Genomic DNA, 57,671 nt, shown 5'->3' with positions numbered 1-57,671 from the left:
CGCCGTGGGCGAAGGCACCCATGCGGTGTTGGCCCCGGCGCGCGGATGGCCGATCTTCTGTTCCAGCATGTCGCGCATCCGGTCGGGCGCGGCCCACATGCCCTTGCCGATCTGCGCCTTGCCCGACAGGCCGCTGGCAAGGCCGATGCCGACATTGCGCGCCTCATAGGCCGAGATCCACGCTGACGCCTTGATGGCATTCTTGCGAATGACCGGCCCGGCCTGCATCGAGGTGTGGATTTCATCGCCGGTGCGATCGAGGAAGCCGGTGTTGATGAAAACGATCCGCTCCTTCACCGCCTCGATACAGGCGGCAAGGTTCGCGCTCGTCCGGCGCTCCTCGTCCATCACGCCCACCTTGATCGTGTGGCGCGTCAGGCCCAGCAGATCCTCAACCGCGTTGAACAGGTCGTTGGTGAAGGCGACTTCCTCAGGCCCGTGCATCTTGGGCTTGACGATATAGATGCTGCCGGTCCGGCTGTTGCGATGGCGGCCAAGGCCGTTCAGGTCCTGCATCGCAATCGCGCTGGTGATGACGGCATCCATCACGCCTTCGGGGATCTCGCGCCCATCGGCCAGCAGGATCGCCGGGTTGGTCATCAAATGGCCGACATTGCGGATGAACAGCAGGCTGCGCCCCGGCAGGGTCAACGCGCCCCCGTCCAGCGCCGTCCATTCGCGATCCGCCGCGAGTTCGCGGTGCAGGATCTTGCCGCCCTTTTCAAAGCTCTCGGTCAGATCGCCGCGCATCAGGCCCAGCCAGTTGGTATAGGCGGCGATCTTGTCCTCGGCATCGACGGCAGCGATGGAGTCCTCAAGGTCGCAGATCGTGGTCAGCGCCGATTCGAGAATGATGTCGCTGATCCCCGCCTTGTCGGTCGCGCCGATGACATGGGTGTGGTCGATCACGATCTCGATATGCAGGCCATTGTTGACCAGCAGCAGCGCGCCCTTGTGGCCATCGCCGCGCCGGGCAACCAATTGCTCAGGGCGAGCCAGAGCGGGCAGCGGGCGCTCGGGGCTGATGCCATCCCAATCGGCCCATGCCCCTTCGGCAAGCGGAACCGCCGAATCGAGAAAAGCCCGCCCCGCCGCGATCACCGCCGCGCCGCGTTCGACATCATAGCCGCCTTTTTTCGCAGGCGGCGCATCCAAAGCATCGGTGCCGTAATAGGCATCATACAGGCTGCCCCAGCGCGCATTGGCGGCGTTGAGCAGGAAGCGCGCATTGAGGACCGGCACGACCAGTTGCGGCCCGGCCATCGTGGCGATTTCGGCGTCCACATGGCGCGTAGCGATGGCAAAGGCCGCCGGTTCGGGCACGATATAGCCGATGGCGCGCAGGAAGCCCTCATATTCGGGAACATCCACCGCGACCTTGCCGCGCGCGCGGTGCCAGCCATCAATGGCAGCCTGCAACTCATCGCGGCGGGCCAGCAGCGCGCGATTGCGCGGCGCGAATTGCCCCAGCAGCGCGGCAAATCCCGACCAGAAGCGCGATGCATCCAGCCCCAGCGGCGGCAAAACCCGATTTTCGACGAAAAGGGCCAGTTCGCCATCAACCTGAAGGCCAGCCCGGTCCTGATACTTGCTCATCATCACTCACCCTCATCCAAGGCGCCGCGCAGGGTGGTCCCTGTGCGACTTAAAGGCATGCGCGTTAAACGCATGGCATACATGGACTCCGGGGAGGAGAGACAGATGGACTTATGACTGATGCCAGCTCTTTTGGCAACCGGCTTGTCATGCGCGGCCCTTATTTCGGACGTCAGGCGAGTTTTATCCTAAGGCTGAGCCCCAAATGTCCCAAAGGCGGACATTTCATGGTTAATGCCATATTTACCTCTATTGCGCCGAATAGGGGTTATGCCAGAGTGAAGCCACAGGCCGACACGGACATTTAGCAGGATCGTGAACGGCACAGCAGAGGTTTGGCTTATGTGGCAGAAAATCGCCCGTCTTTTCGTCATCAAAACCCGCCCCGAGGCGTTTCTCGTGATTTTCGCGCTGGCCAATGGCGCGGTTCAGCGCGGACAGGTCTATCTGGGCCAATATCCCGGCTTTGGCGGCAAGCTGCTGTTTCTGGCCTGCACCGGATCAGTTTTCATGGCGGGCGCCAAGATCCTAGACTGCATCAAGCATGAGGCCGTCAAGGCTGAGCCGGAAACCGCAAAAGCCTAAACCTCTCTGAACTCTCCCTGCCCTAATCCATCCAGCGACCATTCCCCCACGCGCCAGCGCACCAGCCGCAAGGTTGGGTACCCCACAGCGGCGGTCATGCGGCGAACCTGACGGTTGCGCCCTTCGTGAATGGTCAGCGCGATCCAGCAATCAGGCACCGTTTTGCGAAAACGCACCGGCGGATCGCGCGGCCACAGATCGGGCGGATCGATCCGCTCGGCCTTGGCGGGCAAGGTCATGCCGTCTTTCAGCCGCACACCCCGCCGCAAAGCCTCCAGCGCCGCCTCGTCCGGCTCGCCTTCCACCTGAACCAGATAGGTCTTGGGCGCCTTATAGCGCGGATCTGTGATGCGCGCCTGAAGCCGCCCATCATCGGTCAACAGCAGCAGGCCCTCGCTGTCATGGTCCAGCCTGCCCGCAGGATATACGCCGGGGCGCTTGATGAAATCAGCCAAGGTCGAGCGCGGCGGGCCATTGGGTTCGGGGGTGAACTGGCACAATACACCATAGGGTTTGTTGAAGAGAATCAGGGTCATAAATCCTCTTCCTCAAAACCAAGACTACCTTGATTGATGAGAGCCGTGAGCAGGACCAAGGCATCTTCGCCGGGCGTCGCCCCGCTCCATTCGCCGCCCGCACACAGGTCGCGCGCCAGTTCGGCGGTCTCGCCCCGGCATTCGCGACAGACGCCATCGACGAAGAGCAGCACGCCCTCCCCCGCCGCGATAAAGGCAAAGCGATGCGCCGGATTGCGATGTAGCGCATGGCCCTCGGCCAGCATCACGGAGACCTCTTCGGTCTCCATCTGCTCTTCCGGGCGCCAATCGGTTTCGGAATATTTGGACAGACTGTTATAATGGCCGAACCAGCGGGCAAAGGCATCGCGGTCCGCGAGCGAGGCCAGCACCATGCCATGGAGTCGGTCCAACGCTTCGGCGGTAATCTCGCCCGGATGGGGCTGGCGGCTCAGGTCCGGGTCAGCATAGCGGTCATCCTCGGCCATGGCATCGACCTGATGCGCAGTCCATGCCTCGGCCAACTCGGCCCGCGAGGGCGCGCGAAAGCCTACCGAATAGGTCATGCAGTCATCGCCCAGCGCCACGCCATCATGGGCGAAACCAGGTGGGACATAGAGAATGTCGCCCGGCTCCAGCACAAAATCGTCGGTCGCCTCGAAATCTTCGATCAGGCGCAGATCATCATGCGGGACCAGCGGCGTCTGCGCATCGCACACCGGGCCAACGCGCCAGCGGCGGCAGCCAAGGCCCTGAATCAAAAACACATCATATTGATCGAAATGTGGCCCCACGCCCCCGCCATCATTGGCATAGGACACCATCACATCGTCGATCCGCCAATCGGGCACAAAACGAAACGGCTCGATCAGCGCGGCCACATCGGGCACATAATGATCGACCGCCTGCACCAGCAGCGTCCAGGGCTCCTTGCTCAGCGTGTCAAAGCGTTCCTCGGCAAAGGGGCCGCGTTCCAGCGCCAGTGTGCCGCCATTATGCGTGATCAGCCGCGATTCGACGCCCTCCTCGCAGGCCAGGCCCGCCAGTTCGTCGGGCTCAAGCGGATTGGCCCACTCCTTCCACGGATTGCGGATCAGCAGCGGGCGCTTTTGCCAATTGGCGTTGAGAAAGGCGGCGACATCGAATTGGGCGAATTGCATCGCGCGCTCATGCGCTTTCCGGCGCATTCTGTCAAAATGTCGAGGATAAGGTGAGGAAATTCTGTTGCTAGGCTCCGCGCCCTTGCTGCGGGCGGGCCCAGCGAGAGGGCGGCCTGTAATCGGTGGGGCGGTTCTGTTGCTAGGCCCGCCCCGGGCCCCCGAATTCCCTTCTGTTACCCGGTGGGTTCAACCGTGTTCTAGGTTTGTAACTTCAGCCCGTTAAGGCCTAGAATTACGCAGCCAGAGCAAGTGCTTCGTTGTCGTTGGCACTTATGAGTTTTGAGCCTTTTACAGGTTACTCAGCCCGGGCAAAAACAGCGCTTTTCAACACACGTCGATCCTAGTTCGGCCCCATCAACACCCTCGCGACAACGAGGCCCCGAAACAAATTCGGGTAGTGATGGTGGAGCCGCCGGGTACCGCCCCCGGGTCCGCTGCATCTATTGCACGCCGCAATTTATCACCATAGCCGGTCGAAACCGACGAGGGGTGATATAGGCGCAATTTTGCAAAAGAAAAGGGGGCCGCCCGGATTTCCCCGGCAGCCCCCTTGTTCATGATCGCGGACCTTAGCGCGCCTGTTTCAACGAGCCTGTTTCAACGAGCCTTCAGGGCATCGCGGATTTCGGCCAGCAGTTCGACCTCGGTAGGGCCTGCGGGCGCGGCCGGGGCCTCGGGGGCGGCGGGCTTGGCGGTGGCCTTGTTCGCGCCTTTGACGATCAGGAAGATCACGAAGGCCATGATAAGGAAATTGATGATCGCGGTGACAAAGCTGCCATAGCCCAGCATCGCCACGCCCGCCTTCTTCAGCGCGGCATAGTCGGTGGGCGATCCGGTATAGCTGGCCGGAATATCGCCCAGCAGGACGAATTTGGACGAAAAATCGATGCCGCCCGTGACCTTGCCGATCACCGGCATCAACACATCATCGGTCAAGGAAGAAACGATCTTGCCGAAAGCGCCGCCGATGATCACACCGACCGCCAGATCCAGCACATTGCCGCGCGCGATAAAGGTCTTGAATTCCTGAAGCATGATGCCCCTTCCCTCTTTTGCCTGACCCAGAATTGCCACAGGGCGATGTTAACCACAACCGCCTATCAGGCCCTTATGCTTGCGCGTTCAACCTGATGCCTTGCACTTTGCCCCAAGCGGTGGTTAGCCGACAAGACGTTGCAACGGAGCCTTTGATGACCAAGGAAAAGATTGTCCAGACCTGGCGCGAGAGCGAGGAGCAGGTGGTCTGGCAGGGGCGGTTCATCGCAACCAAGCAGCGCGGCAACTGGGAATATGTCAGCCGCGCCCGCAACATCCGCGCCGCCGTCATTCTGGCCATCGACGAAGAGGATCATGTCCTGCTGGTCGAACAATTTCGCGTGCCGTTGAAGCGGACCTGCCTCGAATTGCCCGCCGGTTTGGTTGGCGATTCTGACGACAACGCCGATGAAGTGGCCACCGATGCCGCCCGGCGCGAGCTGATCGAGGAAACCGGCTATGATGCCGCGCGCATGGAGGTGGTGGGCGAATTCTACTCCTCGCCCGGCATGGTCACCGAGAGCTTTACCCTGCTGCGCGCCCATGGATTGACCAAGGTCGGCCCCGGCGGCGGGGTGGATGACGAAGAGATCATTACACACCGCGTGCCCCTTTCCGATATTGGCGCTTTTGTCGCCGCCCGCCGCGCCGAAGGCATGGCGATTGACGTGAAACTGTTGATGCTGCTCGCGCCTCAGATTATTGCGCGGGGGTGAAATCGACCGTGTGGCCCAATGGCCTCTGGACAAGTGATAGCAAAGAGGGCCAAGACCGCCGCCATGGGGGAAGATGATCGCCACAAAACCGCTAAGCTTCATTCGACCGACGAGGCCGAAGCGCTGATCGACGCCTCCAAGGCCAAGAAGCGCTACCGCGTCACGTCTTTCGATGTGGCTGCCGAGGCAGGCGTCAGCCAGTCCACGGTCAGCCGCGCGCTGGCCGGAGACCCGGTAGTCAGCGAGGCGACCCGCGCGCGCGTGGCCGCCGCCGCCGCCAAGCTGAACTATCATGTGGACGAGAATGCCGCCCGCCTGCGCACGGGCCGGACGGGCACTCTGGCTGTGGTGGTGATCTGCCGCCCGGATGAAGATATCAAGAACTTCAATCCCTTCCACTTTGCGCTTTTGGGCAGCGTTTGTGCGGCAGCCTCGCGGCGGCGACATGAAACGATCGTCTCGTTTCAGGGCGCGTCGGACCACCTGTGGGGCCTGTATCAGGAACAGCGCAAGGCCGACGGGCTGATCGTCATCGGCACCAGCGAGAACTGGGATGCGTGGGATTACTTCCACTCCATCGCCGCCGAGGGCGCGCATCTGGTCTGCTGGGGCAGCCCGCATGAGGACCTCGACTGGGTGCGGTCGGACAATATCGGCGGCGCGCGGATGGCAACCCAGCATCTGATCGATTCGGGCTATCGCAACATCGTTTGCATCGCCTCAAAAACCTCGGCTCAGCGCCAGTTCAAGGAGCGCTATGAGGGCTATGCCGAATTGCTGCGTGAACAGGGTATGGAGCCGCACCTGATCACCTTTGAGGAAGGCATGAGCCGCGATGAACAGGGGCGCCGCGCGGCGGTCGAACTGATCCGTTCGGGCGTGCCCTTCGATGCGATCTTTGCCTGCTGCGATGAAATGGCGCTGGGCGCGCTGCGGGTGCTGCGCGAACAGGGGATTTCGGTGCCAGAACAAGTCGGCCTGATCGGTTTTGACGGCATCCGCGCGGGCGCGCATTCCGCCCCGCCCCTCTCCTCGGTCGAGCCGGATTTCCAGACGGCGGGCGAAGTTCTGGTGGACCGGTTACTGTCGGTCATCGCCGGAACGCCAGGCGAAAAGAAGCGCGTGCCGGTGCGCTTGCTGCCGAGGGGCAGCAGTCGGAGATAAGGGAGCATATGCTGTTTGCGCTTTTGCTGGCCGTTCAGGCTGCACCCCCGGTTGAAACAGCAACGCAAGACTCATCCGCCGCTGCTGCACCGCAAACCGGGCAAGCCCCCAAGCTGAAAGCAATCAACGGCGCCTTCGATTACCCAAGAGCCGCGCTTGTCAAAGGCGTGGAAGGCGCCGTCTATTATCAGATGGCAATTCGCGTAGATGGCAAGCCTGCCAACTGCACCGTCACCAAGTCCAGCGGATCAGATGAACTGGACAAGGCGACATGCACCTACGCCCGCGAGTTCATGATCTTTGATCCGGCACGAAATGCTCAAGGCCTCCCGGTCCAAGGAGCCTATAATGGCAGGTTCGTTTGGTCCGTTCCGCAAAAGCGGTAAAGGCAAAGGGCCCCGCGCCGAAGCACGCAGCCCTTTGATCAACCCTTAAAGAGCGGAAACACCCAGGAATTCGGGAATCGGCCCATTCCATTCGCCCGGCTTTGACGGCGGATCATTGTCGCGCCAGCGGCCACGGCTGCGCTCTTCCTGACGATGCTCCCGGCGAGGGGCGCGTTCCTCGCGAACGGCGCGTTCCTCGCGAGGAGCTCGTTCTTCACGCTGGGGACGTTCCTCACGGCGCGGACGTTCTTCGCGAGCGGCCCGCTCTTCGCGCGCCGCGCGTTCCGGCGCCTTGCGATCGCGGGGCTTATGCGCGGCTTTCTCGGCCTTATCCTCGGCCTTCTCAACCTTCGGATCGATCTCCAGCTTGATTTCCGGGATCGCCCCCCCGGTCAGCTTCTCGACATTCTGGATCGCTTCCAGATCAGCGTCGCAATAGATCGTGAAGGCGCGGCCCGTGGCCCCGCCGCGACCGGTACGGCCGATGCGGTGGACATAATCATCGGGATGCCACGGCGTGTCAAAGTTGAAGACATGCGAAACGCCCTTCACATCCAGCCCGCGCGCGGCCACGTCCGAAGCGCAAAGGATGTTGATCGATCCGTCCTTGAACCGGTCCAGTTCGGCAATACGGCTCGACTGGTCCATGTCTCCATGGATTTCGCCTGCGGCAAAACCGTGGCGCTTCAGGCTCTTGGCCAATTCGCGCACAGTCGTCTTCTTGTTGGCAAAGATGATGGCCGTGGTCACGTTGTCGTGACGCAGCAGGTGGCGCAACACTTCACGCTTCTGCTTCGGGCCGCATTTCACCTTGTGCTGGGCAATGCTGGTGTTGTTGCTGGCCGGACGGGCAACCTCGATATATTTCGGGTTGCTCAGAAACCTGTCGGCCAGTTTCTTGATCGGCGGCGGCATCGTCGCGGAAAACAGCAAAGTCTGGCGCTGGGCCGGCAGCTTGGAGCAGATCGTCTCGATATCGGGGATGAACCCCATGTCGAGCATACGGTCCGCTTCGTCGATCACCAGCAGGTTGCAGCCCGTAAGCAGGATCTTGCCCCGCTCGAACAGGTCCATCAACCGGCCCGGCGTGGCGATCAGCACATCGACGCCCTCGGACAGGGCCTTGACCTGATCGCCCATCTGTACGCCGCCGATCAGCAGCGCCATCTTGAGATCATGGTTTTTGCCATATTTCTCGAAATTCTCGGCCACCTGCGCTGCCAACTCGCGCGTCGGCTCAAGAATGAGCGAGCGCGGCATCAGCGCACGACGGCGGCCATGGGCCAGAATGTCGATCATCGGCAGCACGAAACTGGCGGTTTTACCCGTGCCTGTTTGCGCAATACCGATAAGATCGCGCATCATCAGCACGGAAGGGATCGCCTGCGCCTGAATCGGCGTGGGCGTGTCATAGCCAGCAGCGGTAACGCTTTGCAGCAATTCGTCGGAAAGGCCGAGATCGGCGAAACTCATGGGTTTGGGGTGTTTCCGCAAGTGGGGGCATCCGTCCTACCCGTGGCCGGATGCGCAAAACCGCCGCCTTGGCGGGCAAGGCGGCGCGGGTGTCGGGGCATTAGCGCCAAATCATAGAGAAAGTCAAGAAAATCGCCCGAAACAGCCTTAACGGCGCGCCGGAACTTCGACCAGAGCGTGTAAATCGTGAATCAGGCAATTGGCGCCAGAGCGCGCGTGGATCTTGTCACGCTCAATGCAGATCTGGCCATCGGCGTTGCGCTCAACATAGAAACCGGAATAAAAATCATGGGCATGGCATGATTTATCCAGCCCCGCCGTGACCACGCGCGAATCGCGCAGAAAGAACAGCAGACGGTTGCGCGGTGCGCTCTGCACACTGACGATGGAGGAGGCAGGCAGGCATTTGCCCATGTTGCGCTCTTCCAGCCGGGTCGACCGGTCTTCCTGATCGTTTTCGATCACAAAGACCGGCGGGGGCACCGGGGGGCCCGGCGAAATGCGGATCGAAAACTGCTGCTGAATGCGCACCTGCTTGTAATCATCATCCAGATCAAGCCCGTGCCCTTGCATGGCATGCCATACTTTCTCGCCCGTATCGACCAGAGGCGCGGCCCCGGCGGGAGACTCACCATGAAGTAAAGCGACAAGACCCAGCGCGGCCACAGCTCCCCCAAACACCCAACGCCCCCGGCGCAAGCCGGAGCTGACGCCAGTCATGCGCCGCCAAAGGATCGGAAAGGGAAGCCTGACCATATATTTGCATGGTTCAACCCGCCCATAGGGCAGGCCAAACGTGTAACCCTCATGTCTGTTTGTCGGTCTTGTGACATAATCACATTTGTTTGAACAGCCGCTTAACCTCGTCCTTCTGGCCGCGACGCGGGGTCTGTGGCATAGGGCGGGCCATGACGCAGAATGACACCTTTCTCGCCGCCGCCGCCGCCCTTCTTGGCCCGCGCGGATTGACTTGTGATCCTGACCTTCTGGCGCCCTGGCTGACGGACTGGCGCGGGCGATACACCGGTGCGGCGATGGGGCTGGCCTCGCCCGCCGACAGCGGAGAACTGGCGCAATTGCTGGCGCTGGCCGGCGAACATAATGTGACGCTGGTTCCGCAAGGCGGCAATTCGGGGATGAGCGGCGGGGCAACGCCGGACGCCAGCGGAGCCTCGCTGCTGGTCTCGCTGCGGCGGATGAATGCCATCGGGCCCATCGATCTGGAAAATCGCCGCGTGACCTGCGGAGCGGGTGTGGTGCTGCAAAATCTGCATGAAGCGGCCGAGGCCGTGGGCCTGCGCTTTCCCCTCACGCTGGGGGGCAAGGGTTCGGCCACAGTGGGTGGGTTGATCTCGACCAATGCGGGCGGCACGCAGGTGCTGCGCCACGGCAATATGCGTTCACAGGTGCTCGGGCTGGAGGCCGTGCTGGCCGATGGCTCGGTCTATTCCGCGCTGACGCCGCTGAAGAAAGACAATCGCGGCTTCGACCTGAAACAGCTTTTCATCGGGTCAGAAGGCACGCTGGGCATCGTTACGGCGGCCACGCTGAAGCTGGAACCGGCGCTGGCCGACCGGCGCGTGATCTGGGCCGGGGTGGAAAGTATTCAAGCCGCACGCACGCTGCTGCTCCATGCCGAAAAGGCGGTGGGCGAGGCGCTGGAAGGGTTCGAGGTGATCCCCCACCCCAGCCTTGAGGCCGTGTTCGAGTACGCGCCCGACATGCGCTCCCCGCTGGAGGGCGCGCATGAATGGTATGCCCTGATCGAGGTGGTGGCCAACGCCGCGGACGCGCCGACGCTGGGCGAGCGGGTTGAGACGATGCTGGCCGAGGCGTTTGAGGCCGGGCTGTTGCAGGACGCAGCCATAGCCAACAGCGAATCGCAGGCCGAGGCTTTCTGGGGCCTGCGCGAAACTGTGCCCATGGCAGAGCGCAGCAAGGGCCCCGCGATGCAGCACGACATTTCCGTGCCGGTGGAAAAGATGCCCGACTTCATCACCGATGCGATTGCTCGCGTCGAAGCAGCCTATCCGGGCGTCCACGCGGTGGCTTTTGGGCACTTGGGCGATGGCAATGTGCATTTCCACGTAATCTCTCCGCCGGGCAGCGAACGCGCCGCATGGGAGGCATCCGATGGCAAGGCGATCAGCCGTTTTGTTCATGATCTGGTCACCCAATGGGGCGGTTCGCTCAGCGCCGAACATGGCATCGGTCAGATGAAAGTGGCCGAATTACAACGTCTTGGCGATCCTGCCTCGCTGGGCCTGATGCGCGCGATCAAATCCGCGCTGGACCCCAAAGGATTGCTCAACCCCGGAAAGCTGTTGCCCTTGGTCTGAAACCGTGCAGGGTGGCCTTGCCTTGGGCAAAACCGCGCCCTATGGCCTGCAATCTGAATATTGACCTTGTGGGGCCATTATCGCCCCAGTTTTCGGAGAGACCTCATGGCCAGCGCGCCGCAGAACGCCAACCTGCCGCTGTTCTACAACGACCTCGTTCCGCTCAACAGCCGGGACCATGCCAATTTCAAGAGCCAGAGCACCGACAAGGCGACCTGGTTGATTGGCCAGCATGCCGTGCCGCTGACGGTTGAGGAATTCCCGCAGGCCGCGCGCCATTTCCCCATCGTGTTTTCCAGCGGCGATCAGCCGGTTCCGCTGGCGCTGATGGGCCTGAACGAAGGCGTGAACGTTTTCGTCGATGCCGAAGGCAAGCTGACCTCGGAAGTCTATGTGCCGGCCTATGTCCGTCGCTATCCCTTCATGCTGGCCCGCCTGACGCCCGACGCGCAGGAGCTCTCGCTCTGCTTTGACCCCACCACCAATCTGCTGGGCGAAGAAGTGGACGGCGCGCCGCTGTTCGATGGCGAAACCGCCAGCGAAGCCACCAAGAATATGCTGCAATTCTGCGAAAACTTCGAAGAAGCCGGTATGCGCACCGCCGCTTTCGTTGAAGAGCTGAAGAAGCACAACCTGCTGATGGAAGGCGAAGTCGCCATCCAGCAGGAAGGCAATGAGCAGCCCTTCGTGTATCGCGGCTTCCAGATGGTTGATCAGGCCAAGCTGCGCGAAGTACGCGGCGACGTGCTGCGCGGCTGGAACCAGTCGGGCCTGCTGCCGCTGCTGTTTGCCCACCTGTTCAGCCTCGACCTGCTGCGCGAAATCTTCGCCCGTCAGGTTCAGCTGGGCCTCGGCCCGGTTGTCGTGCCGCAGGTGGCCCCGGTCGCCTGAACGCGTGACGCCATGGCCCATCGCGGGCCATGATGAAAACAGACCCCGCCCGGCTATGCGCCCGGCGGGGTTTTGTTTTGAATGAACCAAAAAGGATAAATTTCAATTCGTCGCATTTTCTTTTTTGAGTGATGCATTTTATCACTAAATGCTTGCGGCGGCGAAAATGTCAGGGTAATACACAGTCATCCGGTTGGCGCTTCCCTCATGGCCCGACTGGATTGGTGCAACTTCGGTTGCACTTCCTCCCTGAACCTTGGCCACCTCGCGCATCGCGCGAGGTGGTTTTTTATGTGCAGCATGGATCGTGCACCACCCCGATGATGCGCGCGCCTTTATTCCGCCGCTTCGGGCCAGGCCTCGGCGGAATGCTGGCCACCCATGGCCGCTACCTGGGCGCCCAAAGCAAGGACCAGCGAGGACAAGAGCCGCGCCATGGCATCGAAGCCCTCGCCGGTTTCGATCATTTGCGAATCGAGGTAGGCTGCGCGGTCCACCTCTAACTGCATGGCATGGACACCCCGACGCGGCGCGGCGTGGTGATCGAGCGCGAATCCCCCCGCATAGGGCCGATTATGCGCCGCCAGCACACCGGCACCCGCAAAATGCGAAAAAGCCCGCGCTACCAGCGCGCCATGACAACTGGCCCCGAAACGGTCACCCACAACAATGGTCGCCGATTCCTGCCCAATGATTCGCGGCAGGGGCGGCATCGAATGCAGGTCGATCAACAGCGCCGCGCCCCAGCGCTCACGCTCCTGCGCTACCAGATCGGCCAAAGCGGTATGGTAGGGCCTGTGAATCCCTTCGATTCGCGCCTCAACCTCGGCCCATGACAGACGCCCGCGCCAGATCTCGCCCATACCCGGCAGGCGCCGCGGCACCAGCCCCAGTCCGCTGCGCGCGCGGCCATTGGCGGGCGCAGGCCCCGGCGCGACAAGGCCAAGCATATCCCAATCGACATCATCATCCGCCCGGTTCAGATCGAGCATCGCGCGCGGCGCATGGGCCAGCATCAGCGCCGCGCCGGTTTCGCGCGCCACTGCCTCGGCCAGACGGTCAACAAGGCGATCTTCAAGCCGCAGGGCCGAGATATTGGGATGCCGCATCCGGGCCAGCAGATCAGACGGATAGCACCGCCCGCCATGGGGCGCGGCAATCACCACCGGCAGACGGGACACTGCCGGTGCAGAAATGGTAAACGCAGGGCTGTCATGCCCCGGGATCGCGCCACCATCGCAGCGGATCACACCCTCCGAATCGCCCATATCAGCCCGAATTTCGTCCATCCCCCACAGTGCGGCTTTCCCGGCCCGCTGTCAAAAGTAGCACATCGACCGAGGAGTGTTTCAAAACAGGGCATGGCAGAAATGGCAGAAGAACTCTGCTCCGGGCTGCGCTATATAAAGAGACAACGATAAAGAGAGTTAACGCCATGATCCGAATCCTGCTTGCCGAAGACGAAGCCGCCATGCGCACCTATCTGGCCCGCGCGCTGGAAAACGCTGGTTATGACGTGGTGGCAGTGGATCGCGGCACGGCGGCGCTGCCCTATCTGGAGCGAGAGCATTTCGACCTTTTGCTCTCCGACATCGTGATGCCCGAAATGGACGGCATCGAACTGGCCCAGCGCTGCGCCGAGGTCAGCCCCGACACCAAGGTGATCTTCATCACCGGCTTTGCCGCCGTAACCCTTAAGGCAAGCCGCGAAGCGCCCCAGGCCAAGGTGCTTTCCAAGCCCTTCCACCTGCGCGATCTGGTGGCCGAAGTGCAGCGCGTGTTTGGCCAGCCCAGCCAAATCAGCGTCTAAACAGGCCCTTACGCAAAAAAATTGCAATATTTCGCATAAGCCTCTTGCGCTAATCGCAGACCCCCGTTAGAGGCCGCGTCACACCCGGCGGACGCCAACAACGCCAACCGGGATGAACTTGAAAGTGTGGGCGTATAGCTCAGTGGTAGAGCACTGTGTTGACATCGCAGGGGTCGGAAGTTCAATCCTTCCTACGCCCACCATTCAAAAACCCGCTGCCGCAAGGCCAGCGGGTTTTTTGTTGTGTGCGCCTTTTGCGTGAAGCGCCGGTGCCTTCGGAGTAAATCTTTACCTCTGATGGCTAGAGCATGGGGACTATGATCTCTCCCCTATCCTGCATTCCGGTCGGTAGCTAAGCCCCATGTCGATTCGTGCTTCCATCGCATGGTCCATGGCCTCGCAATATCTGGCCTTTATCATCCAGTTTGGCGTCAGCGTCGTCATCTCGCGGCTCTACCTCAGCCCGTCGGAGTTTGGCGTCTATTCGGTGGCGCTGGCCGCCTCGATGCTGGTGTCGATGTTTCAAGATGCCGGGATCACCCGGTTTGTCTCAGGGCAAAGGGCGATGGACCCGGCCCATGTGCGCGAATACGCCGGGGTGGCGGTTTCCATCGCATGCACCGTGGCGGTTGTGCTGGGCGCGCTGGCGCCGGTTATCAGCCATGTCTATCACGACCCCACGCTGATCCAGCTGACGCTTATTATTGCGGCGGCCAGCTTTGTTAATCCCTTTGCGCTGATCCCGGTGGGCCTGCTGACACGTGAGATGAATTTCCGCGCGCTTTTTTTCGCCAATATTCTCAGCTCTTTGTCGGGCGGCTTGCTCAGCATCTATCTGGCCGCGCATGGGTTTGGTCCGGCCTCTATGGCGTGGGGTCTGCTGCTGGCGGCGTTTTTGCGCACCGGCATCGTCATGCGGTTTCGCACGGTTGTGCCGCGCTTTCCGCGCGATTGGGCCACGACGCGCCCCCTGCTTTCCTTCAGCGCCAATTCGTTCTTCATCAGCGCCAGCGGCGCCATCGGTATGCGCACCCAGGACCTGATCGTCGCCCGTCTGCTGGGCGTGCTGGCCACCGGCCTGTTCAGCCGCGCCACCGCGCTGTCGGCCCAGCTATCTACGCTGGTGACCAGCGGGCTGACTTCGGTGTTCTATCCCGCCTTTGCGCGCAAGCGTGATGCGGGCGATCCGCTGGCGCCCTCCTATCTGCACCTGACCGCCTGCAATACGGCGGTGAACTGGGCCGCGATGGTCGGGCTGGGGCTGGCCGCAGGGCCGCTGGTGCATTTGCTTTATGGGCCGAAATGGGCGGGCGTGGCGGTTTTGCTCAAATGGACGGCGCTGTCTGAAACGCTGTTTGTGGCGGTGCCGTTGCAGATGGATGTGCCGATCCTGCTGGGCCGTATTCGCACACTGATCTGGGTGAACTGGATCGACACGGCGATCATCATCGGCTGCCTGACCGTAGCTTGCTTTATCGGGGTGGAGGCTGCGGCGGCCAGTCGCATCGTCTATGGGCTGTTTTGGGTGGCAATCTATGGGGTGTTTCTGGCGCGGCTTATGCATTTTCGCTTTGCCGATCTGCTCAATATCTATTGGCGCAGCGCGGTGGCAGCCTATGGCGCGGGCATCCCGTTGATTGTGGCGCAGGACTGGCTGGGCATGGGTGCGAGCGATATTGGCTGGGGTCTGTTGATTGCACTGTCGGCGACCGGAATTCCCTGCTGGCTGGCCTGCCTGTTTCTGGTGCGCCATCCCGCCACCATCGAGATCAGCGCCGTCGCGACGCGGGTTTACGCAGTGGCGATGGTGCGTTTAGGCCGCCGCTCGGCGGCCTAAACAGGTGGCGGCATAGCTGGCCGCCACGCGCAGTTCCAATTCATCACGGAACCGCTCAGCCGAAGTCCCCGCACCCATCAGTCGTCGCGCCGCGCAGCCCGCAATCTTACGCCAATACCAGCGCTGGGCCAGCATGTTGGGCCGCGAGAGCAGCGTGTCGCAAGTGGCCAGATCGCGCCCTTCGCGCCGCGCCCATTGGCGGAAATAATCGCGGTTCACGCGCGCCGGCTGCAACAGATGAGTCACGCCGAAATCAGGGCAATAAAAGCCCCGCTTGCCCTGATCGGTCAGCCATTGGTTAAGCCAGCGGTCCTCGGCCGTGTTAAAGCAATCGGGATAAGGGCCGAATTCTTCGAAGATTTTTGCCCGCAGCGCGCAATTTCCCTGTGTCAGCATCCCGTGAAAGCCCGGCGCAAACTGGCGACGCTGGGTCCCATGATCGATGAAGCCCAGCGCGCCGTTGAAACCGTCGGGCAGCCATTCCGGCAAGGAACTGCCCTGAGGAAACAGCACGGGTCCGGCGATATAATCAGTGGCCGGATCGGCAAATTCGCGCGCGATGGCCTGAAGCCAGCCCGGTACGATGCGTTCGTCATCGTCAAAACAGGCGACGATCTGGCCGCACACCACCCCAAGCGCCGCATTCAGGGCATGCTGCGGGCCGGGGCGCACCTCATAGAGCGGCACCAGAGCATCGCCATAGCGCGCACGCAGATCCGTCAGCACAGCCTGTGTATTGTCGCTCGACGCATTGTCCACCACCAGCAGGCGCGCATTGATCCCACGCGTATCCGCGGCAAAGAAGGAGGCCACCGCCTCGGGCAGCATGTCGGCGCGATTATGGGTGCGCAAAATAACATCGACATCAAGGGCAGACATGCAAAGCTCCTCATCGGAGGCAGACAAGCACTCCGGCCAGATTAACCTAGAGCGGCCGCGTTAAAATAGCCTTGCCCATGGGTGCGAGAGCGGTGGAGAGGCGTTTATTTGCTATGACTTCGCAATATCAAAAACTATCTCACCCCACGCCGCCCAATGCGAAAACCCGCCCTTGCGCGGCGGAAATCCTATGCTAGGGGGAATGCAAGCCACTCCACCCCAGGGAACAAAAGCACATGGCAAAAATCAAGGTAGCCAACCCCGTTGTCGAGATCGACGGCGATGAAATGACCAAGATCATTTGGCAGTGGATCCGTGAACGACTGATCCTGCCCTATCTCGACATCGACCTGAAGTATTACGACCTGTCGGTGGAAAACCGTGACGCGACCAACGATCAGGTGACGGTCGATTCGGCCAACGCGATCCGCGAATATGGCGTTGGCGTGAAGTGCGCCACCATCACCCCCGACGAAGCCCGCGTTGAAGAATTCAACCTCAAGGAAATGTGGAAGAGCCCCAACGGCACGATCCGCAACATCCTTGGCGGCGTTGTGTTCCGCGAGCCCATCGTGATCTCGAACGTGCCCCGTCTGGTGCCGGGCTGGACCGACCCCATCGTGGTTGGCCGTCACGCCTTTGGTGACCAGTACAAGGCCACCGACTTCCTCGTTCCCGGCAAGGGCAAGCTGCGCCTCGTCTGGGAAGGCGAAAACGGCGAAGTGATCGACCGCGAAGTGTTCAACTTCCCCTCGTCGGGCGTCGCCATGGCGATGTACAACCTTGACGATTCGATCCGCGATTTCGCCCGCGCCTCGTTCAACTATGGCCTCGCGCTGGGTTGGCCGGTGTATCTGTCCACCAAGAACACCATCATCAAGAAGTATGATGGCCGCTTCAAGGACCTGTTCGCCGAAGTCTTCGCCACCGAAGGTTTCGCTGAAAAGTTCAAGGATGCCGGCATCCACTACGAACACCGCCTGATCGACGACATGGTGGCCTCGGCACTCAAGTGGTCGGGCAAGTTCGTCTGGGCCTGCAAGAACTACGACGGCGACGTCCAGTCGGACACCGTTGCACAGGGCTTTGGCTCGCTGGGCCTGATGACCTCGGTTCTGATGTCGCCCGATGGCAAGACCGTCGAAGCCGAAGCGGCCCACGGCACCGTGACCCGTCACTATCGCCAGCACCAGCAGGGCAAGGCGACCTCGACCAACCCGATCGCTTCGATCTTCGCATGGACGCGTGGCCTGATCTATCGCGGCCGTTTCGACAACACCCCCGAAGTGGTGAAGTTCGCTCAGACGCTGGAACGCGTCTGCATCGAAACCGTCGAGAGCGGCAAGATGACCAAGGACCTCGCGCTGCTCATCGGCCCCGAACAGGGCTGGCTGACGACCGAAGCGTTCTTCGAAGCCATCGTGCAGAACCTCGAAGCCGAAATGGCCAAGGCGTAATCGCCCTTCGGTCTTTCGATGACGAAAAGAGAGGCTCGGGAAACCGGGCCTCTTCTTGTTTGCGCGTTTTGCGCGGGGGCATGAATAGAAGGGCCGAGGCCAAATAAAAAGGGCGCCTGCGTGAACAGGCGCCCTTCAGCTTCCCCCCTGAAAGAGGGTCATTAGGGTCTTAGCCGCCCTTCTGTTCCATGGCCGCCCGCTTACGGGCGATATATTGCAGTTCGCCAAGCGCGACCTTGTTTTGCGGATCGTCGCTCAGACTGTCCCGATAGGCTTTCTCCCCACCTTCGAGATCCCCTTTATCCACCAGCAGATTGCCGATGCCGCGCAGTGCCGCCGCGCGATACTTCTGCTGCCCCGGCGCCGAGGCCAGTTCAGCGGCATGGCGATAGGTTTCCATCGCACCCGCCTTGTCGCCGCTGGCCCGATAGGCATAGGCCAGTTCGACGAAGTAGCGCGGATAATCGGGCGAAAGTTGGGTCAGCTGCTCAAGAGCCTCAACCGCATCGGTGCGGCGCCCCAGCTCGGTCAGCGCAAAGGCGCGCAGATAGAGCGCATCGCACAAATCCGCGTCCAGAACCCGAACCCCGCGCGCGATCGAGCCATCATGCTGGCAATAAGGCCGGGCAGAACCCTTGCTCATCCCCTGCAGCTTGCCCATCGCCGGTTCCAGCAACGCCAGCGCATCGGCCGAGCGCCCCGAACGCATCAGATCCATGGCCGCCGCGACAGGCGAAAGCGCCATCGAGGTCGAGGGCGATTCCACCTGAACCGCAGCGGCCATGGTCACCGGCGTAGCAAGATCGGCGGCCTGCGCAGGGATGGCGAGCACGCCAGCGGCCGAAACCGCATATCCTGCTAACAGCAACCAAATCCGCTTACCGGTCTTACGCATCCAACAAATCCCCAAACTTCTTTTCGTTGAAGAGAGGCTAACCGATTCGCCCCGACTGGAAAAGCGAAAAATGCAATGGATGTTGCAAGATTTGCAACAGATAGTGTTTTTATGACTAAGTCATGACAAAACCGCCACATTCCATGTCTGCCCCCGATCCAGCCGTGACATGCACGCCCCCATGCCCTAGCCTGCCTCCATGGCTCATGTTTCTTTCTCTCCCTCCACGCCTCTGGGCGATGCGCTGGTCATTCTGGGCGCAGCGGGCATCGTTATCCCGGTTTTCGCCCGTTTTCGTATTACGCCGGTGATCGGTTTCATTCTGGTCGGCCTGCTGGTCGGCCCCTATGGTCTTGGCCGCCATGTGGCCGACGCGCCGTGGCTGGCCTATATCACGATCACGGATGCGCAGGCGCTGGCGCCCTTTGCCGAATTCGGCATCATCCTTCTGCTGTTCTCGGTCGGGCTCGAACTGTCCTTTGATCGCCTCTGGGCCATGCGCAAACAGGTGCTTGGGCTGGGTGCGGCGGAATTGCTGCTGGCGGCACTGGCGCTAGGGGTCGGGCTGAAGCTGATGGGGCAAAGCGCGGCGGGCGCGATCGGGCTGGGTTTTGCCTTGTCCATGTCCTCCACCGCGCTGGTGCTGCCCATCGCCGGATCCACGACGCCGGTGGGCCGCGCCGCACTCGCCATGCTGCTGTTCGAGGATCTGGCGCTGGTGCCGATCATCTTCCTGCTGGGCGCAATGGCCCCGCGCGCCGGAGGTGCGGGCTGGATGGAACTGGCGCAAACGCTGGGTTACGGCGCGCTGGTGGTGGCGGTGCTGATGGTCTTTGGCCGCTATATGCTGCCCCATCTGTTCGCTCAGGCCGCGCGCACCAAAAGCCCCGAACTCTTCCTCTCGGCCAGCCTGCTGGTGGTGATCGTAGCCGCGCTGGCCACGGCGGGCGTTGGCCTGTCGCCCATCGTGGGTGCGCTGATCGCGGGCCTGCTGATCGCCGAAACCGAATATCACACCGAAGTCGAAGGCATCATCGCCCCGTTCAAGGGTCTGGCACTAGGCGTTTTTCTGATCACCGTCGGGATGAGCATCGACCTTGCCGCAGTCGCGCAAAACTGGGTGGCGATCATCGCTGCCACGGCGGGGGTGGTCGTGGTCAAGGCAGCGGTGACGGCGGGCATCCTGCGTCTGACCGGCGCGCGGCGCGGCGTTGCTACCGAGGCGGGCATCCTGATGTCCAGCCCTTCGGAAACCACGCTGATCGTGCTGGCCACCGCCAGCGGCGCGTCACTGATCGCGCCTCCGACCGCCCAATTCTGGCAAACGGTAACGGCCCTGGGCCTGACCGTGACCCCGCTCTTGGCTTGGGGGGGACGACGACTTGCGCGCCGGGTCGATGCCGCCTCTCATCATGCGCAAAATCTTGATGAGGAAACCGCCTCCCACGCCGTGATCATTGGTTTTGGTCGTGTCGGGCGGCTGGTCGCGGATATGCTCAAGGCTCATGACAAGCCCTATGTGGGTGTAGATTCCGACCCCGACCTGATCGCCGGCGCCGTGCGTCAGGGCTATCGTGCGACGTTCGGTGAGGCATCATCGAGCCATATGCTTGAAAGACTTGGCCTAGATCGCGCCAATTGCGTCATCCTGACCATGGATGAACCGCGCACGGCCCAGCGTCTGGTCAAGAAATTGCGCGCGCAATATCCGGACCTGCCGATTCTCGCCCGCGCCCGCGACACGGTCCACGCCGCCGCCATGTATCGCGCCGGGGCCACCCATGCGATCCCCGAAACGCTGGAGGCGACACTGCAATTGTCCGAGGCTGTGCTGGTCGAACTGGGCGTGCCGATGGGCTTCGTCATCGCCTCGATTCACGAAAAACGCGACGAATACCGCGAGATCATCATGCATGATGGCGGCTTGAGCGAAAAACCCAAACTGAAAAGCAGCAGCCTGCGCGAACGCGTAGGTTAGACAGGATCGCCGGGCGCAGAGCGATGCGCCCGGCGGCATTCGCGCATCATGTCATGCGCCACAGTCTAGTCATTCCGGTCGGGGTTACCCTTGGGCTCAATCCGTATCGGACGTCCGCTGTCCCGTAAAAAATTATAAATACCCAGAGTGCCGATCCCCGTTTGGCTTTACCGTCTGCGCGGCCTGCCGATCACCGCATCGGCCTCCACTACGTGAATTCGACCCCAGCATCATACTTCTGCAGAAAAAGCGCGGCGCATAGCAGTCAGGTTCTCAATGCCGTGCTGCATGCTTTCATACGTGCCGGTCCGATCGCCACGGCGGTCCGCCAAAAGCAAAAGGGCCACCGCAGCTTCCCCGCGATAGCCCTTTTTAGAAACTAATAAGATCAGTAACTTTACCCTGCAATCACACCCTTGACCGCCGCAATCGCGTCGGCGGCCTTGGCGCCGTCGGGCCCGCCGCCCTGCGCCATATCCGGACGCCCGCCGCCGCCCTTGCCGCCCAACGCCGCAACGCCCGCGCGCACCAGATCGACCGCGCTGACCTTACCCGTCAGATCTTCAGTCACAGCCGCCGCAATCGCGCCCTTGCCTTCATTGACAGCAACGATCACAGCAACGCCGCTGCCCATCCGCTGCTTGGCGGTATCGAGAAGTCCGCGCAATTCCTTGGCGTCCAACCCGTCAATAACCTGACCGCTGAAGGTCACACCATTGATCGTTTCATCCGCCGCCTGCGCCGCCGCCCCGCCGCCGCCCAAAGCCAGCGCCTTCTTGGCCTCGGCCAATTCGCGTTCCAGCTTCTTGCGCTCGTCCAGCAGCGCCACCACGCGCGCCTCAACCTCATCAGGCGTGGTGCGCAAAGCCGACGCGGCAGCCTTCAACTGCTCCTCGCGGTTCACAAACCACTGACGCGCGCCCTCGCCCGTCAGCGCCTCGATCCGGCGCACGCCGCTCGATACCGCGCTTTCGCTCACTATGCGCAGAACGCCAATATCGCCCAACGCCCGCACATGGGTGCCGCCGCAAAGCTCAACCGAGAAATTCTTGCCATCAGCCTTGCTGCCCATCGAAAGCACGCGAACTTCCTCGCCATACTTTTCGCCAAACAGCGCCATCGCGCCCGCCGAAATCGCATCTTCCGGGCTCATCAGGCGGGTGTTGACCGCCTCATTTCCGCGAATTTCCGCATTCACCTCGGCCTCGATCGCCGCAATATCTTCCGCCGTCAGCGCGACAGGCTGGGAAAAGTCGAAACGCAGACGTTCGGGCGCAACCATCGACCCCTTCTGCGTCACATGCGCGCCCAGACGATTGCGCAGCGCGGCATGCAACAAGTGCGTGGCCGAATGGTTCGCCCGGATCGCATCACGCCGCGCCACATCAATCGCCAGCACGACCGCATCGCCCACCTTGACACTGCCGCTCTCAACTTTTCCGCCATGGGCGTGCAGGCGGCCCAGCGGCTTAGCTGTGTCGGCAATCGAAATGGTCAAACCGTCAGCGCCGGTGATCGTGCCCGCATCGCCCATCTGACCGCCCGATTCGCCATAAAAAGGCGTCTGGTTGGTAATGATCGTCACCGCATCGCCTGCACCAGCGCTTTCGACTTCCTTGCCATCCTTGACGATGGCGACAATCTGCGCCTCACCGGTCGTGCTCGTATAACCGGTGAATTCGGTCGCCCCAACGCGCTCGGCAATGTCAAACCACACTTCGCCGGCGGCGGCCTCGCCGCTGCCCTTCCATGCTGCGCGCGCGGCGGCCTTCTGCTGCGCCATCGCCGCGTCAAATCCGTCCTTGTCGACGCTGATCCCGCGCGAACGCAACGCATCCTCGGTCAAGTCATAAGGGAAACCATAGGTGTCATAGAGCTTGAAGGCGGTTTCACCCGCCAGCGTGCCGCCCCCGCCAAGACCATCGGTGGCCTCGTCAAGCAGTTTCAACCCCTTATCAAGCGTCTGACGGAACTTGGTTTCTTCGCGCTCCAGCACTTCCTGAATCAGCGCCTGCGCCCGGCCCAGTTCGGGATAGGCCGCGCCCATTTCCGTCACCAGGGAAGGCACCAGACGATGCATCAACGGATCCTTCGCGCCCAACAGATGGGCATGACGCATCGCGCGGCGCATGATGCGGCGCAACACATAGCCGCGTCCTTCATTGCTGGGCAGCACGCCATCGGCCAACAGGAAGCTGGTCGAACGAAGATGGTCTGCGATCACGCGATGGCTGGCGCGGGTGTCGCCCTCTGCCTTCACGCCTGTCAGCGATTCGCTAGCCGCGATCAGCGCCTTGAATGTGTCGATGTCGTAATTGTCATGCTCGCCCTGCATCACGGCGGCAATGCGCTCCAGCCCCATGCCGGTGTCTATGCTCGGCTTGGGCAGGCTCAGACGCGCGCCATCTGCCTGCTGCTCAAATTGCATGAACACGAGGTTCCAGATTTCGATGAAGCGGTCACCATCTTCCTCAGGCGAACCCGGAGGGCCGCCCCAGATATGATCGCCATGATCGAAGAAGATTTCGCTGCAAGGCCCGCAAGGGCCAGTATCGCCCATCGACCAGAAATTATCGCTGGTCGGAATGCGGATGATGCGATCCTCCGACAGGCCGGCGATCTTCTGCCACAGGCCGAATGCCTCATCATCGGTGTGATAGACCGTGACCAGCAACTTGTCCTTAGCCAGCCCCCATTCCTTGGTCAGCAGCGTCCACGCATGGGTAATCGCCTGTTCCTTGAAATAATCGCCGAAAGAGAAATTCCCCAGCATTTCAAAGAAAGTGTGGTGGCGGGCCGTATAACCGACATTGTCGAGATCGTTATGCTTGCCGCCGGCGCGCACGCACTTTTGGCTGCTCGTGGCGCGCGGGATCGCTCGCGTCTCCAATCCCGTAAAGACATTCTTGAACGGGACCATGCCCGCATTCGTGAACATCAACGTCGGATCGTTATAGGGCACGAGCGGCGCAGACGGCACCACGTCATGGCCATTCGAGCCAAAGTATTCGAGAAAGGAGCGGCGGATGTCGTTCGTCGAGATCATGGGGCTTGCCGATAAGCTACCAAAGGGCGGCGGACAAGCAGGAAGGCGCAATCAGAGCCATCGTTTTTGCCGAACAGTGCAAGGTTTTGCCCAGTTTCTGCTGATTGTTCCCGCCGGCATCAAAAAAATTGGGGGCGCGAGTGTGAATTTCGCCCGCGCCCCTTGCCTTTTCAACCTTCAACCGAAGGAATCACGCATCGTCTTCGGCATCGGGCCCAACCATCATCTCGCCCGCAAGCCCTTCAGTCTGAGCACGGATCGCATTTTCGATGCGGTCACGAATCTCGGGATGCTCACGCAGATAATTCTTCGAATTTTCGCGTCCCTGCCCGATCCGGATCGAATCATAGCTGAACCACGCGCCCGATTTCTCCACAATCCCGGCCTTTACGCCAAGATCGAGGATTTCACCGATCTTCGAAATGCCTTCGCCATACATGATGTCGAATTCGACCTGTTTGAAAGGCGGCGCCACTTTATTCTTCACCACCTTCACGCGGGTCGCATTGCCGACGATATCGTCGCGATCCTTGATCTGGCCGGTGCGGCGAATGTCCAGACGCACCGAAGCATAGAATTTGAGCGCGTTACCGCCTGTCGTAGTTTCCGGATTGCCGTACATCACGCCGATTTTCATGCGCACCTGGTTGATGAAGATCACCATACAACGCGAACGGCTGATCGAACCGGTCAGCTTGCGCAGCGCCTGACTCATCAAACGGGCCTGAAGGCCGACATGGCTGTCGCCCATTTCACCTTCGATTTCGGCCCGCGGCACCAGCGCGGCCACCGAGTCGACCACCAGCACGTCAATCGCGTTCGAACGCACCAGCGTATCGACGATTTCCAGCGCCTGTTCGCCCGTATCGGGCTGCGAGACGATCAGATTGTCGATATCGACGCCCAGCTTCTTGGCATAGACCGGATCGAGCGCATGTTCAGCGTCCACAAAGGCCGCCGTGCCGCCGCCCTTCTGCGCCTCGGCAATCGCGTGCAGCGCCAGCGTGGTCTTGCCCGAGCTTTCCGGACCATAGATTTCCACGATACGCCCACGCGGCAAGCCGCCAATCCCCAGAGCAATATCAAGACCCAGCGATCCGGTGGAAATGGATTCCACCTGCATCGTCTCCTTGGCCCCCAGACGCATGGCAGAACCCTTGCCAAACGCCCGATCAATTTGTGCCAGTGCGGCTTCCAGCGCCTTTTGACGGTCCATGCTGTCCTTGTCCTTGCCTTCTTGAATCAGCTTGAGTTGAGCTGCCACGTGCCGTCTCCTTGCTAAGGCGCTGTTGCCAAAGGTCAACACGGCATTGTGTATCGGATTTGTTCCACAAGAACAAGGCCGGAACAAAATTATTCCAACCGCTCAGCTCAACCCTTTTTCCCCGCCTTTTTGGCCAGCACGCCAGCCACTTTTCCCGCTATCTGATTTACGGAAAAAGGCTTAGGTATGAAGTACATATTTACTATATCAATCTCACGCCGCAACTGCTCTTCGGCATAACCTGACATAAACAATACCGGCAAATCGGGCTCCACGGCACGAATGGCACGCGCCATCGCCGGACCATCCATCGCGGGCATCACCACATCGGAAACCACCAGATCGAACATCGCAGCCCCCGAATCGCGCCGCGCCATCACCGCCTCGACGCCCTCCTCGCCATCGCTGGCCGTGGTCACCTGATAGCCTGCCCGGCTCAGCGCCCGCTCGGCCACCACGCGCACTGCATCCTCATCCTCAACCAACAGGATATCGCCGCCGCCCGCCCAGGCGCTCACCTCTTCCAACGGACGCGCCGCCACCTCGACCGCGCCGTGATGCACCGGCAGATAGACCGTGAAGCGCGCGCCCGCCGCAACCCCGTCCTGCGCCGCGACATTATCGGCAAAGATGAAGCCGCCCGATTGTTTTACAATGCCATAGACCGTTGAAAGGCCCAGCCCGGTGCCGCGCCCCTGCTCCTTGGTGGTGAAAAACGGCTCCCAGATCTTGCCCAGAATATCGGCTGGAATGCCCCCGCCCGTATCGCGCACCACCAGCGCCGTGTAATCGGCAATCGGCAGAATATCGCTGCCCATCGCGCGCACATCGGCCGCCGGCACCCGCCGCGTGGCTAGAATCAGCGCCCCGCTGCCGTCGCCGCCCGCCTTGCGCGAGGCCTCTTGCATCGCATCGCGCGCGTTAACCACAAGGTTGACGATCACCTGCTCCACCTGCGTCGGATCGGCCCGCACCGCGCCCAGATCGCGGTCATGGCTGACCTCCAGGCGGATCTTCTCGCCAATCAGGCGACGCAGCATCTGGGTAATATCCGAAACAATATCCGGCAGTTGCAAGACCTGCGGCCGCAAAGTCTGCTGGCGGCTGAAGGCCAGCAACTGGCGCGTCAGACTGGCCGCACGGTTCGAATTGGCGCGGATCTGCTGAATATCGTCATAGTCGCTGTCCCCCGGCGTGTGGCGCAGCAGCATCAGGTCGCATGTGCCGATGATCGCGGTCAGCACATTGTTGAAATCATGCGCAACCCCGCCCGCCAACTGGCCCACCGCCTGCATCTTGGTCGCCTGCGCCACCTGCCGCTTGAGCCGCGTTTCCTCGGTCGTATCGGTCAGGCCCAGCAGCACCGCCGCCTCGCCCAGCCCGCGCACGCCCGCAAGGCTGAGCGACACCGGGTCCTCGGGCTGCGCAGCCAGACGCACCGCAACGTCGCCGCTGGTCGCCGCGCCATAGCCAAAGCGGCGCACCGCATCCGACAGCGCCGCCTTATCCTCGCGCACCACCAGATCGGTGGGATAGGTCGGCATATCGCCTCCCTCGCGCCCCGCTGCGCGCATAAAGGCGGCATTGGCAAACAGCAGCCGCCCATCACGATCCGCCATCGCCAGCCCCAGCGGCAATCCGCCCAGCAAGGCCTGCAGATGCGGCACCGCCGCGCTCACCTCGCCGCTGCCACCAAGGCCAACACCCTGATCGACCAACAGCATCAGCGAGGGGCTTTGCTGAGGGTCGGCCAGATCCGGCCCGTCGGGATCGACCAAGGGCAGGTAAAACAATGTCAAAGGCACCGAATGCTTGACATCATGCGCCCAAAAAATCCGATCCTGCTCATCCTGAGTCAACAGGCCGATGAAGGGGCGGCCCGCCAACATGCCTTCCGCGCCCGACCTTTGGGCAAATACCTTGTTGGCCGCACGAATAGTGCCATCGGTTTCGACGAGAGCTGCGCAAAATCCTGCATGACCAAGCACAAGGCCCAACTTGCCCGCAAGATGACCGCACAATTCGGCCACCGGATCGCTCGCCGCCAGCGCATGCAATCGCCAGATCAGATAGGCTTCGGCCCGCCCCGCACGCACCACCTCGATCCGCCAGCGCGTGCCATCAGGCCCGGCTACGCGATCCGAGGCCGCGCCATCGCGCCATGCCGCCCGCGCCAGATCCTCCAAAGCGCCCGCCCTATCGCCAAAAGGCAAAGCCGGGGGCGCCCATGCGCCAAAACCGGCCTCAAACGCGCCATTGGCGCAAACCAGCCGCCCCGCGCGATCGACAATCGCCACCGCCGCATCGCCCTCGATCGCGGCCACCGTCACTGCCCAGTCAGGCTCTCCCGGTTCGGCATCGGGCGCCGCGCCCGCGCCGCGCCCCAGCATCAAGGCCGAAGCCCCCAGCACCAGCGCCCCGCCCACAAAGCCGGCCACCGCGCCCATCTGCCGTGTTGCCAGCCACACCAGACCCGCGCTGATCAGCAGGGCAACCGCCACCACCAACAGCCCGATCCCCGGCGCCAGCCTGACGCCGCGCTCCTGCTCCCCCGTCATCATCTCGTTCAGCCTTGCGCGCCAGCGCGTTGCCGCCGCCGCGCATGACGCACCAGCACCACCCGCCGCCATACCAGCGCAGCCACCACATAGCCCACCGCCGCACTGGCCAGAGAAATCACGCCAAGGCCCAGCAGCAGCGCGGGCGCGCCGTCGGAAAACAGCCAGCGGCTCCATTCGGTTAACCCTGCCCCGCTGCGATACAGGTGATCGAGCGTGTTCAGATCCGCGTGGAAACCAAAATTGTTACCTACCGAAATCGCGCCCACCATGATGAAAGGCGTTGTGGCCGGATTGGAAAGGAAGGTCATCGCGCCCGCCAGCGGGATATTGCCGCGCCACGGCACACACATCAGTGCGGCACCCACCAGTTGCACACCGGGAATCAACGCGAAAATGCCGACCAGCAGGCCCACCGCCACCCCGCGCGGCACGCTGCGCCGGTTGAACCGCCACAGATCGGCGCGCAGCACCAGATGGGCGAAGGGGGCGATAATACGGCTTTTTTCCAAAGCCGATCGGGTGGGCAGCAGGTTTCGCGCCCAATTGGACAGAGAAACGAGCCGCCGCCCGCTCACTTGTATTCCCTCATGATCCGGGCCTGATCACGCTTCCATTCGCGGTCCTTGATCGTGTTGCGCTTGTCCGCGTCATTCTTGCCCTTGGCCAGCGCCAGTTCGACCTTGGCCCGACCCCGTCCGTTGAAATAGACCGAAAGCGGCACCAGCGTCATGCCCTTGCGTTCCACCGCGCCGGTCAGCTTGGCGATCTCACGCTCATGCAGCAGCAATTTGCGCGGGCGCTTGGGTTCATGGTTAAAGCGGTTGCCATGGCTGAATTCGGGCACATTGGCGTTAACCAGCCAGACCTGACCATCGCGCACCTCGGCATAGGCTTCGGCAATCGAGCCTTCGCCAAAGCGCAAGGACTTCACCTCGGTGCCGGTGAGAGCGATGCCCGCCTCCAGCTTATCCTCGATAAAATAGTCGAAACGCGCGCGCCGGTTTTCGGCAACGGTCTTTTTCTTGTCGAACTGTGTCGGAGTCGGGCGGGCCATATCCAGCATGTAGGATGCGTGCGCCCCGAGCGAAAGCCCTTGCCGTGCCGTTTTCGAGGCAATGAACAAAAAAGAGGGCGACCCGTTGCCGAGCCGCCCCCTTTTATCTCTTCTGCGAGGGCCTTAACGCAGGCGCACCACATTGTCCGAATGGCGCGGGTCGCGGCGGGTGCCGCAATATTGCGTCGCCATCGGCTCGTCGCCAACCTCGGCCACCATGCCGGTGCCAAAGCCGTTGAAGCGCGTACGCATTGCCGCGCCATAGGCGCCCAGCATGCCGATTTCGATGTAATCGCCGGGCTGGATATTGGCGGGCAGACGAAACGGGCCTTCCATATAGTCGGCATCGTCGCAGGTCGGGCCATAGAAAGCGAAGTCTTCCTCGGCGCTATCACGCTCGGGGTTGAGACATTTGACCGGGAAACGCCATTCGACATGGGCCGCATCATAGAGCGCGCCATAGGCGCCTTCGTTGATGAACAGCTCGTTGCCGCGCCGCTTTTCCACCTGCACGATCATCGAATTATATTCCGCCGACAGCGCCCGGCCCGGTTCGCACCACAGCTCGGAAGAGTAGGACACCGGCAGCGATTCGGCCGCGCGGTGGATCGAGGCGAAATAGTCCTCCATCGGCGCAGGCTCCATCCCCGGATAGATCGAGGGGAAGCCGCCGCCAACGTCGATGATGTCCACCGTGATCGACGCATCGACGATCGCGGCGCGCACGCGTTCCAGCGCCTGCACATAGGCAAAGGGCGTCATGGCCTGCGAACCGACGTGGAAGCAGATGCCTAGGCAATCGGCAACCTGACGGGTAGCCTGGAGCAGCGGGGCGGCATCGGCCAGATCGATCCCGAACTTCGACGCGAGGCTCAGCTCAGAATATTCGCTCGACACGCGCAGGCGCACGCAGAGCGAAAGGTCGGTGGCCGCATTGCCATCACGGTCGCGGGTAGCCTCGACGATCTTTTCCAGCTCTTCCTGGCTGTCCAGGCTGAAGGTGCGAACGCCGTGGATGTGATAGGCCTCGTGGATCGCGGCCACCGGCTTGACCGGGTGCATGAAGCAAAGGGTCGGCTCGGCGCCCAGCGTTTCGCGCACAAGGCGAATCTCGACGATGCTGGCGGTGTCGTAATGCGTAACGCCATTTTCCCACAGCACGGCCAGCAGGTCGGGCGAGGGATTGGCCTTCACGGCATAGAGCGACTTGCCCGGAAACTTCTCAACAAAGAAGCGGGCAGCGCGCGCAGCAGCTTGCGGGCGATTGAGGATAACGGGTTCGTTGGGCGCGAGGGCGCGAACTACAGCCGATGCATCAAGATGAATGGACAACGCAAGGGACCCCCAATAGGCCATTCGGCCAAGATAAACACAATGGTGAAAAGCTGCCTTGCGGTTTGGAAGTCCCCATGGGGCAGCGAGGGGGGTGCATATAGGCCGTTTGTCGGGGGGTGCAAGCGGAAAAATCACGCCTGATCGCAGCTTTGGCCACGAATGGCGGAAAACTGGACTATCCCAATATCATCCCAGAATCACATGACAGTTTCATGACAAAAGCAAAGCGACGCGCCACCCGAAACGGATGACGCGCCGCCAATTTATCCTATTGATATTTCTTTGCTTAATCAACGAATCACGCGATCAACTCAAACGGTCGCGAAATGTCTCCCAACTGAAATGTTTCACACATTCCAGCGAATCATCCGCGCTGTTCCAGAGCCAGATCGAAGGCAGCGGCACGCCGTTGAAGGTCGTGGTCTTGACCATCGAGTAATGGGCCTGATCGAGGAAGGCGAAACGCTGCCCCGGCTCGCAAGGCACCGACAGCCGATAATCGCCAATCACATCGCCCGCCAGACAGGACGGCCCGCCCAGACGCACCACCTCGCCCTCCTCGCGCTCGCCCAACATGGCGGGACGATAGGGCGCCTCGATCACATCGGGCATATGGCAGGTGGCCGAAATATCGACGATGGCCACCGGGATGCCGTTGGTATGCGTATCCAGCACCGTGCCGATCAGGATGCCGGCATCAAGCGCCACCGCCTCGCCCGGCTCGAGATAAAGCTCGCAGCCGGTCTGCGCCTTCACAGCCTTGAGGAAAGCAACCAGATCGTCGCGTTGATAATCGGCGCGGGTGATGTGATGCCCGCCGCCAAAGTTCAGCCAGCGGATCGGTCCGCCATTCACCGCCAGCCAGGGAGCAATCGTGGGATAGAGCGCGTTCCATGTGCGCTGGAGCGGCTCAAAATCCTGCTCGCACAGAGTATGGAAATGCAGGCCGGTGACGCCTTCGAGATGCTCGGCCGTCACCTGATCGACCGGAAAGCCCAACCGCGAACCCAGCGCGCAGGGATCGTATTTCTCGACCTCGCCCTCGCGATGCAGCGGATTGATACGCAAGCCGATGTCGAAATCGCCGCCCTGTTCGGCGAGAATCGGGCGGAAGCGGGCAAACTGGCTCGGCGAATTGAAGATCACATGGTCGGAAATCGCGCAGATTTCGGGCAGATCCTCGGCCTTGTAACCAGCGCAATAAGTCGCAATCTCGCCCTTATAGGACTGCTGCGCCAGACGCGCTTCCCACAGGCCGCTGGTGCAGACGCCATCGAGATATTCGCCCACGATCGAGGCGACGCGCCACATGCTGAACGCCTTCATCGCGGCCAGCACCTTGATCCCCGCCCGGTCGCGAATATCGGCCAGCACGGACAGATTGGCCCGCAGCCGCGCCTCGTCCACCACAAAGGCGGGCGAATTGACACGGTTCAGGTCAAAATGCGCAAACGCGCCCGGATCGCCTGCACGAGTTTCCATGCTTCAGTTTCCTTTGAAAATCAGCGCTGCGCCCGCGATAATCAGCGCAAAGCCCGCCAGTTGCGCCAGCCCCGGCTTTTGCCCGAACAGCGCCCATGCCACCAGCACGAAACCCGCCAGCGAAAAAACTTCCTGCATCGTCTTGAGCTGGGCCAGCGAATAGGCCTTTGCCCCAAGGCGATTGGCGGGAACGGCCAGCCAATATTCGAAAAAGGCCAGCCCCCATGACGCCAGCACAGCCACCCAAATCGCCTTGTGGGGCGCCTTGAGGTGACCATACCACGCCACATTCATGAACAGGTTCGACCCCGCCAGCATCAGCGGGGGCAGGATCAAGCCCCAATTCATCAGCAAAAAACCTTCATTTAGAAAGCCACCGGGCCTTCCAGCTCTTCCACGCTCCACGGCAGGCCGTGCTTGTTAAGCATGTCCATGAAGGGATCGGGATCGAACTGTTCGATATTAAACACGCCCGCACCGGTCCACACGTCCTGCATGATCATGGCTGCGCCGATCATGGCCGGAACGCCGGTGGTGTAGCTCACCGCCTGATTGCCTGTTTCGGCATAGCATTCCTCGTGGTCACAGATGTTCTTGATGTAGAACGTCTTCTCACCGCTGCCGTCCAGCGCTTCGCCGGTGGCGATGTCGCCGATGTTGGTCTTGCCCTTGGTGGTCGCGCCCAGCGTGCTGGGTTCGGGCAGAACGGCCTTGAGGAACTGGAGCGGAATGATTTCCACGCCATTGTAGATGACCGGATCGATGCGGGTCATGCCCACATTCTGCAGCACGGTCAGATGCTTGATGTATTCATCGCCAAAGGTCATCCAGAAACGCGCACGCTCGAGCTCCGGCAGGAACTTGGCAAGGCTTTCCAGTTCCTCGTGATACATCATATACATGTTCTTGGGGCCGACTTCGGCAAAGTCGAACTGAACCTTGTTGGCCATCGCCGGGGTTTCAACAAATTCCCCGCCTTCCCAGTGGCGCGCAGGCGCGGTCACTTCGCGGATGTTGATTTCCGGGTTGAAGTTGGTGGCGAAAGCCTGGCCATGATCGCCGCCGTTGCAATCCAAAATGTCGAGCTGGCGGATGGTCTTGAGCTTATGCTTCTTGAGCCACATGGCGAACACGCTGGTCACGCCCGGATCGAAGCCGCTGCCCAGCAGCGCAGTCAGGCCCGCTTCCTTGAAGCGATCCTGATAGGCCCATTGCCAGTGATATTCGAACTTGGCCACGTCCTTGGGCTCATAGTTCGCCGTGTCCATATAGTGTGCGCCCGCGATCAGGCACGCGTCCATGATTGTCAGATCCTGATAAGGCAGCGCCAGATTGACCACAAGCTTGGGCCCGATCTGCTTGATGAGAGCGGCGAGCGCGGGCACATCCTCGGCATCGATCGCATAGGTGGTGATATCGACGCCCGTGCGCTCCTTGACCGACACGGCAATCGCATCGCACTTGCTCTTGGTGCGGCTGGCCAGATGGATGTCGGAAAAAATATCCGCATTCATCGCCATCTTGTGCACCGCCACCGAGCCGACGCCGCCGGCGCCAATCACCAGAACCTTGCCCATGGGCGAAACTCCATAAAAACGGGCCGGCGCTGATGCCCGACCCTGAAAAATCCGAATGCCGCCATATAGGGCCGGATTGTGACAGCACAACATGCCTTGATGCGCCCAATTGTCGTCAAATCGTCACGGCCCCGTCATGGCGGCGCAACGCACCGGTCATATGAGCGCTGAAAATAGTTCAGCCGGAGATCAGTCGCCCATGTCCGCCCCTTTGCGCGCCGCCCCTGTCATCGCCCCTCATATTATTGACAGGGCCGTGGTGCGCAGCCACGCCAAGCCAAGCGAACGCCTTGCCGATCGGGCCTTCGCGTTGGCTTTTCGCGGCCTCGTTTATGCCCAGATCTGGGAAGATCCGGTGGTGGACATGGCCGCGCTTGAAATCGCGCCCGACAGCCGGATCGTCACCATTGCCTCGGGCTCGTGCAATGCGCTGTCCTATCTGGTCGCCGATCCGGCCCAGATCACGGCGGTGGACCTCAACACCGCGCATATCGCGCTGGGGCGGCTGAAATATGCCGCCTTCCGCCATTTGCCCGATTACGAATCGCTGCGCCGCTTCTTTGTCGAGGCCGACAACAAGGCCAATCTGGCCGCCTATCGCCAATATCTGGCCCCGCATCTGGATGAGCCCACGCGCCGCTATTGGGAAGGGCGTGATCTGGCCGGGCGCAAGCGAATCGGCGGCTTTGCCAGCGGTATCTACAAGCGCGGGCTGCTGGGCAATTTCATCGGCATGGCCCATCTGGTCGCGCGGCTGTACCGGGTCGATCTGCGCGCCATTCTGGATGCGCAGAGCATTGAGGACCAGCGCCGCATCTTTGACGAAAAGATCGCGCCTGTCTTCGACAAACGCTTCATCCGCTGGCTGACCAACCAGCCCGCCAGCCTTTATGGCCTCGGCATCCCCCCCGCGCAGTTCGACGCGCTGGCGGGCGATCAGCGCATGGCCAACGTGCTGCGCGCAAGGCTGGAAAAGCTGGCCTGCGACTTTGCCGTGGGCGAGAATTACTTCGCATGGCAGGCCTTCAACCGCGGCTATGGCAAGGGGCCGGACGCCCCGCTGCCGCCCTATCTCCAGCCCGGCAATTATGACGCGGTGCGCGACCGCATCGACCGCATCGACTGGCGCCACGTCAATTTCACCGACCATCTGCGCGAACAGAGCGATGCCAGCCTCGACCGCTACATCCTGCTCGACGCGCAGGACTGGATGAGCGACGCGCAATTGACCGACCTGTGGCAACAGATCACCCGCACCGCCCGCCCCGGCGCGCGCGTCCTGTTCCGCACGGCGGCCGAGGAAACGCTCCTGCCCGGCCGCGTGCCGGATGAAACCCTCTCACGCTGGGATTACAGCGAGGCCGAAGCGCGCGACCTGATCCGCGCCGACCGCTCCTCGATCTATGGCGGCCTCCACCTCTATCGCTTCAAGGGATGATCCCCATGGCTACTGCTCCTGTTATCGACACCCATGGCGATCTGATGGACAGCGTCTATCGCTGGCAGCGCCATATCTATGATGTCACGCGCAAATATTTCCTGTTCGGACGCGACCGGCTGATCCGCGGCCTGCGCATGCCCTATGGCAGCGCAGTGCTGGAGGTGGGCTGCGGCACGGGGCGCAACCTTTCGCTGGTGCGCGAACTTTGGCCCAAGACCCAGATCCACGGGCTCGATATTTCACCGCTGATGCTGGAAACCGCGCAGGATCGACTGGGCGCCCGCGCGCGCCTGGCGGTAGGCGATGCCTGCGATTTTGATGCGCAGGATCTGTTTGGCCGGCCGCATTTCGAACGGGTGATGATCTCTTTCGCCCTCTCGATGATCCCTGCATGGGAGGAAGCCATCGCCCAGGGCATCGCCGTACTGGCGCCGGGGGGCGAATTGCACATCGTCGATTTCGGCATGGGCGAAGGGCTGCCCACGCCCTTGCGCTGGGTGCTGATGCGCTGGCTGGCGCATTTCCACGTCACCCCTCGCCCGGATCTGGCCGAGGTCGCCCATCATCTGGCAGGCAGCATCGCAACGGTGGAGACACAGGACGGCCCGCTGGGTTACTATCGCCTGATCGTCATCCGGCGGTATCGGGGCTTATAATCCCCCGCCCCCGGAGCAACCGGGGGGATATCGGCGATGAACAAGGCAATGCCGACGCCGGCGGCGGTGCTGGCCATCTGGACGCTGATCGTGCTGATCTGGATGGCGCGCACCCGCTTTGCCCATCTGGCGCGGGCCGGGCTGGGGGCAAAGGATGCCACCCCCGGCATGCGCGGATGCGATCTGGAAGGCCGCGTGCCGCCCGATGTCATGTGGAAATCGCATAATTACAGCCACCTGCTCGAACAACCTACATTGTTTTATGCAGTCTGCCTGATGCTGGCGCTGCCCAACAGCGGCCTGATCGATGTCGCGCTGGGCTGGGCCTATGTGGTGCTGCGGGTTGTGCATTCGCTCTGGCAATGCACGGTCAACACCATCCCCACCCGCATCCGGCTGTTCGCCCTTTCCACCCTCACCTTGCTGGCGCTCGCGGTCCGGGCCTTTTACCTCAGCGTGATTTAGTCCCGTACAAACAGACTGGCCAGTTCGACATGCGTGGTCCAGCGGAATTGTCCCACCGGGCGCAATTCGGCCAGACGATAGCCGCCCTCGATCAATTGCGCCGCATCACGGGCCCAGCTTGACGGGTTGCAACTGATATAGACCACGCGCTTGACCGTGCTGGCGGCGATGCGCCCCACCTGTTCGCGCGCGCCCGCCCGCGGCGGGTCCAGCACCACCGCGCCAAACCGGTTCAGCTCATCAGGCATCAACGGATTGCGGAACAGATCGCGGTGCAACGGATGAACGATCAGCCCAGACCGCCCCGCCGCCGATTTGCACGCCAGAAACGCCGCGCGATCAGCCTCGGCCGCCAGCACCTTGGCCCCCGCCTTGGCCAGGGCAAAGGCAAAAGTCCCCAGCCCGGCAAACAAATCGGCCACAGGCGAGACGCCCTTAAGCCATTCCACCGCCGCGCCCACCAGCGCTTGCTCGCCATCCAGAGTGGCCTGAAGGAAGGCGCCGGGCGGCAGAGGCACTTCCACCCCCGACAGGTTGACCGTAATCCCGTCCGGCTCCCACAAGCTCTCCGGCCCATAGCCCTGATCCAGCGAAAGGCGCGCCAGCCCAATGTCGCGGGCGAAATCGAGCATCGCCTCGGTCTGCTGCAAACCTTCGACCGTCAGGCCTTTAAGCGAAACGTCCACGCCCTGAGTGGCCAGCGTCAGGTCCACTTCCACCGCAAAGCGCCCATCGCGCCGCGACAGCAATTTGCGCAAAGGCCCCAGAACGGCGACCAGTTCGGGCGCCAGCACCGGGCACTCTTTCAGATCGACCAGCTTGTGCGACCCGCCCTCGGAATAGCCCAAGGCGATGGCGCCGCCCACCCGCGCCGCGCGCAGCGCAGCACGCCGCCGCGATCCGGCAGGCGAAAGATGCGTGGGTGCCAGAATCTCCGGCTCCATCCCCTGCCCGCGCGCGGCATGGACCACCCGGTCGCGCACGAATTCGGACAAAGCCTCATCGCCCACATGCTGCAAGGTGCAGCCCCCGCAGGTGCCGTAATGGCGGCAGGCGGGTGCGGCATAATTGGTCCCGCGCGCAATCGAGCCGTCCGAGCGCACGACATCCCCCGGCGCCGCGCCGGCCACATAGGCCCCGCTGGCGGTTATGCCATCGCCTTTGGCGGCAATGCGCAGGATCGGATCGTCACTCATGCTGGCCCCTTAACTCTAGAGGCTGGCCCGATAGGCCTTTGCGATGGATTTGGCCAGTTCTCCGGCAGAAAAAGGCGGCGGCGTAATCCGCGCCGCTTGCCCATGCAGCCAGACGCCTTCGCAGGCCGCCGCGAAAGGTTCGGCCCCCGTGGCCAGCCTGCTGGCAATCGCGCCCGCCAACACATCGCCCGTCCCCGCCGTGGAAAGCCAGCTTGAAGCGCGCGCAGCTGCCGCCCAGCGCCCATCGGGCGCGGCCACAATCGTGTCCGGCCCCTTGGCCACGATCACCATCCCGCTGGCCTGCGCCAGATTGCGCGCGCGCGAGACCTTGTCCTCGCCCCGGCTGTCAAAATGACGCTCCAGTGCGGCGAGTTCACCTTCATGCGGCGTGACAATAGTGGCCGACATCCCTTTGGAAAGAAGATAACATCCATCCGCATCCAGCACAGTGGGCCGCCCCGCCGCCAAAGCTTCGGCCAGCAGGAAATGCCCGCCGGCATCGCGCCCCAGCCCCGGCCCGACCAACAGCGCATTCAGCCGGTCATCGCCAAAATCCGCCCGCGCGCAAACCAGATCGACCGGCACCGCCAGCGGCGCATCGCAAAGCACTTTGACATAACCCGCGCCCGCGCCCTGCGCCGCCGTGGCCGCCAGCACCGCCGCACCCGGCATCGCGCCCGCCACCACGCCCAGCAGCCCGCGCCGGTATTTATGCGCGTCGACCGCAGGAGCATAAAATCGAGGCCGCCCGATCACCTGCCCCGCATCGGCCAAAGCCGCACAGCCAATATCCACCAGCCGCAGCGCCCCCATCCGCGCCACGGCGGGCATCAGCACATGCGCAGGCTTCCACGCGCCCAGCGCTATCGTCAGGTGATAATCGGGCAGGCCATCATTCAACGCCGCCCCCGTATCGGTGGCGATCCCGCTGGGCAGATCGACCGCAATCCGTTTGCCATGCCGCGCCGCCAGACCATTCAGCAGCGCCAGATCGGCATCCCCCAGCCCGCGCGTCAGCCCGGTGCCGAACAGGCAATCGACCAGCACATCGCCATCGATCACACCATCGGCCACCGCGCCAGAATAAAGCGACTGCGCCATCCGCGCCGCATCGGTGCGAGGCGGAGCAGCAGGGACAACGACCACATGGCCGCCCATCTGCCGGATCGCCTCGGCAATCACCCAGCCATCGCCGCCATTGTTGCCCGGCCCGGTCAGCACCGTGACGCGGCGCGAGGGACCAGCGATGCGCCAGACATAATCCGCCGCCCCGCGCCCGGCGCGCTGCATCAGTTCATCCACGCTGATCCCGCCCGCGATCAGCGTGCCTTCAGCGGCGCGCATTTGCTCGGCGGACAGGATCTGGGTGGGCGCCATCATTTCAGTTGCGAGAGATCCCGCACCGCGCCGCGCGCCGCGCTGGTGGTCATCGCGGCATAGGCTTTCAATGCGGTCGAAACCTTGCGCGGGCGCTCCTTGGCGGGGTGCCAGCCCTTGGCTTCCTGCGCGATGCGGCGGGTGGCCAGAACCTCGTCCGAGACGGCAAGGTTGATCGTGCGGCCGGGGATGTCGATCTCGATCACATCGCCGGTTTCCACCAGACCGATCGCGCCGCCCTCGGCCGCCTCAGGCGAGGCGTGGCCGATGGAAAGCCCCGAGGTGCCGCCCGAAAAGCGCCCGTCGGTGATGAGCGCGCAGGCCTTGCCCAGCCCCTTCGACTTCAAATAGCTGGTGGGATAGAGCATTTCCTGCATGCCCGGACCGCCCTTGGGGCCTTCATAGCGGATGACGACCACATCGCCCGCCACGACCTGTCCGGTCAGGATCGCCGTCACCGCCGCATCCTGGCTTTCGTAAACCTTGGCCGGGCCGGTGAATTTCAGGATGCTTTCATCCACACCCGCCGTTTTGACGATGCAGCCTTCGAGCGCGATATTGCCGAACAGGACCGCCAGACCGCCATCCTTGCTGAACGCATGTTCGCAGCTGCGGATCACGCCCTTTTCGCGGTCGGTATCGAGGCTTTCCCAACGGCGGCTTTGGCTGAAGGCCACCTGCGTGGGCACGCCGCCGGGGGCGGCAAGGAAGAATTCCTGCACTTCGGGATCGTTGCTGCGGCCAATGTCCCACTTGGCCAGCGCATCGCGCAAAGTGGGCGAATGAACGGTGGGCAGATCGGCATGGAGCAGCCCGCCGCGTTCCAGTTCGCCAAGGATCGAATAGATCCCGCCCGCGCGGTGAACATCCTCCATGTGAACGTCATTCTTCGCCGGAGCCACCTTGGACAGGCAGGGCACCCGGCGCGAGAGACGGTCAATGTCGTTCATGGTGAAATTGACGCCCGCTTCCTGCGCAGCGGCCAGCAGGTGCAGCACGGTGTTGGTGGACCCGCCCATGGCGATATCGAGGCTCATCGCGTTTTCAAACGCTTCGAAGCTGGCGATGTTGCGCGGCAGCACGCTTTCATCGTCCTGCTCATAATAACGCTTGCACAGTTCCACCACCAGACGCCCGGCGCGCAGGAACAGTTCCTTGCGGTCACTATGCGTGGCCAGCGTCGAACCATTGCCCGGCAGCGAGAGGCCAAGAGCCTCGGTCAGGCAGTTCATCGAATTGGCGGTGAACATGCCCGAGCAGCTGCCGCAGGTGGGGCAGGCCGAGCGTTCGATGGTCTTCACTTCCTCGTCGGTATAGGCCTCGTCGGCCGCCGCGACCATGGCGTCGACCAGATCGAGCGCCACTTCCTTGCCGCGCAGCACGACCTTGCCCGCCTCCATCGGCCCGCCCGAAACGAAGACGACCGGGATGTTCAAACGCATCGCGGCCATCAGCATGCCGGGCGTGATCTTGTCGCAGTTCGAGATGCAGACCATCGCGTCGGCGCAATGGCCATTGACCATATATTCGACGCTGTCGGCAATCAGATCGCGGCTGGGCAGCGAATAGAGCATGCCGTCATGACCCATCGCGATGCCGTCATCGATGGCGATCGTGTTGAATTCCTTGGCAACGCCGCCCGCCGCCTCGATCTCGCGCGCAACCATCTGGCCCAGATCCTTGAGGTGGACGTGGCCCGGCACGAACTGGGTAAAGCTGTTGACCACCGCAATGATCGGCTTGCCGAAATCGCTGTCCTTCATGCCTGTGGCGCGCCACAGCCCGCGTGCGCCCGCCATGTTGCGGCCGTGGGTGGAGGTGCGTGAACGATAGGCAGGCATGGGACTACTCCGGCAGACTCGAAATGACGTTTGCGCCCCTACTAAAGGCGGGGGCAAGTGGCAAATAGAAAATTGCAATCAAGGAAGATTTAGCGCAACTTTATTACAAATCATCACCATTCTCTCGGCCCATTCGGCCTGCCCTTTCGGGTCGCCGATCAAGTCCTGCCGGATCTCGACGCCCAGATAGGGGCGCCCCTCGGCCTCAGCGTGGCGATTCATCGTGTAATTCAGCACGCGGCCTGAATAGGGCAATTGATCCCCCACAATCAGCCCCTCAGCCTCCAGCAGGGGAGTAGCGATGCGCGCGGCGCGGTCGTCCTCATTATACAGGACGCCAATCTGCCATGGGCGCGGCTCATCGCTGGTGGCAAGGCGCGGCGTGAAACTGTGAAGCGAGAGGAGCAGCGCAGGCGGCGCATCATCCAGCAATTGCGAAAGCGCAGCGTGATAAGGGTGATGAAACCGGGCCAAACGAGCCTCGCGCGCTTCGGGCGAAAGGTCGTTGCCGGGGATCGCATGGCCATCGCTGACATGGGGGATAGTGGCGGCCTGATGGTCGCCGCGGTTGAGATCGCAGACGAGGCGGCTGACATGCGCGCAATAGGCGGCAATGCCGGGGCGCTGCGCCATGATCTGCGCAATCGCGCCCACGCCAATGTCCACGGCAATATGCTGGTCCATCAATTCGGGCGCGATGCCAAGATCCACGCCTTCAGGAACCCGGTTGCTAGCATGGTCCGACACGATCAGAATGCCGCCGAATTTGGGTTCGCCAAACAGGCGATAGGCGTCGGTTTCGCGCGCGATCATCGCAACAGCCCCGCCATTTGCCACCATTGCGGATGGCTGGCCGCGATCCAGGCGGCAGCCTCATCGCGCGCGGCCACATCATCGAACAGGGCAAAACATGTCGCCCCCGAACCCGACATTCGCGCAAGCCAGGCCCCCGTTTCACCCAAAGCCGCCAACACATCGGCCACCGGCGGACAAATCGAAATCGCAGGCCCTTCCAAATCGTTACGGCCATGCATGGAGATCTCTCGCGCGCTGCCCCGCGGCATGGCGCCGCGATCTACCCGATCCCACGCCTTGAACACCGGACCGGTGGGCAAAGGCACGCGCGGATTGACCAGCAGCACAGGGCAGCCCTTCAGATCCTCAGGCGCCGCCTCCAATTCCGTCCCCGTACCGCGCCCGACCATGGCCACGCTCTCGACACAGGCGGGCACATCTGCCCCCAGCCCCGCAGCCAGCCCATGCCAGTCATCGGGCAAAACCCCGGCCCGCCGCGCCATACGGAAAATCGCGCCGACATCGGCCGATCCCCCGCCCAGCCCCGCCGCCACCGGCAGCGCCTTGTCCAACGCCACCGCCCAGCCGCCATCACGCGGGATCAGCGCCAGCGCGTCCAGCACCAGATTGCTCTCCTCGCCCGCCAGTAAGGGCGAGAATTCCCCGGTGATGGTCAGCGAATCCCCGCCGGCCTGCGTCGCGGTCAAAGCATCGCCCGCATCGACAAAGGCGAAGAGCGTTTCCAGCTCGTGATAGCCATCCTCGCGGCGGCGGCGCACATGGAGCGCAAGGTTGATCTTGGCATAAGCCGTTTCGGAGAGGGGGAAATCGCAAGGTTCCATGGCGCCTCCCATGGCGCGGGCGCCCCGCGCAGGCAAGGCGCTTTGTACGAAAATCCCGTACAGCATCTTGCCATCCACCCCCAATGCCGCCAATCAGGCGCGCAATGACCGCGCAAGCTCCCCTCTCGGCCCAGATCGCCGCCGCGCTCGACTGGTGGCGCGAGGCCGGGGTCAGCTATGCCTATAGCGACGAGCCGCAGGAATGGCTGGAGGAAATCGCACAGGAAGGCGCTCCGCCGCCGATGATGATCCGGGCCAAGCCCAAACCACCGCCTCCCCCACCCCGCCCGCGCCTTGGCGGAGAGGTTGGGCAATGGCCCAAAACACTGGCCGAATTCGCGCCATGGTGGTTGGGTGAGCCGACCTTGGACCCCACCGGCACCTCGGGACGGGTGACCCCGCGTGGGGGTGTCGGGGCGGCGCTGATGGTGGTGGTGCCCATGCCTGAGAGCATGGATGCAGAAACGGGCGAGCTGTTGTCAGGGCCGCAGGGCAAGCTGCTGGAGGCTATGCTGCGCGTGATGGGTTTGAGCGCGTCCGATTGCTATATCGCCGCCGCGCTGCCCCGCGCGATGCCCGCGCCGGATTGGGATCTGCTGCGCCATGAAGGGATGGGCGCGGTTCTGGCCCATCACATCGCGCTGGCCGGGCCGCGCCGCCTGCTCCTGCTGGGGGATCGCATCCTGCCGCTGCTCGGCCACGACCCATCGCAAAAGCCTGCCCTTTTATCACCGATTAACCAAAGTGAGGCAGGGAATGGCAGCCCGGAGGCCAACGGCACACCCGTTCTGGCGGCTCAGGATCTGGGCATGCTGCTGGAAAACCCCCGGCGTAAGGCCGGTTTCTGGCGCAGCTGGCTGCATTGGGCCGAATAACGAGACGGAATAAGGGATTGATTTTGCGGTTACGGGATCGACAAAAGGCTGGGTCTGCGCGCGCGCTGCTTTGCGTCCTTGCCGGATTGGCGTCCGTCGCCGGAGCGCAGCCGGCCGCCGCCAATTCCGCCGCCGCCGATTATTTCATGAGCCGCGTTTCGCGCTCCGCCGTGCCCAAACTGCTGACCGAAGATGAGCGCACCTGGTACAAGGACATATTCGGCGCGATCAAGCGGCAGGATTGGGCGCGGGTCCAATCCATGTTTGCCGAACGTCCCGACGGCCCGCTGCATGGCTCGGCGCGGGCGGAATATTATCTGGCGCAGGGCTCGCCGCGCATTGATCTAGCCACGCTGACCGACTGGCTTAACGCCAATCCCACGCTGCCCGAAGCCGAGCAGATCGCCGCACTGGCGATCAAGCGCGGCGGCACCGCGCTGCCCACCCTGCCCTTGCCGCAGGCGCTCTATACCCAGCCCAACGCCCCGCGCCGCGCCCGTCCGCGCAGCATTGCCGACGGCACCATGCCCGCCACCATCGCGCAGGGCATCAATGACAAGATCAAGCTGGACGATCCGCTGGGCGCACGACTGCTGCTCGACGGCGTGGATGCCACGCTCTCGGCCGAGGCGCGCGCCGAATGGCGGCAGAAGGTCGCATGGGCCTATTACATCAACAATCAGGATGCCGACGCCTTTGCTCTGGCCTCCTCGATCGGCGACAATAGCGCGCCCATGTCCGGCGCATGGGTGGCCGAAGGATCGTGGGTGGCGGGCCTTGCCGCGTGGCGGCTGGGCGATTGCCTGAATGCGGGCGAGGCTTTTGCCCGCACGGCCAAGGGTTCGACCAACAGTGAACTGACCGCTGCCGCCTATTATTGGCAGGCGCGCGCGCAAGTGCGTTGCCGCCAGCCCGAAATGGCCTCGACGCCTTTGCGCGCGGCGGCGCGTCTCGATGAAACGCTTTATGGCATGATCGCGGCCGAGCAACTCGGCCTGCGCCTGCCCACCGGCCATTCCACGCCCGATTTCACCGCCGCCGACTGGCAATCCCTGCGCGAAAATCCCAATATTCGCGCCGCCGTGGCTCTGGCCGAAATTGGCGAAGATGGACTGGCCGACGATGTGCTGCGCCATCAGGCCCGTATCGGCAGCGCGGATCAGTATCAGCCCCTGTCACGTCTGGCGCGCGATCTGGGCTTGCCCGCCACGCAATTGTGGATGGCCTATAATGCGCCCGGCGGCGCGGCCCCGGCCCCGGCAAGCCGCTTCCCCACGCCCAAATGGACCCCGGCCACCGGCTGGCAGGTCGATCCGGCGCTGGTTTTGGCCCATACACTTCAGGAATCGGCCTTTCGGGCCACGGCCCTGTCCAGCGCAGGCGCGCGCGGGCTGATGCAGATCATGCCCGCCGCCGCGCGCGATCATGCCGGAGCGCTGGGCGTTTCAGGATCGGTGGGCGATCTGACGCGGCCCGATGTGAATTTGGCTTTTGGCCAACAGCATTTGCAGGCGTTGAAAAACAGCGCCGCCACGCAAGGTCTGCTGCCCAAGGTGATGGCGGCCTATAACGCCGGGCCGCTGCCTGTCGCGCGCTGGAACACGCAGATCCATGACGGCGGCGATCCGATGCTCTGGATGGAGTCGGTGCCCTATTGGGAGACGCGCGGCTATGTCGCCACGGTGCTGCGCAATTACTGGATGTATGAGCGGCAGGCAGGCGGCACTTCGGAAAGCCGCACCGCGCTGGCGCAGGGCCTGTGGCCGACCTTCCCCGGCCTCGATGGCGCGCGCGGGGTAAAAATGGCCGCTAATGGCGTGATTGCAGGCCCCGGCATGAACGGCTACCAAGCCACTCCATAATAAGGACGGCGCCGATGGCCATTGACGAAACCCGCGAGTTCAAACCGATCCGCATCGCGCTCTTGACGCTGTCGGACACGCGCACACTGGACAATGACACCAGCGGCGACATTCTGGCCCAGCGCATTGCGGATAAAGGACATGTTCTGGCCACGCGCAAAATTCTGCGCGAAGATGTGCCCACGCTGGTGGCGCAATTGGACGCATGGATCGACGATCCGCAGATCGACTGCGTGATCTCGACCGGTGGCACGGGCCTGACCGGGCGTGACGTAACGCCTGAGGCGCTGGACCAGATCATCATCGCCCACAGCGGCAAGCTGATCCCCGGCTTTGGCGAGCTCTTCCGCTGGCTCTCGTACAAATCCATCGGCACCAGCACCGTGCAGTCGCGCGCCATGGCGATCATGGCCGGCGCGACCTATATCTTTGCCCTGCCCGGTTCGAATGGTGCGGTAAAGGACGGCTGGGACGGGATCCTGTTTGAGCAATTGGACAGCCGGAACCGGCCTTGCAACTTTGTTGAGTTGATGCCGAGGTTGCGGGAGGTTTGAGAGGGCGCCTCCGACGGGCAAAGGGATTCGTCCCTTTGCAATCCCGTTAATGGGTGGCGCTTAGTTGGCGGCATTAGGCTAGTGGCTTTATAGCCTGCGGCGCGTAGGCCTTGTGTTGATTGGCGCCGCACGCTTTTAAAACTCCAACGCAGCGTCCGACACCCTTTCGTCGAACCCTTTACGCAACGCAGACAGTAACGGGAGCGCGAGGGTCTAGACCCTCGCATTTATCCTCTAAAACACCTTCAACCCCGCCGCCTCATCCTCGCTCAACTCCACCCGGAACAGATCGGCCAGCATCGCCCGCCAGTCCTGCGCATGGGCGATGTCCATGACATCGCCGCGCCCGCCCGCATACATGGTCAACCGCCGCCCATTGAGCGCGGCAAAGCCGTCCTCCAGCACGATCGAAGCGATCCATGCAGTGGTGAAGCGCGTCTCGGGCTTGGTAAAGGTCCAGTGGTTTGACAGTTCAAGGTCGATGGGCGCGACTTCGTTGAGGTTGAAACTATACTGTTTCTGCCATCCCGGCGCGGTGGCGCGGCCATCCGTGGCGGCGGCGGGGCCAAGACGTTCGACCAGCCATTCGCCAGCCAGCGAACCGGGAGCGCTATGGCGGATGATACGATGCTGCGCACCGTCAGCAGTCTGGGCGGTTGCGCCATCGGTCAGCGGCATGGGGGGCACGTAGGAGCCACCGAAGCCAGCGTCGGCAATCCACGCCTGCCCATCCAGATCGACCAACCGGAACGTATGCGTCAACGGCGAGGCAGGAGCATCCTCGGGCAGGCCCAGCCAGACCCGCGCCAGCAAAGGCCGGTTGGCAAAGCCCATCTGCGCCAGCATCGTGCCGAACAGCCAGTTCTGTTCAAAGCAATAGCCGCCGCGCGCGCCCATCACCAACTTGCCAAAGATCGCATCGGGATCGAGGCTGATCCCGCGCCCCAGCATGACGTCCATGTTTTCAAAGCCGATGTTCATGCGATGCGCGCGCTGGAGAATCGCCAGCCCCTGGGCGGTGGGTTCGACCGGGGCGGCAAGGCCGATTCGCGCCAGATAGAGCCCAAGGCGGTCGGCATCGGCGGGAATCAGGCTGGCGTAAGGCGCGGACATGGAAGGGATTCCAGATTAGAGAGCAACGGAAATCCGTTTAGTCGGCGCGGGGCGCAATAGCCAGCGCTTGCGCATTTGTTCTTTTTATGTTCTTTATGCTCCATGATTTCGTCTCCCCCTCCCCGCGGTCGTGGCGCGCAAAGCGGCGCGCTCTCCACCCGCTTTGCCCTGCCCGGGCGCGAGGCGGATGGCGACTGGCTGGATGCGCTGGGGGATGTCGATGGCGGCCCGCCGCCGCTGCGCACCACCGTCACCGAGGAGGCGGCGCGCAAGATCATCTCGCGCAACAAATCGCCCGATGTGCCCTTCGACCGCTCGATCAATGCCTATCGTGGGTGTGAACATGGCTGCATCTATTGCTATGCCCGACCCACCCATGCCTATCTCGACCTCTCGCCGGGGCTGGATTTTGAAAGCCGCCTGTTTGCCAAGCCCGAGGCGGCGAAGTTGCTGAGGCGAGAATTGGGCGCGCGCGGCTATTCCCCCGCGCCGATTGCGATGGGAACGAACACCGATCCCTATCAACCTATCGAGGCGCGCTATCGCCTGACGCGACAGATATTGGAAGTATGCCTTGAAACGCGCCATCCCGTCACGATCACCACCAAATCCGACCGGGTGCTGCATGATCTCGACCTGTTGGCCGAACTTGCTCAGCATCGGCTGACGGCCGTGGCGATTTCGGTGACGTCGCTGGATGCGCGGCTGTCCCGCCTGCTCGAACCACGCGCGGCAAGTCCCCTCAAGCGTTTGGACGCAATAGGGAAATTGAGCGCGGCGGGCGTGCCTGTCTGGGTCAATGTCTCGCCCATCGTGCCCGCGATCACCGAGGAATGGATCGAGCGCATTCTGGAAGAAGCCGCCGCGCGCGGGGTGCGCGGGGCAAGCTGGATCATGCTGCGCCTGCCCCATGAAGTCGCACCGCTGTTTCGCGAATGGCTGGAGGCGCATTTCCCCGACCGCGCGGAAAAGGTCATGCATATCGTGCAATCCCTGCGCGGCGGGGCCGATTATCAGAGCGATTTCTTCACCCGGATGAAGCCGCAAGGCGTGTGGGCAGACCTGATCCGCGCACGCTTTCGTATTGCCAAGGCGCGGTTGGGCCTTGGCGACCGCCGCGCCGATCTGGACATCTCGCAGTTCCGCCCGCCGCGCCGCGATGGCCAGATGGCGCTGTTTTGATCAGGCCACCAGCCGCAGATGCCCGCCCGCCCGCGTCGGTTTGAGCGAGACATTGGCCACCCCGTCCAGCCCCGCGATCAGATCGGTCAATTCGCCATCCAGCAGGAAATCGCGCCCCAGACGCAGGCGAGGCTCCTGCGCCCCACCCGTTTTCAGCAAGACCTCGACCGTACCCAGCCCACCGCGCGGCAGGATCGAGGCCAGTTCGGCAAACACATCGGGCCGCGCCACTTCAAGGCTCAGCGTCATCTTTGCCGCCGCTTTGATTTCCGACAGGGCCTGCGCCCCGCGCACCGTCACGCGTGGCGGCTCCTCCGGACTGGGGCTGTCGAGTTCGACGGTCAGCAGGATGCAGGCACCATCCTTGGCCCAGTTCACAAAGCTGTCCACCAGCGTTTCTTCAAAGCACGAGGCCGAGAAATTGCCCGACTGGTCCGAGAAATCGGCCATGATGAAATCCTTGCCGCGCTTGGTTTTGCGCTTCTGGACGTTTTCAACCATGGCGGCCATTACCGCGCTGGTGCGGCCCGCAACGCCGCTGGCCAACAGGCTGGAATGGCTGCGCGCGCCATTGGCGCTGGCCACGGCGCGCCATTGTTCGACCGGGTGGGCGGCGAAATAGAAGCCGAAATTCTCGCGCTCTTTGGCCATTTGGTCGCTGCGGCTCCATGGCGCTGCCTCGTTCAGGCGGATCGCGCCCGCGCCCGCATCATCGCCGCCGAACAACCCGTGTTGGCCGCTGGTGCGGGTGCGCTCGGCCTCTTCGGCCACGGCCAGCAGCATGTCGGCATTGGCCATCACCTTGGCGCGGTTAGGCTCGAGCGCGTCAAACGCCCCGCTGGCCGCCAGACCTTCGAGCATGCGCCGGTTGAGCGAGCCATAGGGCACGCGGGTGAACAGATCGGCCAGATCTTTGAACGCGCCATTGGCCTGCCGCTCGGCCACGACGACTTCCATGGCCTTTTCGCCGACATTGCGGATGCCGGCCAAGGCATAGCGCACCTGATGGCCATCGGCGGTCTGTTCGACCATGAATTCGGCTTCGGAATGGTTGAGGCAGGGCCCAGCTACCGCAATCCCGTTGCGGCGCATGTCGTCGACAAAAATGGCCAGTTTTTCCGATTGATGCATATCGAAGCACATGGCGGCGGCATAGAATTCATGCGGATAATGCGCCTTGAACCACGCCGTCTGATAGGCGAGCAAGGCATAGGCGGCGGCGTGCGATTTGTTGAAGCCGTAGCCTGCGAACTTATCGATAATATCGAACAGTTCGTTGGCCTTGTCCTTGTCGATGTCCGACACCTCGCGGCAACCGATCACAAAGCGCAGGCGCTGGGCGTCCATTTCGGCCTGCACCTTCTTGCCCATCGCGCGGCGCAGAAGGTCCGCGTCGCCCAGCGAGTAGCCCGCAAGGATCTGCGCGGCCTGCATCACCTGTTCCTGATAGACGAAAATCCCGTAGGTTTCGGCCAGAATGCCCGAGAGTTTCTCATGCGGATATTCGATAGGCGCCATGCCGTTCTTGCGCTGGCCAAACAGGGGGATGTTGTCCATCGGCCCCGGGCGATAGAGCGAAACGAGCGCGATAATGTCGCCAAAATTGGTCGGCTTGACCGCCGCCAGCGTGCGCCGCATGCCTTCGGATTCCAACTGGAACACGCCGACCGTATCGCCGCGTTTCAGCAGGTCATACACATCGGAATCGTCCCAAGGCAGGGTGGAAAGATCGATATTGATCCCCCGCCGCCCCAACAAATCTACCGCCTTGCGCAGGATCGAAAGCGTTTTGAGGCCCAGAAAGTCGAATTTAATGAGGCCCGTGTTTTCGACATATTTCATGTCGAACTGCGTCACCGGCATGTCCGAACGCGGATCGCGATAGAGCGGCACCAGTTGTTCGAGCGGCCTGTCGCCGATCACCACGCCCGCCGCATGGGTCGAACTGTTGCGCGGCATGCCCTCCAACTGCATCGCCAGATCGATCAGGCGCTTGACCTCAGGATCATTGGTATATTCGCGGTGCAATTCCTGCACGCCGTTCAACGCGCGTTCGAGCGACCATGGATCGGTCGGATGATTGGGCACCATCTTGGTCAGGCGGTCAACCTGACCATAGGACATTTGCAGGATGCGCCCCGTATCGCGCAGCACGGCGCGCGCCTTCAGCTTACCGAAAGTGATGATCTGCGCCACATGATCCGCGCCATATTTGCGCTGGACATAGCGGATCACCTCGCCGCGCCGCGTTTCGCAAAAGTCGATGTCGAAGTCGGGCATCGAGACACGTTCGGGGTTGAGGAAACGTTCGAAGAGCAGACCCAGACGCAACGGATCGAGGTCGGTGATCGTCAGCGCCCATGCCACCAGCGACCCCGCGCCCGAACCGCGCCCCGGCCCCACGGGAATGTCATTCTGCTTGGCCCATTGGATAAAGTCGGCCACGATCAGGAAGTAACCGGCAAAGCCCATGCGATTGATGATGCCCGTCTCGAAATCGAGCCGTTTGGCATACTCGAGGAAACTCTCGTCGACGCCCAGCGGCCGCAACGCCTCATAGTTTTCCTCGGGCGCGGCCAGAGCCTTGTCGAGCGTCGCCTCGTCCACGCCCGGCCAATAGGGCGCCAGACGCTTGGCCAGACCCGCCCGCGCATGATCGACCATCATGCGCGCTTCGCCTTCCTTGTCGCCCGCAAGGCTGGGCAGCAGCGGCTTGCGCTTGGGCGGCTCGAAGGCGCAGCGCTGGGCGATCACCAGCGTGTTGGCCAGCGCTTCGGGCAGGTCGGAGAACAAATGCTCCATCAACTCGGCGCTGCGCACCCATTGCTGGGGGTTGGAACGTTTGCGCTCGGGCGCATCGACATGGGTCGAGCCTGCGATACAAAGCATGGCGTCATGGGCCGCGCTGTCCTTGGCATCGGCAAAGTGGGCAGGATTGGTCGCCACCAGCGGAATGTCTCGGGTATAGGCAAGGTCGATCAGCGCCTCTTCGCTGCCGTCCTCGGCAGGATCGCCGGTGCGGGCGATCTCGATATAGAGCCGGTTGGGGAAGGCCGCCTGCAAGGCATCGGCATAGCGCAGCGCCGCCTCGTTCTGCCCTTCGGCAAACATGCGAGCCAGCGCGCCCTCGCCCGCCCCGGTCAGGCACAGCAACCCATCGGTATGGCCGTCAAGATCGGACAGGCGCACATGGGGGTCAAATTCGAGCGGGCGTTCAAGATGCGCCTTGGACACCAGATGGCACAGATTGTTCCACCCCGCCTCGTTTTGGGCCAGCAGCACCACCGCGTCGATCTGGGGCGCCGATGGCAGCACGCCGCCGCCCTCCCCAATGGGCCGCGCGATGGAAAGCAGCGAGCCGATGATCGGCTGCACGCCCATATCCTTGCACGCCCCGGCATAGGCGGGCGCGCAGTAAAGCCCGTTGCGATCCGTCACTGCCATGGCGGGAAAATTGTGCTTCTTCGCCAGCTTGGCCATGGCCTTGGGGTCAATGGCGCCATCCAGCATGGTGAAGCTGGAATAGACATGCAGCGGGACGTAGGAAGAATGAGCCATGGTCGGGACCCTAGGGCGCGGGGGGCCGTTTCATCAATCGGCGGGGCGCGGCGCCCTGTGGATGATGTGTGCGTAAACCTGTGGCCAATGCTGTGGAAAATTCAGAGGATATTTTCGATGGCCCCGGCAATCGCCTCCGGCTTAACATTGGGGGCAAAACGGCGAACCACGCGGCCATCGCGCCCGATCAGGAATTTGGTGAAATTCCACTTGATCTTCTTGGTGCCGAGTATCCCCGGCGCGCTGTCTTTCAGCCAGTTCCACAGCGGATCGGCATCCGGGCCGTTGACCTCGACCTTGCCCATCAGGGGAAAGGAGAGACCGAAATTGACGCGGCAGAATTCACCGATCTCTTCCGCGCTACCCGGCTCCTGCCCGCCGAACTGGTTGCAGGGAAAGGCGATCACTTCAAAACCGCGCGCGCCATAATCGCGCCACAGCTTTTCAAGGCCATCATATTGCGGGGTAAATCCGCATTTACTCGCCGTGTTCACCACCAGCAGCACCTTGCCCAGCCGATCGGCCAGCGAGATGGTTTCGCCATTGGGGAGATGCGCGGTGAAATCGGCAATCGTCTGGGGCATCGGGGGGTTCCTATCGGTCCAGCAGCGCGTCAAGATGGCGGCGAATGCCCGGCCATTCAATATCCAGGATCGAATAGACCACCGTATCGCGCCGCCGCTCGCCATAATCGGGGTCATGCATGACATTATGCCCGCGCAGAATACCGTCCTGTTTGGCGCCGATCCGCTCAATCGCGCGGCGACTGGTATGATTCAGCGCATCGGTGCGGATCTGCACGCAATGGACGCCCAGCACCTCGAAGGCATGGCCCAGCAGCAGTTTCTTGGCCTCGGTGTTCAAGCCGGTGCGACGCACGCGGGGGGCATAGAGCGTGTTGCCGATCTCCACCCGCCGCGCAGCCGCGTTCATCCGCATATAACGCGTGGTGCCCGCAATCGCCCCATCGGCGTCGAGCACCGCAAACACCTGCGCCCGGCACGCCGCCGTCTCGGCCTCGGCCCGGTCAAGCCAGCTTTCGATCGTTTCGGCATTGGGCAATCCACCCGCAAAAGTCCGCTCGAAACCATGGCTTAACGCCGCCAGCAAATCATCCCGATCCGCGCGTTGCAGCGGGCGCAATGTGACATGGCGCCCGCGCAACACCGGCAACTGTGGCCAGTGGCTCACGCCTTATTCCGCATGGGGAAAATCGGGGCGAGCATAAAGCTCCATGACTTCATCCACCTTCATCCGGTGATCGCCCACGCGCTCGATCTCGTAGCGTTCGCGTTCGGGCGCTTCGAGCAGCGCGATATAGCGCACCAGATCGGCCAGAGTACCACGCCGCACCGTCTTCAACTCGTCCAGCAACCCGCCGCCATCGTTGGCCAGATGCAGCGCCACGGTTTCCTGCCAGTTGATCAGTTTGGTCATGGATCTCTCCTTATTTTGCGCCCTTCCACCCACATGTGGGGGGCACGCTGTTAACCTTCAAGCGGTCTGTTCAGAATTGGCCGCCTGTTCATAATGCAATCGCCCTTCGTGCAATCGCAAGACCCTGTCCATGCGCAGCGCCAACCGCTCATTATGCGTGGCGATCAGCGCTGCCGCGCCGCTCTCGCGCACAAGGCGCAGGAATTCGTCGAACACGCGGTCGGCGGTCGCCTCGTCCAGATTGCCCGTGGGTTCGTCGGCCAGCACCAGACGCGGGCGATTCGCCAGCGCGCGGGCCACAGCCACGCGCTGCTGCTCGCCGCCCGACAATTGGTTAGGACGATGCGTCACGCGCGAGGACAGGCCCAGCGCGCCCAGCAATTCGCGCGCCCTTCCTTCGGCCTCACCCTGCACATGGCCCGCGACCAGTTGGGGCATCACGACATTTTCCATTGCCGTGAAATCGGGCAGCAGATGATGGAACTGATAGACAAAGCCGATGGACGAGCGGCGCAGATCGGTCCGCTGATCGCCGTTCATCGCGCTGGCATCTTGCCCCGCCACCTCGATCCGCCCGCCAAAGCCGCCCTCGAGCAGGCCGACCGCCTGCAACATCGTCGATTTGCCCGAGCCCGAAGGGCCAAGCAGCGCGACGATCTCGCCCGGCATGATGGACAGATCGATGCCCTTCAGCACCTCGATCCGCACCCCGCCCTGTTCAAAGGCCCGCGTCAGGCCGGTCAGCTTTAAAACCTCACTCATAACGCAGCACCTGCACCGGGTCCGTGCTCGCCGCCTTGAAGGCCGGGAACAAGGTGAACACAAAAGACAGGCCCAAAGCCATCGCCACGATCCCGATCACCTCGACCGGATCGGAACGGCTGGGCAATTCGGTCAGAAAGCGGATCTTGGGGTCCCACAATTGCTGGCCCGTCACCATCTGCACGAAATTCAGCACATTCTGACGATAGAACAGGAAGATAAAGCCCAGCACCAGCCCTGCACCGGTCCCCAACGAACCGATGACCGCGCCGATGGTCAGGAAGATCTTCATGATGGAACGCCGCGAAGCCCCCATAGTGCGCATGATCGCAATGTCGCGCGTCTTGGCCCGCACCAGCATGATCAGGCTGGAAAGGATGTTGAACGAGGCCACCAGCACGATCAGCGAAAGGACCACAAAGGTCACCACCCGATCCACCGCCAGCGCATCGAACAATTGCGCGTTGATCTCCTTCCAATCGGTGATCTTCGCCTGCCCGGCCAGTTTCTTGCCCAAAGGCGCCAGCATTTCGGCGGCCTTGTCGGCATTGTCGGTCTTGACCTCGATCATGCCGATGGAATCGCCGGTCAGCAGCAGCGTCTGCGCGTCCGCAATCGGCATGATGACAAAGGCATTGTCATAGTCATAAATCCCTACCTCGAAGATCGCGCCCACCTGATAGGCCACTTGGCGGGGGACCGTGCCGAAGGGCGTGTCGCGCCCGGTGGGGTTGATGACGGTGATGGAATCGCCCACCCGCGCGCCAAGGCTTTCGGCCAGACGGGCGCCGATGGCCACCATGCCGCTGTCGGGCGTGATGGCGTCCATCGATCCGGAAATCACCTTGGACTTCATTGCGGCAATATCGGGCGCGGTCTGTCCGCGCACCAGAATGGCCTCGACCCGCCCGTTAAAGGTGGTCAGCAAGGGCTGTTCGATCAGCGGGCTGGCCTTGACCACGCCGGGCGTGGCGCGGACATCCTTGAGCACCTGTTCCCAATTATCGAGTCGCCCGCCATAGGCCTGAATGATCGCATGCCCGTTGAGCCCGACGATCTTATCCAGCAGTTCGGCGCGAAATCCGTTCATCACGCTCATCACCACGACCAGCGCGGCCACCCCCAGCGCAACCGCCACAAGGCTGATCCCGGCCACCAATGCGATAAAGGCCTCGCCGCGCCCCGGAAGCAGATAGCGTTTGGCCACTGTCCATTCAAAACGATTGAGAATCACGGAAATATTGCGCCTGTTTCCTGCGGCCCGAACGGGCATCCGATGCAGGATTTAGGCGCGCGGCGCCAAGCGCGCAACGCACAATCCCACATCCGGGCAAAACACTCCGCAATAGAAAGGGTTTTCCCGCCTTTCGGTATGCAGCCTAAAGACGAAATTAACCCTTTTATCCGTACATTCCCCATCCATGAAATTACGCATTCCGCCAATCCAGGATCATACGCCTCCCGGCTTTGCCATTCTGGGGCTGGTCTATTTCCTTTGCGCGCAATTGGGCACCAGCTTTGCCCAGATCGATCATGGAAACAGCTTCCTCTGGCCCGCAGGGGCGGTGCTGACAGCATCGCTGGCCACGGTTTCAACGCGGGGATGGCTGCCGCGGATTGCAGCCTGTACGCTGGCCTCGGCACTGGTAACCGGGATCTGGGGCGCGGGATGGGTCGCCGTGCCGGTCATGGCGCTGGCCCATATGTCCGAAGCCGTGCTGGCCGCACTGCTGATGCGCCGCCTGTTGCCCAAAAGCGAACAGGTCGGCTCGCTCAATTGGCTGATGGGCCTGCTCTTCGGCGTCTCGGTCTGTACCCCGCTGCTGGGCGCCAGCCTGAGCCTTGTCGCCCTGTCGATGGCCGGGCATGGCGAGGCACTGCAGAATTTCCGCAACTGGTATTACAGCCACAGCCTTGGGCTGATGATCTTCCTGCCCTGCTTCACCGTGCTGGCCCATTCGCAGCGGCGCGGCAGGCGGTTTCTGTTCGACCGTCCGCGCTGGCCGGTGGCGCTGGGCTTTCCCATCGCGATGGCGGTGGTGGCCACGCTCTGCTTTGCCCAAACGATGATCCCTGTGCTGTTCCTGCCCATCCTGCTGCTGGTGGTATCGACGGTGTTTGTCGATCTGGCCACGCTTTCGCTGATGTATGTCATTCTGGCGGTGATCGGCCTGTGGTTTGTGCGCGGGGGCGACAGCACGCTGGCGTTAAGCGGACACAGCATCGGGCGGCAACTGCAATTCCTTCAGGTCTATCTGGCCTCCACCGCGCTGGCCATCATGCCGGTGACCAGCGCGATCCAGCATATGCGCCACCTGTTGGCCCGCCTGCGCGAGAGCGAGACGCGCTATCGCCTGCTGGCGGAAAATTCGACCGACATCATTTTGTCGACCGATCCTTTAGGCAAGATCCGCTTTGCCTCGACCTCGATCCAGCATCTGGCCCGGCGCGACCCCAAGCGCATGATCGGCCATCCCGCGCTACGCCTTGTCGCGCCGCGCCACCGCCGCGCGGTGGTGGACGCCTATCGCCGCGCGCTTTCGGCCAAGGGCAATTCGATTGAGGTCGAATTTCTGGGCCTGCCGCGCAATGCCGCGCCCCGCTGGTACGAGGCGCATATGCGCGCCGTGCTGGACGAGGCCGGACAGGTCGAAAGCGTGGTCAGCGTGGTGCGCGACATGTCCGAGCGCAAGGCCTATGAAAACGCTCTGGCGCGCGCGGCGCTGACCGACGAGTTGACCGGCCTGCCCAATCGGCGCCTGTTCCTCGACACGATCAACGGCTGCATCGCGCGGGGGCAAACCGGCTGCGTGGCACTGATCGACCTTGATTTCTTCAAGAACGTCAATGACAGCTATGGCCATGCAGCAGGCGATGCGGTCTTGCGAACCTTTGCGGCCGTGGCTCGTCAGGGCTTGCGCGGCACCGATATGCTGGCGCGCATCGGCGGCGAGGAATTCGCCCTGCTGCTGCCCGGCGCCAGCATCGAGGTGGGCGAACGGATCTGTGCGCGTCTGGGCAAGACACTGGCCCATGCAGCCACGGTCTATGACGGCCATGAAATCTTTGTCACCACCAGCATCGGCCTTGCCCGGCTTGGCACCTGCGCCGATGGCGCCATGGCCGAGGCCGATCAGGCGCTCTATGCGGCCAAGGGTGCGGGCCGAGACCGGCTCTCCATCGCGGCCTGAATCATATGTGATGCACCGGGGCCTTGCTTTGTCGGGCAACAAGCGCCAAATGCGCGCGCCCCGCGCCGCCACGGCGCATTGTCATCGAAGAGTCGCATCCACCCGCATGACCAGCATCAGCCAACACGCCGCCCTTTCCGACGCTTTCCGCGATGAAACCCCATGGGATGTGGGCGATGACGGAGACACGCTGCATGAAGAATGCGGCATCTTCGGCGTCATCGGCGCGCGCTCGGCCTCCTCGGTGGTGGCGCTCGGCCTGCATGCGCTGCAGCATCGCGGACAGGAAGCGGTCGGCATCACCAGCTTTGACGGCGGCGAATTCTTTTCCCATCGCGGGATCGGCCATGTCGCCCATGTGTTCAAGAATCAGGACATCTTTGCCGACCTGCCTGGCATGATGGCTTCGGGCCATGTGCGCTATTCCACCACGGGCGGTTCGGGCCTGCGCAACATCCAGCCGCTGTTTGCCGATCTTGCCGACGGTGGTTTCTCCATCGCGCATAATGGCAATATTTCCAATGCGATGACGCTGAAACGTGATCTGGTGCACAAGGGTTCGATTTTCCAGTCGACCTCCGACACCGAGGTCATCATCCACCTCGTGGCCACCAGCCGCTACCCCACGCTGCTTGATCGTTTCGTCGATGCGTTGCGCCTGATCGAGGGCGCCTATGCTCTGATCTGCACCACGCCGGCCGGCATGATCGCCTGCCGCGACCCGCTGGGCATCCGCCCGCTGGTGATGGGCCGCATCGGCAGCTCGGTGGTGTTTGCCTCCGAAACCGTAGCTCTTGACGTGGTCGGCGCCGATTTCGAACGCGAGGTCGAGCCGGGCGAGTTGCTGGTGGTCGATCACAATGGCGTGATTTCCAGCCACCGCCCCTTTGGCGACAGCGCCCCGCGCCCCTGCATCTTTGAGCAGGTCTATTTCAGCCGTCCTGATTCGATTCTGGGTGGGCAATCGGTCTATCAGTCGCGCCGCCAGATCGGTGTCGAACTGGCCAAGGAAGCGCCTGCGGATGCCGATCTGGTCGTGCCGGTGCCCGACTCGGGCGTGCCTGCGGCCATCGGTTATGCCGCCGAAAGCGGCATCCCCTTCGAACTGGGCATCATCCGCAGCCACTATGTGGGCCGCACCTTCATCCAGCCGGGCGACAGCAAGCGCCATGCCGAGGTGAAGCGCAAGCATAACGCCAACCGCGCGCTGGTGGCGGGCAAGCGCATCGTGCTGATCGACGATTCGATCGTGCGCGGCACCACCTCGCTCAAGATCGTGCAGATGATGCGCGATGCGGGCGCGTCCGAAGTGCATATGCGCATCGCCAGTCCGCCGACCGACCATTCCTGCTTCTATGGCGTCGATACACCCGAGCGCAGCAAGCTGCTGGCCGCACGGATGGATCTGGAAGCGATGGCCGATTACATTCAGGCCGACAGCCTTGCCTTCGTTTCCATCGACGGCCTGTATCGCGCCGTGGGCCAGCAG

At 62.6% G+C, this 57,671-nt stretch carries 49 protein-coding genes, 1 tRNA gene and 1 other RNA gene (2 of these 51 cut by a window edge); 20 read left to right on the top strand and 31 right to left on the bottom strand.

The features are described from left to right. Positions 1-1,596: the 5' portion of a malate synthase G gene (locus FHW96_RS15145; RefSeq protein WP_172341480.1), read on the bottom strand. 555 nt of this gene lie to the left of the window's left edge; the window shows 1,596 of its 2,151 coding nt (coding positions 1-1,596); its start codon is at positions 1,594-1,596; its stop codon lies off the left edge, out of view. A 342-nt stretch (positions 1,597-1,938) separates the two neighbouring features. On the opposite strand from FHW96_RS15145, the gene FHW96_RS15140 reads away from it, so the two are divergent. Continuing rightward, positions 1,939-2,181 carry a hypothetical protein gene (locus FHW96_RS15140; RefSeq protein ID WP_172341415.1) on the top strand — a complete coding sequence of 81 codons (243 nt, stop codon included), beginning with the start codon at positions 1,939-1,941 and terminating at the stop codon, positions 2,179-2,181. On the opposite strand, the gene FHW96_RS15135 is transcribed toward FHW96_RS15140, so the two are convergent. The 4 genes from FHW96_RS15135 to mscL form a co-directional block, all read right to left on the bottom strand. Next, positions 2,178-2,717: an rRNA large subunit pseudouridine synthase E gene (locus FHW96_RS15135; RefSeq protein WP_172341414.1), complete on the bottom strand. Its 540-nt coding sequence runs from the start codon at positions 2,715-2,717 to the stop codon at positions 2,178-2,180. The genes FHW96_RS15140 and FHW96_RS15135 overlap by 4 nt on opposite strands. Next, on the bottom strand, positions 2,714-3,856 hold the full coding sequence (locus FHW96_RS15130) for a cupin domain-containing protein (RefSeq protein WP_172341413.1): 1,143 nt from the start codon (positions 3,854-3,856) through the stop codon (positions 2,714-2,716). The genes FHW96_RS15135 and FHW96_RS15130 overlap by 4 nt, the downstream gene beginning before the upstream one ends. Before the next feature lie 121 nt (positions 3,857-3,977). Further along, positions 3,978-4,379, bottom strand: a transfer-messenger RNA (tmRNA) gene (ssrA, locus tag FHW96_RS15125). A 74-nt stretch (positions 4,380-4,453) separates the two neighbouring features. Beyond that, complete coding sequence (gene mscL, locus FHW96_RS15120; RefSeq protein WP_172341412.1) at positions 4,454-4,891, bottom strand: large conductance mechanosensitive channel protein MscL; 438 nt, start codon at positions 4,889-4,891, stop codon at positions 4,454-4,456. A gap of 155 nt (positions 4,892-5,046) precedes the next feature. On the opposite strand from mscL, the gene FHW96_RS15115 reads away from it, so the two are divergent. The 3 genes from FHW96_RS15115 (at position 5,047) to FHW96_RS15105 (ending at position 7,157) form a co-directional block, all read left to right on the top strand. Further along, positions 5,047-5,607: an NUDIX hydrolase gene (locus FHW96_RS15115; protein ID WP_172341411.1), complete on the top strand. Its 561-nt coding sequence runs from the start codon at positions 5,047-5,049 to the stop codon at positions 5,605-5,607. A gap of 63 nt (positions 5,608-5,670) precedes the next feature. Beyond that, complete coding sequence (locus tag FHW96_RS15110) at positions 5,671-6,771, top strand: LacI family DNA-binding transcriptional regulator (RefSeq protein ID WP_172341410.1); 1,101 nt, start codon at positions 5,671-5,673, stop codon at positions 6,769-6,771. 8 nt (positions 6,772-6,779) lie between these two features. Next, positions 6,780-7,157, top strand: a complete 378-nt coding sequence (locus FHW96_RS15105) for a TonB family protein (protein WP_172341409.1) — start codon at positions 6,780-6,782, stop codon at positions 7,155-7,157. Between the two features lie 45 nt (positions 7,158-7,202). Here the strand turns inward: FHW96_RS15105 and FHW96_RS15100 are convergent, their stop codons facing one another. After that, positions 7,203-8,630, bottom strand: a complete 1,428-nt coding sequence (locus FHW96_RS15100; protein ID WP_172341408.1) for a DEAD/DEAH box helicase — start codon at positions 8,628-8,630, stop codon at positions 7,203-7,205. A 147-nt stretch (positions 8,631-8,777) separates the two neighbouring features. Next, positions 8,778-9,350, bottom strand: coding sequence for a hypothetical protein (locus tag FHW96_RS15095; protein ID WP_172341407.1), 573 nt, complete (start codon positions 9,348-9,350; stop codon positions 8,778-8,780). Positions 9,351-9,538: 188 nt separating this feature from the next. On the opposite strand from FHW96_RS15095, the gene FHW96_RS15090 reads away from it, so the two are divergent. After that, positions 9,539-10,969, top strand: a complete 1,431-nt coding sequence (locus FHW96_RS15090) for an FAD-binding oxidoreductase (protein ID WP_172341406.1) — start codon at positions 9,539-9,541, stop codon at positions 10,967-10,969. Positions 10,970-11,074: 105 nt separating this feature from the next. Continuing rightward, the gene (locus FHW96_RS15085; RefSeq protein ID WP_172341405.1) at positions 11,075-11,860 is read left to right on the top strand and encodes a SapC family protein; all 786 of its coding nucleotides are present in this window, start codon (positions 11,075-11,077) and stop codon (positions 11,858-11,860) included. 335 nt (positions 11,861-12,195) lie between these two features. Here the strand turns inward: FHW96_RS15085 and FHW96_RS15080 are convergent, their stop codons facing one another. Then, a complete protein-coding gene (locus FHW96_RS15080) occupies positions 12,196-13,149 on the bottom strand; it encodes an N-formylglutamate amidohydrolase (RefSeq protein WP_172341404.1) in 954 nt (317 codons plus the stop codon). Between the two features lie 146 nt (positions 13,150-13,295). Here FHW96_RS15080 and cpdR point away from each other — a divergent pair, with 146 nt between their 5' ends. From cpdR to FHW96_RS15065, 3 genes are all read left to right on the top strand, one after another. Next, positions 13,296-13,670 carry a cell cycle two-component system response regulator CpdR gene (gene cpdR, locus FHW96_RS15075; protein ID WP_168604570.1) on the top strand — a complete coding sequence of 125 codons (375 nt, stop codon included), beginning with the start codon at positions 13,296-13,298 and terminating at the stop codon, positions 13,668-13,670. A gap of 128 nt (positions 13,671-13,798) precedes the next feature. Next, positions 13,799-13,873 (top strand) — tRNA-Val (locus FHW96_RS15070). A gap of 158 nt (positions 13,874-14,031) precedes the next feature. After that, complete coding sequence (locus FHW96_RS15065; RefSeq protein WP_172341403.1) at positions 14,032-15,507, top strand: oligosaccharide flippase family protein; 1,476 nt, start codon at positions 14,032-14,034, stop codon at positions 15,505-15,507. Here the strand turns inward: FHW96_RS15065 and FHW96_RS15060 are convergent. Then, positions 15,484-16,386, bottom strand: a complete 903-nt coding sequence (locus FHW96_RS15060) for a glycosyltransferase family 2 protein (RefSeq protein ID WP_172341402.1) — start codon at positions 16,384-16,386, stop codon at positions 15,484-15,486. The genes FHW96_RS15065 and FHW96_RS15060 overlap by 24 nt on opposite strands. 236 nt (positions 16,387-16,622) lie before the next feature. Between FHW96_RS15060 and FHW96_RS15055 the strand changes: the two genes are divergently transcribed. Continuing rightward, complete coding sequence (locus tag FHW96_RS15055; RefSeq protein ID WP_172341401.1) at positions 16,623-17,843, top strand: NADP-dependent isocitrate dehydrogenase; 1,221 nt, start codon at positions 16,623-16,625, stop codon at positions 17,841-17,843. Between the two features lie 169 nt (positions 17,844-18,012). Here the strand turns inward: FHW96_RS15055 and FHW96_RS15050 are convergent, their stop codons facing one another. After that, on the bottom strand, positions 18,013-18,675 hold the full coding sequence (locus FHW96_RS15050) for a tetratricopeptide repeat protein (RefSeq protein WP_172341400.1): 663 nt from the start codon (positions 18,673-18,675) through the stop codon (positions 18,013-18,015). Between the two features lie 262 nt (positions 18,676-18,937). On the opposite strand from FHW96_RS15050, the gene FHW96_RS15045 reads away from it, so the two are divergent. After that, positions 18,938-20,716, top strand: coding sequence for a cation:proton antiporter (locus FHW96_RS15045; RefSeq protein WP_172341399.1), 1,779 nt, complete (start codon positions 18,938-18,940; stop codon positions 20,714-20,716). 397 nt (positions 20,717-21,113) lie between these two features. Here the strand turns inward: FHW96_RS15045 and alaS are convergent, their stop codons facing one another. The 9 genes from alaS to FHW96_RS15000 form a co-directional block, all read right to left on the bottom strand. Next, complete coding sequence (alaS, locus tag FHW96_RS15040; protein WP_172341398.1) at positions 21,114-23,762, bottom strand: alanine--tRNA ligase; 2,649 nt, start codon at positions 23,760-23,762, stop codon at positions 21,114-21,116. Positions 23,763-23,952: 190 nt separating this feature from the next. Beyond that, a complete protein-coding gene (gene recA, locus FHW96_RS15035; RefSeq protein WP_172341397.1) occupies positions 23,953-25,026 on the bottom strand; it encodes a recombinase RecA in 1,074 nt (357 codons plus the stop codon). A gap of 107 nt (positions 25,027-25,133) precedes the next feature. Next, on the bottom strand, positions 25,134-27,587 hold the full coding sequence (locus FHW96_RS15030; protein ID WP_172341396.1) for a response regulator: 2,454 nt from the start codon (positions 27,585-27,587) through the stop codon (positions 25,134-25,136). A gap of 5 nt (positions 27,588-27,592) precedes the next feature. Further along, positions 27,593-28,096: a DUF2062 domain-containing protein gene (locus FHW96_RS15025; protein ID WP_253950983.1), complete on the bottom strand. Its 504-nt coding sequence runs from the start codon at positions 28,094-28,096 to the stop codon at positions 27,593-27,595. 62 nt (positions 28,097-28,158) lie between these two features. Further along, positions 28,159-28,641, bottom strand: coding sequence for an SsrA-binding protein SmpB (smpB, locus tag FHW96_RS15020; RefSeq protein WP_172341395.1), 483 nt, complete (start codon positions 28,639-28,641; stop codon positions 28,159-28,161). Positions 28,642-28,764: 123 nt separating this feature from the next. After that, the gene (locus FHW96_RS15015; RefSeq protein ID WP_172341394.1) at positions 28,765-29,973 is read right to left on the bottom strand and encodes a type III PLP-dependent enzyme; all 1,209 of its coding nucleotides are present in this window, start codon (positions 29,971-29,973) and stop codon (positions 28,765-28,767) included. Positions 29,974-30,282: 309 nt separating this feature from the next. Beyond that, positions 30,283-31,458 carry a carboxynorspermidine decarboxylase gene (locus FHW96_RS15010; RefSeq protein WP_172341393.1) on the bottom strand — a complete coding sequence of 392 codons (1,176 nt, stop codon included), beginning with the start codon at positions 31,456-31,458 and terminating at the stop codon, positions 30,283-30,285. Between the two features lie 3 nt (positions 31,459-31,461). After that, a complete protein-coding gene (locus FHW96_RS15005) occupies positions 31,462-31,806 on the bottom strand; it encodes a DMT family protein (protein WP_172341392.1) in 345 nt (114 codons plus the stop codon). A gap of 17 nt (positions 31,807-31,823) precedes the next feature. After that, entirely contained in the window at positions 31,824-33,035 is a 1,212-nt protein-coding gene (locus FHW96_RS15000) for a saccharopine dehydrogenase family protein (protein WP_172341391.1), read from the bottom strand. A 199-nt stretch (positions 33,036-33,234) separates the two neighbouring features. On the opposite strand from FHW96_RS15000, the gene FHW96_RS14995 reads away from it, so the two are divergent. Genes FHW96_RS14995 through FHW96_RS14985 form a run of 3 tightly spaced genes read left to right on the top strand, consistent with a single transcriptional unit; the run spans position 33,235 to position 35,597 of the window. Further along, positions 33,235-34,473 (top strand): DUF3419 family protein, encoded by a 1,239-nt coding sequence (locus FHW96_RS14995; protein WP_172341390.1) that lies wholly within the window; start codon positions 33,235-33,237, stop codon positions 34,471-34,473. A gap of 5 nt (positions 34,474-34,478) precedes the next feature. Further along, positions 34,479-35,132 (top strand): class I SAM-dependent methyltransferase, encoded by a 654-nt coding sequence (locus FHW96_RS14990; RefSeq protein WP_172341389.1) that lies wholly within the window; start codon positions 34,479-34,481, stop codon positions 35,130-35,132. Positions 35,133-35,168: 36 nt separating this feature from the next. Beyond that, positions 35,169-35,597, top strand: a complete 429-nt coding sequence (locus FHW96_RS14985; RefSeq protein ID WP_172341388.1) for an MAPEG family protein — start codon at positions 35,169-35,171, stop codon at positions 35,595-35,597. Here the strand turns inward: FHW96_RS14985 and FHW96_RS14980 are convergent. The 5 genes from FHW96_RS14980 to FHW96_RS14960 all read right to left on the bottom strand — a co-directional run bounded on the left by FHW96_RS14980 (position 35,594) and on the right by FHW96_RS14960 (position 41,648). Next, a complete protein-coding gene (locus FHW96_RS14980; RefSeq protein WP_172341387.1) occupies positions 35,594-36,793 on the bottom strand; it encodes a class I SAM-dependent RNA methyltransferase in 1,200 nt (399 codons plus the stop codon). The two genes, FHW96_RS14985 and FHW96_RS14980, sit on opposite strands and share 4 nt — an antisense overlap. Before the next feature lie 15 nt (positions 36,794-36,808). Continuing rightward, the gene (locus FHW96_RS14975) at positions 36,809-38,173 is read right to left on the bottom strand and encodes an NAD(P)H-hydrate epimerase (protein ID WP_172341386.1); all 1,365 of its coding nucleotides are present in this window, start codon (positions 38,171-38,173) and stop codon (positions 36,809-36,811) included. Further along, positions 38,170-40,011, bottom strand: coding sequence for a dihydroxy-acid dehydratase (gene ilvD / locus FHW96_RS14970; protein WP_172341385.1), 1,842 nt, complete (start codon positions 40,009-40,011; stop codon positions 38,170-38,172). The genes FHW96_RS14975 and ilvD overlap by 4 nt, the downstream gene beginning before the upstream one ends. Before the next feature lie 78 nt (positions 40,012-40,089). After that, on the bottom strand, positions 40,090-40,824 hold the full coding sequence (locus FHW96_RS14965) for an N-formylglutamate amidohydrolase (protein WP_172341384.1): 735 nt from the start codon (positions 40,822-40,824) through the stop codon (positions 40,090-40,092). Then, the gene (locus tag FHW96_RS14960) at positions 40,821-41,648 is read right to left on the bottom strand and encodes a 4-(cytidine 5'-diphospho)-2-C-methyl-D-erythritol kinase (protein ID WP_172341383.1); all 828 of its coding nucleotides are present in this window, start codon (positions 41,646-41,648) and stop codon (positions 40,821-40,823) included. Before FHW96_RS14960 ends, FHW96_RS14965 begins: the two co-directional genes overlap by 4 nt. A gap of 104 nt (positions 41,649-41,752) precedes the next feature. On the opposite strand from FHW96_RS14960, the gene FHW96_RS14955 reads away from it, so the two are divergent. The 3 genes from FHW96_RS14955 to moaB all read left to right on the top strand — a co-directional run bounded on the left by FHW96_RS14955 (position 41,753) and on the right by moaB (position 44,939). After that, on the top strand, positions 41,753-42,523 hold the full coding sequence (locus tag FHW96_RS14955; protein ID WP_172341382.1) for a hypothetical protein: 771 nt from the start codon (positions 41,753-41,755) through the stop codon (positions 42,521-42,523). 146 nt (positions 42,524-42,669) lie between these two features. After that, the gene (locus FHW96_RS14950; RefSeq protein WP_172341381.1) at positions 42,670-44,385 is read left to right on the top strand and encodes a lytic transglycosylase domain-containing protein; all 1,716 of its coding nucleotides are present in this window, start codon (positions 42,670-42,672) and stop codon (positions 44,383-44,385) included. A 14-nt stretch (positions 44,386-44,399) separates the two neighbouring features. Continuing rightward, the gene (gene moaB / locus FHW96_RS14945; RefSeq protein ID WP_172341380.1) at positions 44,400-44,939 is read left to right on the top strand and encodes a molybdenum cofactor biosynthesis protein B; all 540 of its coding nucleotides are present in this window, start codon (positions 44,400-44,402) and stop codon (positions 44,937-44,939) included. Positions 44,940-45,173: 234 nt separating this feature from the next. Here the strand turns inward: moaB and FHW96_RS14940 are convergent, their stop codons facing one another. Then, on the bottom strand, positions 45,174-46,052 hold the full coding sequence (locus tag FHW96_RS14940) for an arylamine N-acetyltransferase (RefSeq protein WP_172341379.1): 879 nt from the start codon (positions 46,050-46,052) through the stop codon (positions 45,174-45,176). 102 nt (positions 46,053-46,154) lie between these two features. On the opposite strand from FHW96_RS14940, the gene FHW96_RS14935 reads away from it, so the two are divergent. Then, entirely contained in the window at positions 46,155-47,234 is a 1,080-nt protein-coding gene (locus FHW96_RS14935) for a PA0069 family radical SAM protein (protein ID WP_172341378.1), read from the top strand. Here the strand turns inward: FHW96_RS14935 and dnaE are convergent, their stop codons facing one another. The 6 genes from dnaE to FHW96_RS14905 all read right to left on the bottom strand — a co-directional run bounded on the left by dnaE (position 47,235) and on the right by FHW96_RS14905 (position 54,225). Continuing rightward, on the bottom strand, positions 47,235-50,792 hold the full coding sequence (gene dnaE / locus FHW96_RS14930) for a DNA polymerase III subunit alpha (protein WP_172341377.1): 3,558 nt from the start codon (positions 50,790-50,792) through the stop codon (positions 47,235-47,237). Positions 50,793-50,893: 101 nt separating this feature from the next. After that, positions 50,894-51,376, bottom strand: a complete 483-nt coding sequence (locus FHW96_RS14925) for a glutathione peroxidase (RefSeq protein WP_172341376.1) — start codon at positions 51,374-51,376, stop codon at positions 50,894-50,896. A 10-nt stretch (positions 51,377-51,386) separates the two neighbouring features. Continuing rightward, on the bottom strand, positions 51,387-51,983 hold the full coding sequence (locus FHW96_RS14920) for a GNAT family N-acetyltransferase (protein WP_371815725.1): 597 nt from the start codon (positions 51,981-51,983) through the stop codon (positions 51,387-51,389). A gap of 3 nt (positions 51,984-51,986) precedes the next feature. After that, a complete protein-coding gene (locus tag FHW96_RS14915) occupies positions 51,987-52,229 on the bottom strand; it encodes a hypothetical protein (protein ID WP_172341375.1) in 243 nt (80 codons plus the stop codon). A 57-nt stretch (positions 52,230-52,286) separates the two neighbouring features. Continuing rightward, positions 52,287-52,991 carry an ABC transporter ATP-binding protein gene (locus tag FHW96_RS14910; protein WP_172341374.1) on the bottom strand — a complete coding sequence of 235 codons (705 nt, stop codon included), beginning with the start codon at positions 52,989-52,991 and terminating at the stop codon, positions 52,287-52,289. Then, on the bottom strand, positions 52,984-54,225 hold the full coding sequence (locus FHW96_RS14905; protein ID WP_172341373.1) for a lipoprotein-releasing ABC transporter permease subunit: 1,242 nt from the start codon (positions 54,223-54,225) through the stop codon (positions 52,984-52,986). Before FHW96_RS14905 ends, FHW96_RS14910 begins: the two co-directional genes overlap by 8 nt. Before the next feature lie 187 nt (positions 54,226-54,412). On the opposite strand from FHW96_RS14905, the gene FHW96_RS14900 reads away from it, so the two are divergent. Together FHW96_RS14900 and purF are read left to right on the top strand one after the other, a co-directional pair. Continuing rightward, on the top strand, positions 54,413-56,182 hold the full coding sequence (locus FHW96_RS14900; protein ID WP_172341372.1) for a sensor domain-containing diguanylate cyclase: 1,770 nt from the start codon (positions 54,413-54,415) through the stop codon (positions 56,180-56,182). Between the two features lie 106 nt (positions 56,183-56,288). Continuing rightward, positions 56,289-57,671, top strand: the 5' portion of a protein-coding gene (gene purF, locus FHW96_RS14895; protein ID WP_172341371.1) for an amidophosphoribosyltransferase. Its footprint extends 111 nt past the window's final position; the window shows 1,383 of its 1,494 coding nt (coding positions 1-1,383); its start codon is at positions 56,289-56,291; its stop codon lies beyond the right edge, outside the window.

Source organism: Novosphingobium sp. SG751A, from assembly GCF_013149295.1.
GTDB lineage: Bacteria > Pseudomonadota > Alphaproteobacteria > Sphingomonadales > Sphingomonadaceae > Novosphingobium.
This window is presented reverse-complemented; position numbering and strand designations above follow the sequence as displayed.

Bases quoted from the DNA above. Each gene is read 5' to 3' on its own strand.
- cpdR (WP_168604570.1), top strand. From the start codon at position 13,296: ATGATCCGAATCCTGCTTGCCGAAGACGAAGCCGCCATGCGCACCTAT.
- FHW96_RS14960 (WP_172341383.1), bottom strand. From the start codon at position 41,648: ATGGAACCTTGCGATTTCCCCCTCTCCGAAACGGCTTATGCCAAGATC.
- FHW96_RS14975 (WP_172341386.1), bottom strand. From the start codon at position 38,173: ATGATGGCGCCCACCCAGATCCTGTCCGCCGAGCAAATGCGCGCCGCT.
- smpB (WP_172341395.1), bottom strand. From the start codon at position 28,641: ATGGCCCGCCCGACTCCGACACAGTTCGACAAGAAAAAGACCGTTGCC.
- FHW96_RS15100 (WP_172341408.1), bottom strand. From the start codon at position 8,630: ATGAGTTTCGCCGATCTCGGCCTTTCCGACGAATTGCTGCAAAGCGTT.
- FHW96_RS15095 (WP_172341407.1), bottom strand. From the start codon at position 9,350: ATGACTGGCGTCAGCTCCGGCTTGCGCCGGGGGCGTTGGGTGTTTGGG.
- FHW96_RS14940 (WP_172341379.1), bottom strand. From the start codon at position 46,052: ATGTCCGCGCCTTACGCCAGCCTGATTCCCGCCGATGCCGACCGCCTT.
- FHW96_RS15140 (WP_172341415.1), top strand. From the start codon at position 1,939: ATGTGGCAGAAAATCGCCCGTCTTTTCGTCATCAAAACCCGCCCCGAG.
- FHW96_RS15055 (WP_172341401.1), top strand. From the start codon at position 16,623: ATGGCAAAAATCAAGGTAGCCAACCCCGTTGTCGAGATCGACGGCGAT.
- FHW96_RS14900 (WP_172341372.1), top strand. From the start codon at position 54,413: ATGAAATTACGCATTCCGCCAATCCAGGATCATACGCCTCCCGGCTTT.
- moaB (WP_172341380.1), top strand. From the start codon at position 44,400: ATGGCCATTGACGAAACCCGCGAGTTCAAACCGATCCGCATCGCGCTC.
- FHW96_RS15045 (WP_172341399.1), top strand. From the start codon at position 18,938: ATGGCTCATGTTTCTTTCTCTCCCTCCACGCCTCTGGGCGATGCGCTG.
- dnaE (WP_172341377.1), bottom strand. From the start codon at position 50,792: ATGGCTCATTCTTCCTACGTCCCGCTGCATGTCTATTCCAGCTTCACC.
- FHW96_RS14985 (WP_172341388.1), top strand. From the start codon at position 35,169: ATGAACAAGGCAATGCCGACGCCGGCGGCGGTGCTGGCCATCTGGACG.
- FHW96_RS15010 (WP_172341393.1), bottom strand. From the start codon at position 31,458: ATGGAAACTCGTGCAGGCGATCCGGGCGCGTTTGCGCATTTTGACCTG.
- FHW96_RS15105 (WP_172341409.1), top strand. From the start codon at position 6,780: ATGCTGTTTGCGCTTTTGCTGGCCGTTCAGGCTGCACCCCCGGTTGAA.
- FHW96_RS15005 (WP_172341392.1), bottom strand. From the start codon at position 31,806: ATGAATTGGGGCTTGATCCTGCCCCCGCTGATGCTGGCGGGGTCGAAC.
- FHW96_RS15030 (WP_172341396.1), bottom strand. From the start codon at position 27,587: ATGATGACGGGGGAGCAGGAGCGCGGCGTCAGGCTGGCGCCGGGGATC.
- FHW96_RS15080 (WP_172341404.1), bottom strand. From the start codon at position 13,149: ATGGACGAAATTCGGGCTGATATGGGCGATTCGGAGGGTGTGATCCGC.
- FHW96_RS14910 (WP_172341374.1), bottom strand. From the start codon at position 52,991: ATGAGTGAGGTTTTAAAGCTGACCGGCCTGACGCGGGCCTTTGAACAG.
- FHW96_RS15085 (WP_172341405.1), top strand. From the start codon at position 11,075: ATGGCCAGCGCGCCGCAGAACGCCAACCTGCCGCTGTTCTACAACGAC.
- ilvD (WP_172341385.1), bottom strand. From the start codon at position 40,011: ATGCCTGCCTATCGTTCACGCACCTCCACCCACGGCCGCAACATGGCG.
- mscL (WP_172341412.1), bottom strand. From the start codon at position 4,891: ATGCTTCAGGAATTCAAGACCTTTATCGCGCGCGGCAATGTGCTGGAT.
- FHW96_RS14995 (WP_172341390.1), top strand. From the start codon at position 33,235: ATGTCCGCCCCTTTGCGCGCCGCCCCTGTCATCGCCCCTCATATTATT.
- FHW96_RS15090 (WP_172341406.1), top strand. From the start codon at position 9,539: ATGACGCAGAATGACACCTTTCTCGCCGCCGCCGCCGCCCTTCTTGGC.
- FHW96_RS14980 (WP_172341387.1), bottom strand. From the start codon at position 36,793: ATGAGTGACGATCCGATCCTGCGCATTGCCGCCAAAGGCGATGGCATA.
- FHW96_RS14955 (WP_172341382.1), top strand. From the start codon at position 41,753: ATGACCGCGCAAGCTCCCCTCTCGGCCCAGATCGCCGCCGCGCTCGAC.
- FHW96_RS15130 (WP_172341413.1), bottom strand. From the start codon at position 3,856: ATGCAATTCGCCCAATTCGATGTCGCCGCCTTTCTCAACGCCAATTGG.
- FHW96_RS14915 (WP_172341375.1), bottom strand. From the start codon at position 52,229: ATGACCAAACTGATCAACTGGCAGGAAACCGTGGCGCTGCATCTGGCC.
- FHW96_RS15065 (WP_172341403.1), top strand. From the start codon at position 14,032: ATGTCGATTCGTGCTTCCATCGCATGGTCCATGGCCTCGCAATATCTG.
- FHW96_RS15115 (WP_172341411.1), top strand. From the start codon at position 5,047: ATGACCAAGGAAAAGATTGTCCAGACCTGGCGCGAGAGCGAGGAGCAG.
- FHW96_RS15135 (WP_172341414.1), bottom strand. From the start codon at position 2,717: ATGACCCTGATTCTCTTCAACAAACCCTATGGTGTATTGTGCCAGTTC.
- FHW96_RS15060 (WP_172341402.1), bottom strand. From the start codon at position 16,386: ATGTCTGCCCTTGATGTCGATGTTATTTTGCGCACCCATAATCGCGCC.
- FHW96_RS14925 (WP_172341376.1), bottom strand. From the start codon at position 51,376: ATGCCCCAGACGATTGCCGATTTCACCGCGCATCTCCCCAATGGCGAA.
- FHW96_RS14950 (WP_172341381.1), top strand. From the start codon at position 42,670: ATGAGCCGCGTTTCGCGCTCCGCCGTGCCCAAACTGCTGACCGAAGAT.
- FHW96_RS14990 (WP_172341389.1), top strand. From the start codon at position 34,479: ATGGCTACTGCTCCTGTTATCGACACCCATGGCGATCTGATGGACAGC.
- FHW96_RS15000 (WP_172341391.1), bottom strand. From the start codon at position 33,035: ATGGGCAAGGTTCTGGTGATTGGCGCCGGCGGCGTCGGCTCGGTGGCG.
- FHW96_RS15110 (WP_172341410.1), top strand. From the start codon at position 5,671: ATGGGGGAAGATGATCGCCACAAAACCGCTAAGCTTCATTCGACCGAC.
- FHW96_RS14965 (WP_172341384.1), bottom strand. From the start codon at position 40,824: ATGATCGCGCGCGAAACCGACGCCTATCGCCTGTTTGGCGAACCCAAA.
- alaS (WP_172341398.1), bottom strand. From the start codon at position 23,762: ATGATCTCGACGAACGACATCCGCCGCTCCTTTCTCGAATACTTTGGC.
- FHW96_RS14935 (WP_172341378.1), top strand. From the start codon at position 46,155: ATGATTTCGTCTCCCCCTCCCCGCGGTCGTGGCGCGCAAAGCGGCGCG.